Source organism: Brevundimonas sp. UBA5713, from assembly GCF_002419815.1.
GTDB lineage: Bacteria > Pseudomonadota > Alphaproteobacteria > Caulobacterales > Caulobacteraceae > Brevundimonas.
The window spans coordinates 1-57,671 of sequence record NZ_DIGV01000016.1 but is presented as its reverse complement, the minus strand read 5'-3'; the positions used below and the strand labels follow the sequence as shown (position 1 = coordinate 57,671).

General features: G+C 61.5%; 51 protein-coding genes and 1 tRNA gene (1 of these 52 running past the window's edge). 24 read left to right on the top strand and 28 right to left on the bottom strand.

Annotated features, from left to right (window positions below; all coding sequences use genetic code 11):
- Positions 1-1,571: the 3' portion of a M13 family metallopeptidase gene (locus B3B04_RS02580; protein ID WP_292039565.1), read on the top strand. Its footprint begins 556 nt before the window's first position; 1,571 of the gene's 2,127 nt are visible here — the last part of the coding sequence; the start codon falls outside the window, past its left edge; it ends in the stop codon at positions 1,569-1,571.
- A gap of 361 nt (positions 1,572-1,932) precedes the next feature.
- On the opposite strand, the gene hisS is transcribed toward B3B04_RS02580, so the two are convergent.
- From hisS to B3B04_RS02555, 5 genes are all read right to left on the bottom strand, one after another.
- The gene (gene hisS / locus B3B04_RS02575) at positions 1,933-3,402 is read right to left on the bottom strand and encodes a histidine--tRNA ligase (protein ID WP_292039563.1); all 1,470 of its coding nucleotides are present in this window, start codon (positions 3,400-3,402) and stop codon (positions 1,933-1,935) included.
- Positions 3,403-3,444: 42 nt separating this feature from the next.
- Positions 3,445-4,635 carry a DUF418 domain-containing protein gene (locus B3B04_RS02570; RefSeq protein ID WP_292039561.1) on the bottom strand — a complete coding sequence of 397 codons (1,191 nt, stop codon included), beginning with the start codon at positions 4,633-4,635 and terminating at the stop codon, positions 3,445-3,447.
- A 51-nt stretch (positions 4,636-4,686) separates the two neighbouring features.
- Positions 4,687-5,250, bottom strand: a complete 564-nt coding sequence (locus B3B04_RS02565; protein ID WP_292039559.1) for a hypothetical protein — start codon at positions 5,248-5,250, stop codon at positions 4,687-4,689.
- The gene (locus B3B04_RS02560; RefSeq protein ID WP_292039557.1) at positions 5,250-6,131 is read right to left on the bottom strand and encodes a 3-hydroxybutyryl-CoA dehydrogenase; all 882 of its coding nucleotides are present in this window, start codon (positions 6,129-6,131) and stop codon (positions 5,250-5,252) included. The genes B3B04_RS02565 and B3B04_RS02560 overlap by 1 nt, the downstream gene beginning before the upstream one ends.
- A 132-nt stretch (positions 6,132-6,263) precedes the next feature.
- The gene (locus B3B04_RS02555) at positions 6,264-6,587 is read right to left on the bottom strand and encodes a YggT family protein (RefSeq protein ID WP_292039555.1); all 324 of its coding nucleotides are present in this window, start codon (positions 6,585-6,587) and stop codon (positions 6,264-6,266) included.
- 127 nt (positions 6,588-6,714) lie between these two features.
- Here B3B04_RS02555 and B3B04_RS02550 point away from each other — a divergent pair.
- Both B3B04_RS02550 and B3B04_RS02545 read left to right on the top strand, forming a co-directional pair.
- Positions 6,715-6,790, top strand: a tRNA-Ala gene (locus B3B04_RS02550).
- Positions 6,752-8,425 carry a site-specific integrase gene (locus B3B04_RS02545; RefSeq protein WP_349679360.1) on the top strand — a complete coding sequence of 558 codons (1,674 nt, stop codon included), beginning with the start codon at positions 6,752-6,754 and terminating at the stop codon, positions 8,423-8,425. Before B3B04_RS02550 ends, B3B04_RS02545 begins: the two co-directional genes overlap by 39 nt.
- 895 nt (positions 8,426-9,320) lie before the next feature.
- Here the strand turns inward: B3B04_RS02545 and B3B04_RS02540 are convergent.
- The 4 genes from B3B04_RS02540 to B3B04_RS02525 form a co-directional block, all read right to left on the bottom strand.
- Positions 9,321-9,569 (bottom strand): hypothetical protein, encoded by a 249-nt coding sequence (locus tag B3B04_RS02540; RefSeq protein WP_292039551.1) that lies wholly within the window; start codon positions 9,567-9,569, stop codon positions 9,321-9,323.
- A 160-nt stretch (positions 9,570-9,729) separates the two neighbouring features.
- Positions 9,730-10,824: an endonuclease NucS domain-containing protein gene (locus B3B04_RS02535; RefSeq protein WP_292039550.1), complete on the bottom strand. Its 1,095-nt coding sequence runs from the start codon at positions 10,822-10,824 to the stop codon at positions 9,730-9,732.
- A gap of 22 nt (positions 10,825-10,846) precedes the next feature.
- Positions 10,847-15,712 carry a DEAD/DEAH box helicase gene (locus B3B04_RS02530; protein WP_292039549.1) on the bottom strand — a complete coding sequence of 1,622 codons (4,866 nt, stop codon included), beginning with the start codon at positions 15,710-15,712 and terminating at the stop codon, positions 10,847-10,849.
- Between the two features lie 232 nt (positions 15,713-15,944).
- Entirely contained in the window at positions 15,945-17,750 is a 1,806-nt protein-coding gene (locus B3B04_RS02525) for a flagellin (RefSeq protein ID WP_292039547.1), read from the bottom strand.
- Positions 17,751-17,970: 220 nt separating this feature from the next.
- On the opposite strand from B3B04_RS02525, the gene B3B04_RS02520 reads away from it, so the two are divergent.
- Positions 17,971-18,588 (top strand): glutathione S-transferase family protein, encoded by a 618-nt coding sequence (locus B3B04_RS02520; protein ID WP_292039545.1) that lies wholly within the window; start codon positions 17,971-17,973, stop codon positions 18,586-18,588.
- Positions 18,589-18,652: 64 nt separating this feature from the next.
- Complete coding sequence (locus B3B04_RS02515) at positions 18,653-20,179, top strand: VOC family protein (protein ID WP_292039543.1); 1,527 nt, start codon at positions 18,653-18,655, stop codon at positions 20,177-20,179.
- A gap of 25 nt (positions 20,180-20,204) precedes the next feature.
- Here B3B04_RS02515 and B3B04_RS02510 read toward each other — a convergent pair whose 3' ends face one another.
- The 5 genes from B3B04_RS02510 to B3B04_RS02490 form a co-directional block, all read right to left on the bottom strand.
- A complete protein-coding gene (locus tag B3B04_RS02510) occupies positions 20,205-20,483 on the bottom strand; it encodes an HPr family phosphocarrier protein (RefSeq protein WP_292039542.1) in 279 nt (92 codons plus the stop codon).
- The gene (locus tag B3B04_RS02505) at positions 20,480-20,884 is read right to left on the bottom strand and encodes a PTS sugar transporter subunit IIA (RefSeq protein ID WP_292039539.1); all 405 of its coding nucleotides are present in this window, start codon (positions 20,882-20,884) and stop codon (positions 20,480-20,482) included. Before B3B04_RS02505 ends, B3B04_RS02510 begins: the two co-directional genes overlap by 4 nt.
- A 109-nt stretch (positions 20,885-20,993) precedes the next feature.
- Positions 20,994-21,416 (bottom strand): HPr kinase/phosphorylase, encoded by a 423-nt coding sequence (locus tag B3B04_RS02500; RefSeq protein ID WP_292039537.1) that lies wholly within the window; start codon positions 21,414-21,416, stop codon positions 20,994-20,996.
- A 5-nt stretch (positions 21,417-21,421) separates the two neighbouring features.
- On the bottom strand, positions 21,422-23,017 hold the full coding sequence (locus B3B04_RS02495) for an ATP-binding protein (RefSeq protein ID WP_292039535.1): 1,596 nt from the start codon (positions 23,015-23,017) through the stop codon (positions 21,422-21,424).
- Positions 22,986-23,696 (bottom strand): response regulator transcription factor, encoded by a 711-nt coding sequence (locus B3B04_RS02490; protein ID WP_292039534.1) that lies wholly within the window; start codon positions 23,694-23,696, stop codon positions 22,986-22,988. Before B3B04_RS02490 ends, B3B04_RS02495 begins: the two co-directional genes overlap by 32 nt.
- A gap of 223 nt (positions 23,697-23,919) precedes the next feature.
- On the opposite strand from B3B04_RS02490, the gene B3B04_RS02485 reads away from it, so the two are divergent.
- Positions 23,920-25,635, top strand: coding sequence for a hypothetical protein (locus B3B04_RS02485; RefSeq protein WP_292039532.1), 1,716 nt, complete (start codon positions 23,920-23,922; stop codon positions 25,633-25,635).
- A 13-nt stretch (positions 25,636-25,648) separates the two neighbouring features.
- On the opposite strand, the gene B3B04_RS02480 is transcribed toward B3B04_RS02485, so the two are convergent.
- The 9 genes from B3B04_RS02480 to B3B04_RS02440 form a co-directional block, all read right to left on the bottom strand.
- Positions 25,649-25,978, bottom strand: a complete 330-nt coding sequence (locus B3B04_RS02480; protein ID WP_292039530.1) for a zf-TFIIB domain-containing protein — start codon at positions 25,976-25,978, stop codon at positions 25,649-25,651.
- 124 nt (positions 25,979-26,102) lie between these two features.
- The gene (locus B3B04_RS02475) at positions 26,103-27,326 is read right to left on the bottom strand and encodes an NAD(P)/FAD-dependent oxidoreductase (RefSeq protein WP_292039529.1); all 1,224 of its coding nucleotides are present in this window, start codon (positions 27,324-27,326) and stop codon (positions 26,103-26,105) included.
- A 60-nt stretch (positions 27,327-27,386) separates the two neighbouring features.
- On the bottom strand, positions 27,387-27,698 hold the full coding sequence (locus B3B04_RS02470; protein WP_292039527.1) for a GNAT family N-acetyltransferase: 312 nt from the start codon (positions 27,696-27,698) through the stop codon (positions 27,387-27,389).
- A 142-nt stretch (positions 27,699-27,840) separates the two neighbouring features.
- The gene (polA, locus tag B3B04_RS02465; protein WP_292039524.1) at positions 27,841-30,744 is read right to left on the bottom strand and encodes a DNA polymerase I; all 2,904 of its coding nucleotides are present in this window, start codon (positions 30,742-30,744) and stop codon (positions 27,841-27,843) included.
- 106 nt (positions 30,745-30,850) lie between these two features.
- Positions 30,851-31,918, bottom strand: coding sequence for a GTPase ObgE (gene obgE, locus B3B04_RS02460; RefSeq protein WP_292039522.1), 1,068 nt, complete (start codon positions 31,916-31,918; stop codon positions 30,851-30,853).
- 133 nt (positions 31,919-32,051) lie between these two features.
- On the bottom strand, positions 32,052-32,189 hold the full coding sequence (locus B3B04_RS02455; protein ID WP_292039521.1) for an entericidin A/B family lipoprotein: 138 nt from the start codon (positions 32,187-32,189) through the stop codon (positions 32,052-32,054).
- A gap of 115 nt (positions 32,190-32,304) precedes the next feature.
- Positions 32,305-34,032: a sensor histidine kinase gene (locus B3B04_RS02450; protein WP_292039519.1), complete on the bottom strand. Its 1,728-nt coding sequence runs from the start codon at positions 34,030-34,032 to the stop codon at positions 32,305-32,307.
- 31 nt (positions 34,033-34,063) lie between these two features.
- A complete protein-coding gene (locus tag B3B04_RS02445; protein ID WP_292039518.1) occupies positions 34,064-34,672 on the bottom strand; it encodes a sigma-70 family RNA polymerase sigma factor in 609 nt (202 codons plus the stop codon).
- Positions 34,669-34,818, bottom strand: a complete 150-nt coding sequence (locus B3B04_RS02440) for a NepR family anti-sigma factor (protein ID WP_292039882.1) — start codon at positions 34,816-34,818, stop codon at positions 34,669-34,671. The genes B3B04_RS02445 and B3B04_RS02440 overlap by 4 nt, the downstream gene beginning before the upstream one ends.
- A gap of 256 nt (positions 34,819-35,074) precedes the next feature.
- On the opposite strand from B3B04_RS02440, the gene B3B04_RS02435 reads away from it, so the two are divergent.
- Together B3B04_RS02435 and B3B04_RS02430 are read left to right on the top strand one after the other, a co-directional pair.
- The gene (locus B3B04_RS02435) at positions 35,075-35,866 is read left to right on the top strand and encodes a response regulator (RefSeq protein WP_292039515.1); all 792 of its coding nucleotides are present in this window, start codon (positions 35,075-35,077) and stop codon (positions 35,864-35,866) included.
- Between the two features lie 230 nt (positions 35,867-36,096).
- Positions 36,097-36,504, top strand: a complete 408-nt coding sequence (locus B3B04_RS02430) for an acyl dehydratase (protein WP_292039513.1) — start codon at positions 36,097-36,099, stop codon at positions 36,502-36,504.
- Positions 36,505-36,569: 65 nt separating this feature from the next.
- Here B3B04_RS02430 and B3B04_RS02425 read toward each other — a convergent pair whose 3' ends face one another.
- A complete protein-coding gene (locus B3B04_RS02425) occupies positions 36,570-37,361 on the bottom strand; it encodes a SapC family protein (RefSeq protein ID WP_292039512.1) in 792 nt (263 codons plus the stop codon).
- 159 nt (positions 37,362-37,520) lie between these two features.
- On the opposite strand from B3B04_RS02425, the gene B3B04_RS02420 reads away from it, so the two are divergent.
- Genes B3B04_RS02420 through B3B04_RS02410 form a run of 3 tightly spaced genes read left to right on the top strand, consistent with a single transcriptional unit; the run spans position 37,521 to position 39,863 of the window.
- Positions 37,521-38,018 (top strand): Fur family transcriptional regulator, encoded by a 498-nt coding sequence (locus tag B3B04_RS02420; RefSeq protein WP_292039509.1) that lies wholly within the window; start codon positions 37,521-37,523, stop codon positions 38,016-38,018.
- The gene (locus B3B04_RS02415; protein WP_292039507.1) at positions 38,018-38,905 is read left to right on the top strand and encodes an alpha/beta hydrolase; all 888 of its coding nucleotides are present in this window, start codon (positions 38,018-38,020) and stop codon (positions 38,903-38,905) included. The genes B3B04_RS02420 and B3B04_RS02415 overlap by 1 nt, the downstream gene beginning before the upstream one ends.
- Complete coding sequence (locus B3B04_RS02410) at positions 38,895-39,863, top strand: hypothetical protein (protein ID WP_292039505.1); 969 nt, start codon at positions 38,895-38,897, stop codon at positions 39,861-39,863. The genes B3B04_RS02415 and B3B04_RS02410 overlap by 11 nt, the downstream gene beginning before the upstream one ends.
- Position 39,864: 1 nt before the next feature.
- Here the strand turns inward: B3B04_RS02410 and B3B04_RS02405 are convergent, their stop codons facing one another.
- Entirely contained in the window at positions 39,865-41,022 is a 1,158-nt protein-coding gene (locus tag B3B04_RS02405) for an aminotransferase class V-fold PLP-dependent enzyme (RefSeq protein ID WP_292039504.1), read from the bottom strand.
- A gap of 260 nt (positions 41,023-41,282) precedes the next feature.
- Positions 41,283-44,159, bottom strand: coding sequence for a preprotein translocase subunit SecA (gene secA / locus B3B04_RS02400; RefSeq protein ID WP_292039503.1), 2,877 nt, complete (start codon positions 44,157-44,159; stop codon positions 41,283-41,285).
- Positions 44,160-44,506: 347 nt separating this feature from the next.
- Between secA and B3B04_RS02395 the strand changes: the two genes are divergently transcribed.
- From B3B04_RS02395 to B3B04_RS02380, 4 genes are read left to right on the top strand one after another with little or no spacing between them, the layout of a single operon-like run.
- Positions 44,507-45,367 (top strand): peptidylprolyl isomerase, encoded by an 861-nt coding sequence (locus B3B04_RS02395; RefSeq protein WP_292039500.1) that lies wholly within the window; start codon positions 44,507-44,509, stop codon positions 45,365-45,367.
- Positions 45,364-46,752, top strand: a complete 1,389-nt coding sequence (argJ, locus tag B3B04_RS02390) for a bifunctional glutamate N-acetyltransferase/amino-acid acetyltransferase ArgJ (RefSeq protein ID WP_292039498.1) — start codon at positions 45,364-45,366, stop codon at positions 46,750-46,752. Before B3B04_RS02395 ends, argJ begins: the two co-directional genes overlap by 4 nt.
- Complete coding sequence (gene mutT / locus B3B04_RS02385; protein WP_292039494.1) at positions 46,749-47,174, top strand: 8-oxo-dGTP diphosphatase MutT; 426 nt, start codon at positions 46,749-46,751, stop codon at positions 47,172-47,174. Before argJ ends, mutT begins: the two co-directional genes overlap by 4 nt.
- Positions 47,175-47,199: 25 nt before the next feature.
- Positions 47,200-47,418 (top strand): Flp family type IVb pilin, encoded by a 219-nt coding sequence (locus B3B04_RS02380; RefSeq protein WP_292039492.1) that lies wholly within the window; start codon positions 47,200-47,202, stop codon positions 47,416-47,418.
- A gap of 30 nt (positions 47,419-47,448) precedes the next feature.
- Here B3B04_RS02380 and B3B04_RS02375 read toward each other — a convergent pair whose 3' ends face one another.
- Positions 47,449-48,336: a methyltransferase domain-containing protein gene (locus B3B04_RS02375; protein WP_292039490.1), complete on the bottom strand. Its 888-nt coding sequence runs from the start codon at positions 48,334-48,336 to the stop codon at positions 47,449-47,451.
- Here B3B04_RS02375 and B3B04_RS02370 point away from each other — a divergent pair.
- From B3B04_RS02370 to B3B04_RS02345, 6 genes are all read left to right on the top strand, one after another.
- Positions 48,335-49,153 (top strand): ComF family protein, encoded by an 819-nt coding sequence (locus B3B04_RS02370; protein WP_292039488.1) that lies wholly within the window; start codon positions 48,335-48,337, stop codon positions 49,151-49,153. The two genes, B3B04_RS02375 and B3B04_RS02370, sit on opposite strands and share 2 nt — an antisense overlap.
- A gap of 76 nt (positions 49,154-49,229) precedes the next feature.
- Positions 49,230-49,487, top strand: a complete 258-nt coding sequence (grxC, locus tag B3B04_RS02365) for a glutaredoxin 3 (RefSeq protein WP_292039485.1) — start codon at positions 49,230-49,232, stop codon at positions 49,485-49,487.
- A gap of 23 nt (positions 49,488-49,510) precedes the next feature.
- Entirely contained in the window at positions 49,511-50,350 is an 840-nt protein-coding gene (locus B3B04_RS02360) for a carbon-nitrogen hydrolase family protein (protein ID WP_292039482.1), read from the top strand.
- On the top strand, positions 50,347-50,784 hold the full coding sequence (locus tag B3B04_RS02355; protein ID WP_292039479.1) for a DUF1178 family protein: 438 nt from the start codon (positions 50,347-50,349) through the stop codon (positions 50,782-50,784). Before B3B04_RS02360 ends, B3B04_RS02355 begins: the two co-directional genes overlap by 4 nt.
- Before the next feature lie 64 nt (positions 50,785-50,848).
- Positions 50,849-51,367 carry a GNAT family N-acetyltransferase gene (locus tag B3B04_RS02350; RefSeq protein WP_292039477.1) on the top strand — a complete coding sequence of 173 codons (519 nt, stop codon included), beginning with the start codon at positions 50,849-50,851 and terminating at the stop codon, positions 51,365-51,367.
- A gap of 36 nt (positions 51,368-51,403) precedes the next feature.
- Positions 51,404-51,970, top strand: coding sequence for a lipocalin family protein (locus B3B04_RS02345; protein ID WP_292039475.1), 567 nt, complete (start codon positions 51,404-51,406; stop codon positions 51,968-51,970).
- 54 nt (positions 51,971-52,024) lie between these two features.
- Here the strand turns inward: B3B04_RS02345 and ubiG are convergent, their stop codons facing one another.
- Entirely contained in the window at positions 52,025-52,852 is an 828-nt protein-coding gene (gene ubiG, locus B3B04_RS02340; RefSeq protein WP_292039474.1) for a bifunctional 2-polyprenyl-6-hydroxyphenol methylase/3-demethylubiquinol 3-O-methyltransferase UbiG, read from the bottom strand.
- An 80-nt stretch (positions 52,853-52,932) separates the two neighbouring features.
- On the opposite strand from ubiG, the gene B3B04_RS02335 reads away from it, so the two are divergent.
- The 3 genes from B3B04_RS02335 to B3B04_RS02325 form a co-directional block, all read left to right on the top strand.
- Positions 52,933-54,231, top strand: a complete 1,299-nt coding sequence (locus tag B3B04_RS02335) for an aspartate kinase (protein ID WP_292039473.1) — start codon at positions 52,933-52,935, stop codon at positions 54,229-54,231.
- 62 nt (positions 54,232-54,293) lie between these two features.
- Entirely contained in the window at positions 54,294-56,582 is a 2,289-nt protein-coding gene (gene ptsP, locus B3B04_RS02330; RefSeq protein WP_292039472.1) for a phosphoenolpyruvate--protein phosphotransferase, read from the top strand.
- Between the two features lie 155 nt (positions 56,583-56,737).
- Positions 56,738-57,671, top strand: a 934-nt coding sequence (locus tag B3B04_RS02325; protein ID WP_292039470.1) for a helix-turn-helix domain-containing protein, incomplete at its 3' end; no start/stop codon positions are given.

The following is a 57,671-nucleotide window of genomic DNA, read 5'->3' as shown; positions in this document are numbered from 1 at the left end:
GCGCAGCCTTCTTCGGAGCCGGCGTCTCGGCCGATGCCAAGAACCCGACCCGCCACGTGGTCTCGACCGGCCACAGCGGCATCGGCCTGCCGAACCGTGACTACTATCTGGATGCTCGCTTTGCCGAGAAGAAAGAAAAGTATCAGGCCTATGTCGCCGACATGCTGACCCAGATCGGCTGGGAAAACCCCGCCGAAACCGCCGCGCAGATCGTGGCTCTGGAAAACCGCATTGCAGAGGCTCACTGGAGCCCCGCGGAAAACCGCAACCGCGACCGCACCTATAACGAGTTCACCATCCAGCGCCTGATGACCGAAGCGCCGGGCTTTGACTGGCAGGCCTTCTATACGGCTGCGGGTCTGGGTCATGCGGACCGCGTGATCGTGCGTCAGGACACGGCCATGCCGAAGATGGCAGCCATCTATGCCGAGACGCCGGTCGAGTTGCTGCAAGCGTGGCAGGCCTTCCACACCGCCGACCAGATGGCCCCGCTGCTGTCCAAGCGCTTTGCCGACCTGCGCTGGGCTTTCCGCGACCGTGACCTGTCGGGCCAGCCCGAACAGCGCACCCGCGAGAAGCGCGCCATCTCGTTCGCCGAGGGCGCTCTGGGTGAAGCTGCTGGCCGCCTTTACGTGGCGCAGTACTTCCCGCCGGAATACAAGGCCAAGATGGAAGAGCTGGTCGCCAACCTGCGTCTGGCACAGGCCGAGCGCATCCAGAACCTGACCTGGATGGGCGACGAGACCAAGGCTGCGGCTTTGGACAAGCTGAACAAGTTCACTGTCAAGATCGGCTATCCGGACAAGTGGAAAGACTATTCCGCTCTGGAAATCCGCGGCGACGATCTGGTCGGCAATGCCGTGCGAATGCGTCAGTGGAGCTATGCCGACCGCGTGTCGCGTCTGGACAAGCCGGTCGACAAGACCGAGTGGGGCATGACCCCGCAAACGGTCAACGCCTACTACAACTCGGTCAACAACGAGATCGTCTTCCCCGCCGCCATCCTGCAGCCGCCGTTCTTCGATCCGAACGGCGATCCGGCTGTGAACTACGGCGGCATTGGCGGCGTGATCGGTCACGAAATCGGCCACGGCTTCGACGATCAGGGCTCCAAGTCCGACGGTGATGGCGTGCTGCGTGACTGGTGGACGCCGGAAGACCGCGCCAACTTCGTGGCTCTGACCACCCGTCTGGGCGAGCAATACGCCAAGTTTGAGCCGGTAGCTGGCTATACCATCAACCCGAACCTGACCATGGGCGAGAACATCGGTGACGCCTCGGGCGTGGCCGTGGGCCTACACGCCTACCGCCTGTCGCTGAAGGGCCAACCGGCTCCGGTCATCGACGGCACCACGGGCGAGCAGCGCTTCTTCTATGGCTGGGCACAGGTGTGGCAGTCGAAGTACCGCGAACAGGCCCTGATCCAGCAGGTCGCTACCGACCCGCACTCCGCAGCCCAGTTCCGCGTCATTGGCCCGCTGCGCAATGTGGACGAGTGGTACACCGCATTCGACGTCCAGCCGGGCGATGCCTATTACATCGCACCGGAAGACCGCGTACGTCTCTGGTAAGCAAAGTCGAAAGACTTTCAAGAATGGACAAGGCTGGTGCTTCGGCACCGGCCTTTTTCATGTCCGGTAGGCGCTGCGCGCCATTAGCGACCGTTCTGATTGTGGGGCTAAGCTACCGTGCAGGCATGAAAAAGCCCGCTGCGGGGGATACATCGCAGCGGGCCTTCTCGCTCTCTAATGGAGCGGACGTTTCCTCCCCGAAACGCCTCCAAGTGACTACTACGCGTCCGCGCCGTGTCTCTCGAGTGAGATCAATTGGCCCGAACGGTGCCCCTGCGTCAATCGAGGGGTGAAGGCAAAATCGAAGCTTTTATAAGTAATCGCTGATAACTAACGATTTCAGGGTCAGTTTTCTCGAAGCTTATTCGATAATGCCTTTTATGGTGGTGACCAGATCGGCGCGGGCCACCTTCACCTGTCCGGGACGTGCGGCTTTCCACTCTTCGTTGTTGGCAATCGAGGCAGCTTGGGCGCGACCGGCGTCCAGATCCTTGATGGTCACTTCACCGGCGGCGATTTCGTCACCGCCGAGGATAACCGCAGCCGGGGCACCGCGGCGGTCTGCATATTTGAACTGGGCCTTCATGCCTGCACGGCCGAGGTAAAGCTCGGCGGCAATGCCCGCGTTGCGCAGCTCCGATACCGCATCCAGATAGTGCTGCATGTCATCGTCCGAAAAGACGATCACCACGACCGGACCGCGCAGGGCAGGACCGCCACGGCCCGCCGCGCGCAACGCAGCAGCCAGACGCGACACCCCGAACGAGAATCCCGTCGCCGGAACCGGCTGGCCGGTAAAGCGTGCGACCAGATCGTCATAGCGGCCACCGCCACCAATGGAGCCAAAGCGGATCGGACGACCCTTTTCGTCCTTGGTCTCCATCAGCAATTCCGCTTCGAAAACGGTGCCGGTGTAGTATTCCAGACCGCGCACGATGGTCGGGTCGAACTTCACCGCATCCTGCGACACGCCCATGGCGTTCAGGGCGCGGTCGATGGCGGCCAATTCCTTCAAAGCCGCATCGCCGGCGGCACCCAGACCCGAGCCCAGACCCGCGATGGTGTCCAGCACTTCCGAACGACTGGCCTCGGCATTGCTGACCGAGGCGAGGAAGGTTTCCACCGCGCCGATTAGGGCGTTCGGCAGATTGGCCCCCTTGGTATAGTCGCCCGAGTCATCCAGACGGCCCTCGCCCAGCAGCAGGCGCACGCCCTCGATGCCCAGACGATCGAATTTGTCGATGGCGCGCAAAGCGGTCAGGCGCTGGTTGGCATCGGTGATACCGCCCGCATCGAACAGGCCGTCAAACAGCTTACGGTTGGACACGCGGATGACAGCTTGATCCGCCGTCAGGCCGGTGGCCAGCAGACCCTCGACGCCCATGGCGAGGATCTCGGCATCGGCTTCAGGACGGTCCGAACCCACAGTGTCGGCATCGCACTGCCAGAACTGGCGCAGGCGGCCCGGACCCGGCTTTTCATTGCGCCACACCGGACCATAGGCATAGCGGCGATAGGGCTTGGGCAGGGTTTCCCAGTTCTGGGCTGCAAAGCGGGCTAGCGGTGCCGTGTGGTCATAGCGCAGGGCGATCCACTGTTCGTCGTCATCCTCCAGCGCCAGCACGCCCTCGTTCGGACGGTCGGTGTCCGGCAGGAATTTGCCCAGCGCATCGACATATTCAAACGCAGGCGTTTCCAACCCTTCAAAGCCCCAGCGCTCGTACACTTCGGACACGCGCGCGATCAGGCGGCGTTCGGCGCTCAGGTCGCCGCCACGGCGATCCTGAAATCCACGGGGAGAGCGGGCTTCGGGGCGTTGGATGTCGGTCATGCGCAGGCGATTAAGCCAACACAGCCCGCGCTGCAATGCGGCTTAGGCCTTGGACAGCCGGTTTGGCAGGCGGCGACCCTCGGTGAGAGAGCGCCATAGCCATTCCAGCGGGCCCCAGCGGAAGGCTTTCAGCCACAGATGGGCAAAGGCGATTTGCGCGATCCAGAGGGTGCCGATGATGGGCCAGAACACTGCGGGCGACAGCAGGCCATACCAGTGCGGGCCCCATGGCAGGGTGAACAGGCAGAACATAATCAGGCTCTGGCTCAGATAGGTGGTGAAGGCCATCCGGCCTACAGGCGTGGCCCAATGGAACACCGCCGGCAGTTTGATGATGATCGTCGCATAGGCCAACGACACCAACAGCGACAGGGATGACGCCGCCATGTTCAGCCCCATGGACGGCATCTGCGCGATCGGCGCGTTCAGTTCGGTCCACGATGACCACGCTTTGAATATCAAAGCCAACCCGCCCAATACCAACAGGATGAGATAGACGCGCGGCCTGGCCTCTCCGTGGAAAAATCTGGCCTTGTACAGGCCCATGCCCAGCACCATCAGGCCGAAGGTCGGTATCAGATAGACGGTCAGGGATGCCCCCTGAAGAATCGCCCATGACCGCAGGTTGTTCAGAAACGCTCCGCCCATGCCCGCACGTACCTGCTCGACCGTAGCCAGTAGGGACGAAGTGGTGACTTCGGCGTGGCCCTCGAACGCAGCGGCCAGTTCGGTCGGCATCATAGGCATCAGCAGGCCAAGACATGCCTGCATCAGCGACAGCGTGCCCATGATCGCGACGCCCACCCAGATCAGCACCTTGGCCGGTGCCGAGCGGATCAGCATGGCGAATAAGCCCGTCCACGCATAGAGCAGCAGAATATCGCCGTACCACAGCGCCAGACCATGCAGCACGCCAAACACGGCCAGCCAACCCAGCCGTCGTTTCATCAGTCTGCTTCGGACAGTATCGTGCCGCTCCCCGCCGACCAGATAGACAGACACGCCAAATAAAATGCCGAACAGGGTACGGAATTTGTCGAGAAAGAAGGTCTCGGTCACCCATGCCGCCACGCGGTCAGAACCGACTAGCATGGTATCGACCGCCATAGGCAGATGGCCCAATGCCATCATGGCCTCCATCGGCCAGCCATAGGTAAGGGCGTTCACCGCCAATATGCCCAGCACGGCTATGCCACGCACGGCGTCTAGATTCTGAATGCGCGTCGGTACCACGGCTGTCCCTCCCGCTGGTAGCGGCTTTCCCCCAAGCCAGCCGTGCCCGGATCAGAACGGGCGACGGATCTTGGCCGGAGCCTTCTGATAAGCGATGAACGCCATGCACAACCCGCCCCACAGGGCATAGCTGATACCGACCATCAGGGCCACGGGCACACCCGCGACGCCAAAGATCAGCAGAACCGTTTCTACGGAGCCCAGGGCCTGAATAAAGCTTTGCCCCGCCAAGCCATAGGTGACGGCCAGCACCAAAGCGATCGCCACTTGCAAGACAGCGGCCAGCAGTCCGCCATAGATCACAAAGCGGGCCACCACGGCGCGACGCGTCCACGGCGCGTCATTGGGACGGCGCGCTTTTTCCAGACGCAGCAGGCCCAAAGGTGCCGCCACAAGACCGACGATCAGCAACACGATGCGCCAGTCGGTATCCAGCCCCGAAAACCAGTTGTGCGGCGGCCAGACAAACAGGGTCAAAATGATCGGCGGCCACGCCGCTGCGGCCAGCGAGGCCAGCGCACGGGCCTGCGGCGTGCGCCGCGGCACCACCTGCTCGCCACCGGGAAAGCGGTCAAGAACGCTGGGGCGTGAAGCAGGGGGATGAATATCGGTCATTAGCGTGTCGGTACCGGAGTCTCGCCCGAATAGTCATAGAAGCCGCGGCCGCTCTTGCGACCCAGCCAGCCGGCTTCGACATATTTTACCAGTAGCGGGCAGGGGCGGTATTTGGTGTCGGCCAGACCGTCATGAAGCACGTTCATGATCGCCAGCACAACATCCAGCCCCATGAAGTCGGCCAGTTCCAGAGGCCCCATCGGGTGGTTGGCCCCCAGTTTCAGGGCGCGGTCGATTGAGCTGACGTTCCCTACGCCCTCATACAGGGTATAGATGGCCTCGTTCATCATTGGTACCAGAATGCGGTTCACGATGAAGGCGGGGAAATCTTCGGACTCGGTGGTTTCCTTGCCGAGGCTCTCGGCAAAGGTCACGGCGGCATCATAGGTGGCCGCCGAGGTAGCGATACCGCGCACGATCTCGACCAGACGCATCACCGGTGCGGGCTTCATAAAGTGAAAGCCGATGAAACGGTCCGGACGGTCGGTCACCGACGCCAGACGCGTAATCGAAATCGAAGAGGTGTTGGACGCCAGAATGGCGCTATCGGACAGGAAGGGGACGATGTCGGCCCAGACCTGTTTCTTGACGGCTTCGTCTTCGGTGGCGGCTTCAATGATGAAGTCTACACCATCGACAGCCGATTGCAGGGTGTCGGACACCTGAATACGCGCCAGCGACTGCTGGCTGTCATCGACCGAAATCAGGCCGCGTCCGGCACGGCGGGCCAGGCTGGCACCGATCTCGCCCATGGCCAGGGTCGCGCGATCGCTGGCCGCGTCGAACAGCCTGACCTGATAGCCGCCGACCGCTACGGTTTGTGCGATGCCGGAACCCATTTGTCCGGCACCGATCACAGCGACTGTCTTAAATCCGCTCATAAGGCTCTACAGTTTCACAGCCACAGTGGGTGGGTCCGCTAGCTTAGGAGGGCCATGGCGCGGCGCAAGCACCGAATGGCGATACCCTGCCGAAATCGCCATGCCGTGTCTTAATATCAACGGACCCCGCGCTTAGCCGATCAGGTTCAGCGAGGTCAGGTGCAGATAGGGGATCAGGTACAGTTGCAGGCCGCGAATGATCAGCAGCGCCACGACCGGCGTCAGATCGATCCCGCCCAGCGGCGGAATAAAACGGCGCAGCGGGGCTAGAATAGGCGAGGTCAGCCGGTCCAGCATGGTCGCCAGCTGATAGACGAAACGGTTGCGATAGTTGATCACATCAAAAGCGAACAGCCAGCTCAGGATCGCATTGGCAATGATCGCGATCAGCAGCAGCTGCAGTACAGCGCCGATGATGAAAAACAGAAAGCCGACGAGGGTGGCGGCAAAGGTCATAGTCGGTGTCTTCCGCTTGAGGTTCGCAACGCTTCTACCTGTCGCGACCGCCCGCGCCAAGGCCGTGTGGGGTACCCATTGACAGCCCGCTCTGCGACCTTTTATCTCCCAGCCCTGCCTGTCGGTCGGGGCCGTAGCTCAGTTGGTAGAGCGCGTCGTTCGCAATGACGAGGTCAGGGGTTCGATTCCCCTCGGCTCCACCAAGACAGAAAAATCAGACACTTAGGGCGAACCCAGCGGCGTTGTTACACGCAACTGCTACACACGGGCCCAAAATGTCTCTCGCCACGAACATCGTAAGGCGTTCAGCAACCTACTATTACCGGACGCGCATCCCCCGTCATTTGGAGGTGGTGGTTAGGTCTAAAGAGCTCTGCATGAGCTTGCGTACCAATGTTCCCTCAGAAGCCCGCCATAGGGCTGCGCAACTCTCTGTATTGACAAAGAAAATGTGGTCGTCTCTTGAGCGGATCATGTCGCTTAAAAAAGGTACGACGCTCGGCGTCGATATGGCTCTGGATCACCTGAGAATGTTCCAGGACGAAAAGCAGCGCTTCCAACGAGAGGCCCGCGCTATTCTACATGGCGCAGCACCACCGGAAGTGCGTCGCCAAGCTGCTTCTGTACTAGACCTCGATGCGATGACTGTAGCCCCTGCCGAGCCCGAGGCTCTAGCCGGGACTGCGGTCCTTAGCTTTACAGAAGCGGTTGAAATCGCCGTGCCAGAGATAGCTCGTGCTCAGAGCCTGAAGCCTAAGCGCGTTAAGGATTATAGAGTCGCCGCTCGATGCTTCGTTGAATGGTGTGGCCGCGATCTTGATCTGAACGAAATCACGCCTGAGTTGGCCGCGTCCTACAAAACGGACCTGACCTATTACCCAGCGAACGGCGTCAAACGTCCTCAGTACCGCGAGCTGTCTTTCAAAGACCGCATAGGAAAGGCCCGTGATGAAGGCGAGGAAGACGTGCTTGATGCGGGTACGATCAACACGAAATACCTCGCGCCTCTTCGCCGGGTATACGAGTACCATATCAAGAATGGTTTGAAGGCTAAGCTGCCAACCAATCCGTTTGATGGGATCGCTGCGGAGAAGCGCAGAAAGGCCGATCTCTCGACCAAGCGGCGGGAGTTCAACGCCAGTGAGGTTGCTGCGCTTTTTGAGTTACCTCTCTTTGTAGGCTCCAAGGCGCTTAGCCAAAAAGGCTTGTACCAAGTGGGTGACAAGCGCGTCTCAGACTACCGCTACTGGGTGCCGCTGATTGCACTTTTCACCGGAGCGCGCCTCAACGAGATTTGTGCTCTGGCGGTTTCCGACTTCGGTGAGGAAGACGGCATCCCGTACCTAGTGATCCGCGAAGGTGGCGAGGGGCAAAGCCTGAAGTCCCAAGCGGCATTGCGCCGCGTGCCACTGCACGAGCAACTGATAGAGCTGGGGCTTTCCAAGTTTGTCGAGCATCAGTCCGCGCGGGGGCGTACCCGATTGTTCGATGAGCTGGAGCTTGATGCCGATGGATACGTATCGTCGGATGCGTCCAAGTTCCTGAACAGGCTTGTCGACAGGATTGAGAAACCGGGGGTCATGGATGTCGGTAAGCTCGTTTTTTACTGCACACGGCACACCGTTGTAGGGCAGTTACGCTCGAACGATGTTCGGGAAGATGTCTCCATGGAGATTGTGGGTCACGAACTCGATAGCGTTCATTCTGGCTATGGAAGCGTCAAGCTGTCGGCTCTGAAAGAAGCTGTAGATCGCATTTCCTATCAGGGTGTCGACTGGAAGCGGGTGCGATTACCTCACGATTTTTTGGATTTGTCAGAGTCGGTGGTCGGCCAGTGAGGGCGAGAAAACCGAAGTCTTAGAAAATGCAGAGGGCCTATAGAGACGGGGTCCTCTGTGTTTTTGCGGTCTGAAATAATGAAAGTCTTATAGTTTAGTCCGCTAATCTCTATATGGAGCGTCATGGACGAATAGTTTTTGGATGAAAGTTGTACGGTTCTTGCAGCTTTTTATCTGTAGACGATATAATCAAAATACTGAAACTTATACTATTTTCTCTTGATTTTGCCTTCTCTTATTGATATCCTGTTGTCATTCTGGTCCGGCAATGCGGACTGATGGCTTCCTATGGCATGGGAAGTGACATTTGCGCGCGGAGAGTTCATTTGCTCTTCACTTATAACGAGCCGTGTCGGGACTTAGACCGATAGGCAGAGCGGCGCACTCGAAAGGATGATCCATGCGGTCGGCTAGATGCCTTGCCCCGCCTCTGGGTTTGAGCCTGTACTGCTCTCAGGGCGTACAAAATCAGCTCAAAATGATGAGGGTGACAACCCTCTGTCTCGTTGCGTTGAGGTTTGAAGCAAAACGAGATGCTTTCGCCTAATGGCGAATAACCGAACTGACATTAGTCAGGGATCGGAGCGTAGCGCAGGTAATGGGTTCCGCCTCGCGCATTTGGCACGCCAAAACCAAAGTCGCTCTTTCAAACTACGTTGACGGAATGGTCGCGATTAATCCCCTCTGCGTGAGCAGGGTTCCGAGCTAGCAACTCCTGCGCTCTTGGTGAGTAGCGGGAGTTTTAGTGCTGCCCGGAACCCTTAACTCATGCAGGGGGGGATTAACGTATTCTAGAATGATCAATCCAATAGGGCCTTGAGCCGGTAGCGAAGCGAAGGGTTCAAGAGCCCATTAGCGCGAAGCGCTAATCCCAAGGATCACTATATTGATCTGATTATCTGACCTTCCAACCATAGTGATCCGCAACGATCTCAATGAAGGCAGCGATGCGTTCGGCGTTCATCAGAGGCCAGTTTTTGGTGCCTATATGCTGGATGTAGCTGAGAGTGCCTAACGGAGTTTCGAGGTCTGTTAGAGGGATTTGATTGTCACGTCCGTCCCAATAGACATGACAGATGCCCTTGAGGGCATCGAGTTCCACATAGTGCTGCGAGGGGGCGCGACGGCTAGACCAGAACTCCATTCCAGTTTCGCCTCGAGTGGATAGGTCTAGATGGAGGCTTTCTATTTCCTTTTGAGCTTCCACAAGCATAGGAGATTTCATAGGTTTACGTCCGGTGTGAGGGATTTGTTCTCCCTTTGACCGAGCCTCGCCGATTCTGAAAGTTCGCTATCGGATTGGATTAGCTCTGGAGGGACCAGCGCTCCTTCAGGCGTTCGACGGTGGTTCTCCACTTAGGCGTGGTAGGCTTGCAGACGGTGTTCTGATTTCCGAACAGGCCAATCTCATCGACGGCTTCATTTAGTGCGACTGTGTGCAGCCAGCGAACCGGAATGAAGTACTCAGCCCTTTCCGGGTCATCTTCAAACATGCGGTGGTAGTGCGCCCCTGTTAGGACGTCAGCAGCGGCTCTTTCGCCTTCCGGCGTTTGTATTACGAGCTCTGAGATTGATAGGCGGGGGCCAGTGACTTCTCCGACACCTATAAAGCCCTGTTTTGGGGCTCGAACCCATATCCGGTCGCCCTGTTCGAGAAGGTTGAGCGTATTGCTATACCACGCACCACCGCCAGCACTGATGAAGCCGTATTTGCGAGCTTCATCCCATGAGCGGGCGGAGCCTTCACCGAAGGAAGCATAGAACTCTCCATTCCAAGGCTCGCTCTCACGGGTTCCACGGCTCTTGGGGGTGGATGTAGCGCTGACCTGTGTGTGGACCGGATCGAGAAGCCAGGCGCGGCTCAAGAGCTGTTGTCCGCCCAAGTCGAAGACTTGGAAGCAGAGCACGTTGATCGCGATGTCTCGCTTGTTCAGATACGAGACAATACGCTCACTGCTGTCATCCAGAGACGCGGCGACGATCACGATCTGATGGCTGCTGTTGAGGGTTTCTTCGTCCAGCGATTGCCCAAATCGGGATTGGAAGTCTTCGGCTAGATCACGACCGGGGGCGAAGCGTTTGTAGATCGAAACGATATCCTGTGACTCTAGACCTTCTACCCAAACAGCGTAGTCGATGGCTTGAGCGACAACCTCGCGAGGGGTTCGATCGCGCTTGAGCTCAATGAGGACAAGGGCGCCGTCTGGGGCGATCGCCAGAAGGTCAATGTAACCACCGGAGAGGGTGCGCTCTTGCCTGCCAATCAGCATCCATTCGTCAGACAGCATTCGAGGGGAAGCGACGATCATATCCTCAAGCGTGCGCTCGTTGGGTAGGCGTCCCTCAGTGAGTTGCTGAGGGTTGGTTCCTACGGTCCAGATGGCATTCCTGATGGGCATGTGTCGCTCCCCCTTAAAGCGATCAGATGTCGAGCGGTGGTAGTGACTTGACGATCTTCATCGTTTCCAAGCTCACCGTGATTACCCGACGTAGCAGATCGTAGGGATAGCGCGGATCGCCGATGGTTTCGTTGGCATAGTCGTTGGCGTCGTTGATGATGCCGCTGACTTTATCTTGTTTGACCGTTTGGCGTTCCATAACCCAGTCGATCGCGGACTTGCCGTTGACGACGTACTCATAGGCTTCCAACGGAACATCAACCAATGTGATGTTCGGGTTATAGTGGATGACCGAACGGTTCTTGCCCTTGCCGTAAGACATCTTCTCGACCCGGAAGAACTTGACCGGGTCGTCAATCGACGCGAGCTCCAAGTCGCCTTCTTTGAGCTGCACGCGATACGGCTCTACGGTTTCATAGTTGACGTGCAAATCGCCCAACGCGCGACCAGCCTTAACGAACGCCCAGAAATCATCAGCCTTCTTTACGCAAGGAATGCGAGGGAGCTCTTTGGTCAAGTTCTCCGCAAAGCGACGGCGGTAATCTTCGGAGTGGAGTAGGCCATAGGTGTAATAAAAGATGTCATCTTTGGTGATGGCGTCGCCCGGATATGCATCGTTAAAATGTTTTAGCCCAATATCAGTTATGCCGTGGCGCATCCCGTATTGAGGTGCAGACACAGAAAACAGATCATTGGCTTCATTGTTGTGCTCGCATTCGTAGAGCGTTTGGGCGAAGCACTGAGAACCATCCATCGCCGCAACGTGCAGGCTTGGCACATTGTCCATCATTATGACGGATAAACCTGCCCGTCCGCCAGTGCCTGAAAGAGCTATCACTCGGTTGGTGGTTAAAGCGCTTGGGAAGAAGGTCGACATTTGACCAACAACATTATTCAAGCGTCGGCTGAAGTAGAGATGTTGTTTGAAAAATGGTCGGTATGTTGAAGATACAATGCGACCTTCATCGTAATCTAGAGGCTTTAGTCGTGCAAAGTCAGCACGAAGCGATCGTGACCAAGAAATATCACGAGGAGAGTCTTTAACGAAATCATCTATGTTTTGACGATTTCCATTATTAATAAAAATAGCTAGTTTTTCGTTATAATAATCTATGCAATGTTCTATTTTTGAAGTTAATGCAGATTTTGATGAGTTAAAGGTCCATGCGTCTCGGGCTGTTTCAAGGCCGCGTGAATAAGTTTCGAACAGAGCGTGTGAAGATTTTTCTTTTTTGGCACCAATGATGATATGACTGTTCAGGCTGTCATCGCGCTGCGTAAGCCAATCGCCGTGGGCATCTGGGATGATTTCTTGCCAACCAGATTTCTCGCCAATGCCACGGATAGACCTGAAATCTTTGACGATTTTCAGCTTATCTTCGCGTGAGAGATAATCACCGATGTCGTGGAAGAACACCTGACCCTGTTTTGTCGCATTTGGGTTCTTGATGAAGAGCGTAATAACGATAGGAGCTCGGCTACCCGACCCGAAGGTTTGACCGCCCTCGCGTTTTGAAGTTTCGCCTGACGTGCGTTGATTGCCTCGCAAGTGGAAGATGTAGATCGAAGTGAACTCTTCCACCATGCACATACGCATGCCGTTGGCAGTGTTTGAATCAACCCACCCCCCATTTGTGACGTAGGCCATCACCCCGCAATCACCTAGACGATCAGCGCCCCAGCGGATCGCGCGAATGTAGCTATCGTACAATGCGTTCTTGTTAGTCGCGGTTGAGCGGGCGGCATAGGTTTCCGCGATGCGCCCATCGAGGTGCGGGTAAGCAACGCCTTGAGCCACAGCATAGGGTGGGTTGCCCATGATCACGCGGATATCGAGTTCCTGCTGACGACGACGGCGCTCGGAGTTGTCAGGTAGAACAAAAGCAAGCTCGTCCTTACCTTCCCCCATGGCGAAAGTGTCGGTAAGCAAGATGCCATTGAAGGGGCTGTACTCGCCGCCTTGCAGGCTACTGTAGACGCTCTCGATGTTGATGGCGGCGATATAGTAGGCCAGCAGCACGATTTCGTTGGCGTGCAGTTCGTACCGGAACTTGTTCTCCAACTGATCGCGCTCGATCAGGCCAGACTGTAGAAGGCGTGTGATGAAGGTCCCGGTTCCTGTGAACGGGTCTATGATGTGAACGCCTTTTGAGCCCAACGTCTGACCGAACTCGTCTTTGAGCACGTCATTGACCGAGTGGATGATGAAATCCACGATCTCGATCGGGGTATAGACGATGCCCAGCTTGTCGCGGGTGTCTTTGAACGCCACGCCAAAGAAGTTGTCATAAAGCTGACGAACGAGCTCTTGCTTGGCTGCGGGGTTGGTTATGCCCTCAGCCTTCAGTCGAACGCTGGCGTAAAAGTCGTCTAGGTCCTTACTTTCCTTTTCTAGGTGCTCGCTCTCCAGAGCGTCGAGAACGCCCTGTATGGCTTTAGAAACAGGGTTTTCTTGGGTGAAGGCGTGGCCTTCAAACAGGGCGTCGAAGACCGGGCGGGTGATGATGTGCTGAGCCAGCATTTCAACCGCTTCGGCTTCAGTGATGCCGCTGTTCAGGTCATCACGCAGTTCTGCAAGGAAGCTGTCGAATGCAAGGCGAGCCTCACTACTCTCAACCGAGAGGATGCCGTTCAGGCGGGTGATGTGAGCGAGAGCAATGTCACGCAGGCTGGCAGCCCAGCGATCCCAGTACTCGCGATCACCGCATTTCTTGACGATCTTGGCTTTGATAGCGCGGCTGAAATCGTCGAGGATCAGGCCGTATTGCTCGTCTTCGACCTCACCACCGATGTCGATGTCTTCATCGCCCTTGTCGAAGCCATCAGCCCCAATGCTGGAGCGCTTCTTTTTCTTGGCGCTAGGCAGGTTCTCGACAGTTGCCGTGACAGAGCTCAGTTCCTTGCTGTCGAGGCCCAGGATTTCAAACCGATCAGAAACATCCTGACCAAGAGACATCTGGTTGATGGTCGCGTCGAAACGCTCATCGTGAGCGCGCAAGGCGTTCAGGATTTGCCAGATGACCTTGTACTTCTCGTTGTTGTTCAAGGCCTCTTCGGCGTTCATTCCAGCGGGGATGCCGACGGGGAGAATGACATAGCCCATGCGCTTGTTAGGCGCGCGGCGCATGACGCGACCGACCGACTGCACAACGTCAATCTGGCTCTTGCGCGGGTGCAGGAACATGATGGCGTCCAGAGCCGGAACGTCCACGCCTTCAGAAAGACAGCGGGCGTTAGTCAGGATACGACAAGTGTTGTCGTCGCTTTCGGCTTTCAGCCAATCGAGCAGTTCGCCACGGGTCTTGGCGTTGAAGGTGCCGTCAACGTGGTTGATCTCGCATTTGAGCTGATGCTCTGCGATGTCTGCTTCGTGGGTCTTCACCTCTGAGGAGGCTAGGTAGTCATCGACCACCGCCGAGAACTCATCCTGAACGAGTTTGGAGGATTTGATATCCCGGCAAAAGGCGAGGGCGCGGCGCATAGGCTGGGTATCGGCGCCCAGTTCGGACGCTATATCGACCTTTGTAAGCGCCTTGTAGCAGCCAAGAATGCGTGTGGCGTCGTCGAGTACCAGACCATTTTCAGGGTCAGCCATACGTGCCTGAAGAGTGCGCGCAACGCGCCCCTCATCCATGGCGAGGACAATGACCTTGTAGTCCGTGAGCAGCCCTTCCTGTACTGCCCAGCCAAACCCCCGATAGAAGAGTGTGGGGCCGAATAGCTCTACGTCGTCCATGGTCGCGAGCGTGACGCCCATATCGACGGCCTTGCTCTTTGCGCTGTCGCCGTAGATGCGAGGGGTAGCGGTCATGTATAGACGCTTCTCGCCTGCCACGACTTCGTTTCGGTGGATACGAACGAAGTTGCTTTCCTCATCCCCAAGGGTCGCCCCGGTGGTGCGGTGAGCCTCATCGCAGATGATGAGGTTGAACGCGCCCATGCCGTGGATGTTCTGAGCATCTGACACGACTTGGATAGATTGGTAGGTGGCGAACACCACCGTCATCTTGCCCGGTGCAGGCTCGGAAACGCCCTTTGCTAGAAGTGCGGCGTTGGTAGTCGCCGGGAAGGCAAGATCGAGCGTGCTGATCTCAGCGACATCATCCTTAGAGATGCGACGTTTGCCGACTTGGCTGTCTGAGCAGACCGCGAATGAGCGAAGAGGGGTCTTGGTGTCGTTCGTCCATTCCCGGACAGTCTGAGCCATAAGAGCCAACGACGGGACAAGGAACAGGACAGTACCGTTTGCGCCTACGAGGTCTTCGGCGATCTTCAGGCCCGTAAAGGTCTTACCCGTGCCGCAGGCCATGATGATCTTGCCGCGATCATGCTCTGAGAGGCCTTTGCGAACAGCGTCTAGGGCGTCCTGTTGGTGAGGCCGAAGTTCTTTCTTTTCTTCTAGGACGATCTCTTCGTTGGCTGCGAAACGGCTCCACACGATCGGAGAAGCTCGCATATCGCCAAGGCCGATACGAAGGACAGGGATCGTCTGGCCTTCCAGCATGGTTTCGGCGTTGGATGACCACTCAACTTCAGTGGAGTCCATCACCACGCGGCGGGTGAATGGGGCTTTGGAAGATGCCGCTAGGAAGGAGTCGATGTCAGCCTTGGCGATCTTGTGCTTGGGGCTGAAGAACTTGCACTGGATGGCGGCGTAGCCTTCCTCGTCCCGTAGTTTGGCTACAAGGTCTATCCCAGTGTCGTTGGCTTGAAACCCGTGATGAGGTGCCCAATCAGACCACATCCACGCTTCTGAGTATTGTTCGGCTTGGACCGGATCGTGCAGCAGGAACGCCTTACACAGGCGCTCGTAGTATGTTCCTTTGTCTCGTTCCGTACCGGCGGCGTCGCGATAGGACTGCAACAGTTCGTCGATCGTCAGAGACATAGGCTTCCCCCAAGAATAGGCATTCCATGAGGGTTTACGATCGTTCGGAGGTGCGAGCAATCAGACCTAGTCCGTCAGCGGTGGTGTCGGGTGCATACGCGGCCTTGTCACGCACAACTGTTACACATAAACTCAAATCGTCGCTCATTCGCCCGTAGCGCACTGTTAATCCGTAAGGATTATTGTCTTGGGTTCGCCTCCCCTCGGCTCCACCAGGCGCATCTTCAAATGCCTACGAGCGGAAGAGCCCCAGCAGCCATTGCGGATTTTGATTGGCGATGGACAGGGACTGCGTCGCCAGTTGCTGGCGGATTTGCCGGGCGGTGAGCTCGGAGGCGGCCTTGGCGAGATCGGCATCCACCAAATGGCCAATGCCGCTTTCCAGCACGTCACTGGACTGGCTTGAAAAGCGCGTCACCTGATCGATCGCCTTGGAGCGTGTCCCGAAATAGCTGGCCGCGTTGATGGATGTGTTCAACGCCCGTGAAATGCGGTCCAGCACGACCAGTGGATTGTCAAAATTGAGATCGTCCAGACCCAGGCCGCTGGCAGTCATGTCGCGCGAGGTCACACGCAGAGTGTCGCGAGCCGGCGAGATAAAGGTATCGACGATGATCGGTCCAAAGCCCTCTTCTTGGGAAGATGACGTCTGGCTTGTCACCGATGACGGCCGCGGGCTGGCCGGATCGGCAAGCGCTATGGCACCCACAGCCCAAGCACTGTCGCTGTGGTTGCCGTTGGTATTGAAGCGAAATTCCAAAGCGCCTTGGGCCGGATCGTAGTCAAAGGACAGAATCTGCGCACCTGCCACGGCTGTCGCGGCACCAACCTGAGCCCCGCCGCTGGCATAGGCCTGTCCGGTCGCCGCCACGCGCACGCCATTCTGCCAGATTTCCAGAGTGTCCGGTGTATCGAAGGCGTCGAACGCCACATCGATGCGACCGGTGATGGGGCCCGCATTCACGGTATGGTTTGCAGTCACGCCCTCGGGCAGTTCGTCACGCGCGCGGGCCGCCTGTTCCGGATCGGCAAAATCGGGCGGAGGATCGAAAACAGCCGTCGTCGTCAGTGATCCCGTGGGCTGATAGCGTGGCTGATAGGAGGGAAAGGGCTCGTCCGGAGCCTGCATGATCAGGCCGTTTACGGTCCAGGCCGTACCTGTGACCGTCAGATTTTCGTTAAAACGGAACTCGAGGTCGCGACCGTTGGCTGGGTCATAGTCAAAGGTCAGCATGTTCAGGTGGGTGACAGCCGTGCCCGGACCGACCGGTGCGCCGTCTGGCCTATAATCTTGGCCCGAGGCGGCGACGCGCACACCGTTTTGCCAAATCTCGAAGACATCAGGTGCCCCGAACGCGTCCAGCATCAAGCTGACGCGGCCCGGCGTCGCGCCCGCGTCCACGGTAATGGTCTGGGAGTTGTTGCCGTTCAACGATTGCACGGCCTGTGCAAAGGACGCCGGCGTGAGAGATCCGGTGACGACCGGGGCAATGACGGTATGGCTGGTGCCCGCGAAAGAGCCGGGGGGTAGGGCGGCCATGGCCGGAAAATAGGGCTGTGGCAGGCGGCTTTCCGGCAGACGATAGGATTTGCGACTGGTGGTGGTGATCACCGGCTGGCCGGTCAGCAGATTGATGCCGTCAAACGTACTGGTACGCGCGACCATATCGACTTCGCGAATGAGCGCTTGGATGTGGTCGATCACGGCCTGACGCGAGGTACCGGACAGTCCATCCTGAAGGCTGACGGCGTGCTGTTTCAGTTCAATCAGCAGGTCGCTGATCCGTTCTGCCCCCATAGACGCCACGTCCACCACCGACGCCATGCGATTGAGGCCGTTGCGCACAGCCTCCCATCCGCCGACATCGCTGCGCATCTGGGTTGCGATGTTGAAAACGGCGACATTGTCCCTGTGGCTCGCGATTTTATAGCCGGTCGAAACGCGGCTTTGCGCATCCTTCATGTCGCGCGTGGCGGACGCAGCCGACTGCAGGGCCTGAAGGGCGGCGCGGTTCGTATTCAGCGTGTTCAGCGACATATTGCACTGATGATGCCGACTTTCGGAGCGGATGTGAAGCTGGATGAACGGTGGTCATCGTGCAAACGCCGACGGCTTTGCCGTGTGACGTCCTGACCCGACACCATGCGCATGTGGCAACGCTTTACAGTGCTGTTGTGGCAGGGTCATCGTAGGATGCGAGATCATTCGATCCGGCGGCCATCGGTGATGGCGCGCCTGCATCCTTCAGGAGGTGACTTTGCCCACACTCTATTATGCCGTCGGCGCCTGCTCTTTGGCCCCGCACATCGTTCTGGAATGGATTGGCGCGCCCTATGAGGCGGTCAAGGTCCAGTACGGCTCGCCGGAGCTGCTGGCAGTCAACCCTGCCGGTGCCGTGCCCACCTTGCGTGAAGACGACGGCTGGTTGCTGAACCAGGCCGGTGCCATTCTCGACTATCTGGCGCACAAACACCCCGAAGCGGGCCTGACCGGCGGCGACAGCCTGCGCCAAAAGGCCGAGGCCCATCGCTGGTCGGCCTTTTTGACCAGCGACATGCACGCGTCGTTCTGGCCGATCTTCATGCCGTATCGCTATACGACCGATGAAAGCGAAGAGGCCCGCGCCAAGGTGGTCAAGGCTGGCCATGCTCTGGCCCACAAACAGTTCGCCACCCTCGATAAGCATCTGGAAGGCCGCGAATGGATCCTCGACGGGCGATCCGTCATCGATGCCTATGCTTTCCCGATGATCCGCTGGGGCAAGAAGCTGTTGGACGGCCATCTGGCGCAATATCCCAATGTGCTGGCTCTGCATGACCGTCTGGCTGCCGATCCGGCTGTCCAGAAGGTTCTGGACCGTGAAGCCGGTAAATAATCCGGTTTAGACTTCCCGCGCCCTGCCATCAGGCAGGGCGCACCGTTTGATTGAGAGGCGCGCCGTGAAAACCGGTATCCATCACGTCACCAGCATCACGGCTGATGTTCAGGCCAATGTCGACTTCTACATGGGCTTTCTGGGGCTCAGCCTCGTCAAACAGACGGGCGGCTATGAAGATGCCGAACAGCTGCATTTGTTCTATGGCGATCCGGAAGGCCGACCGGGCACACTGGTCAGCTTTCTGGTGTGGCCGTCGACGGGACGGGGCCGTACCGGGCTCGGGCAGGTGTCGGAGATCGCCTTTGCGGTGCCGATGAACAGTCTGGGTGAATGGATGACCCGCGCCATTTCGGCCAACATTCCCGTCGAGGGCCCGATGAAAGAATTCGGCGAGTCGGTGCTTCGTCTGAAAGATCCTGACGGCCTGATCATTAAACTGGTCGCCAGCGAAGCCGCCCTTGGCTCGGGTTCTGTGACGGCACCGTGCTACATCCGTGGTATTACCGTGCTGAGCGACCGCGCCGAACAGACTTGCGATTTCATCGGACGGTTCGGCTATGAAAAGCAGTCGGTTGAAGACGCCATCACCCGTCTGAAGTCGGACACCGATGTGGTCGATGTGCATGCCGTGACCGGCTATCCGGAATCCATCAAGGGCGCAGGCGTGCCTGACCATGTGGCCTTCCGCGCGCCGGATATCGATGCCGTGCGCCAGATGCGTCTGGACCTGAAAGACCACGGCCCGACCAATGTGCATGACCGCCAGTATTTCGTGTCTCTCTATGTGCGCGATGTCAGCGGTCTGTTGATCGAATATGCCACCGATGCGCCGGGTATGGCCGTCGATGAAGCGCCTGACCAACTGGGACAGACCCTGAAGTTTCCGCCTGAAATCCTGCCGCATCTGGCGCAGGAGTTGGCGATCAAACTGCCCCAATTTTCGCGACCCGGCGAACTGCGCAGCCCGCGCCGCGAACTGCCGTTTGTGCATCGCTTCTATTGGCCAGAGGACCCCGATGGCAGCACCATCGTCCTGCTGCACGGAACCGGCGCGGACGAGGCTTCCCTGATGCCACTGGCGAACCGCATCAATCCGCGCGCGGCTCTACTGGGCGTACGTGGTCGTGCCACCGAAGAAAGCAGTCTGCGCTGGTTCCGTCGTTTAGGTCAGGACAGCTTTGACCAAGACGATATCCGGCAAGAAGCGGCGGCTTTTAATGCCTTCCTCGCAGGGGCCATCCGTGGCTATGCGCTGGATGCCGACAAGCTGCTGCTGCTGGGCTATTCGAACGGTGCCAATATGATCGGCGCTGTGGCGGCGCTCTATCCCGACAGTGTGCGTCAGGCGGTGCTGTTGCGCCCGATGAAGGTTCTCGATGAGGCCAACCCGTCGGGTGCCAAGGGCCGCATCCTGATGGTCAGCGCGACCGGAGACAGCCTGATCGTTCAGGATCGCGATACGGCTCTCGAGGCTGACCTTTCAGGCGCAGGCTATCAGGTCACGCACAAACGTATTCAAGCTGGCCATTGGCTGACCACCAATGACGAGCAGGAAATCATCGACTGGCAGTTGATGGGCGTCGCCTGACTTAGCCCCGTATAGCGGGGCGCTCTTACTGATCTTCGTCGAAGCGGCGGGCGACCAGATCGCTCAGGGCAGCCAGAGCATGTTCGGCCTGCTCGCCGCTGGCGGAGACCTCGATGGTCGAGCCGATACCGGCCCCCAACATCAGCAGCCCCATGATAGAGCGGGCATCGACGGTGGTGCCGTCCTTGCTGACCAGAACCTCGGCCTCATATTCCGACGCTGTCTTGACGAATTTGGCCGAGGCGCGGGCATGCAGGCCGCGCTGGTTACAGATCGACAGGGTGGCGCGGTGGGTCTCGCTCATTTGTCGCCTGCTAGCACCCATGACGCGACAGAGATATATTTGCGACCGGCATCCTGAGCATGGGCCACACAGGCCTCAAGGCTCTCGCGGCTGCGCACGCTGGCCAGCTTGATCAGCATGGGCAGGTTCAGACCGGCGATGACTTCGGCCTTGGTCTGTTCCATGACGGAGATGGCCAGATTGGACGGGGTACCGCCGAACATGTCGGTCAACAGGATCACGCCGTCGCCATCGTCCACGGCGGCCGCCGCGTCGAGAATATCGCGACGACGACGCTCCATGTCGTCGTCGGGCCCGATGCAGATGGCGGCGACACCGCGTTGCGGCCCCACCACGTGCTCCATGGCCGAGATAAATTCGGAGGCGAGGCCCCCGTGTGTGACGATCACCAGACCGATCATGAAGGCATAACCAAACAGCCCAAACGCGCCTGCTCTGCGAAGACCGCTGTGATGCGATGGTGCCGAACAGGCTTCCGAACCTGCTTTCTTAGGACAAAGACCGCAGTGTTCAAAGGGCCTCTAGAGCAGATGCGACCACATGGGGCGCCGAAGGGTGTAGCAGGCGCAATCCCATTGACGGTACACGCACCCCTTCTAGTTCGGTAAACTGTTGATCCGGCAGGCGTTCCGGCGTTTCCAGCTGAGCCTGAACAATCAAGCTGAGGCGTACAAAGGCCAGCGGCGATGCAGGCAAAATTCCCACACCCCGCACCTCGATCTTGCCCGAAATCGTCTGGGGCGCGCGGGCATAGATGCAGCCGTTGTTGGCCCAGACGATGGCCTGATCATCGACCACCAGACGCGCGCCCATGGTCATAAGCCGCAGGGCCAGATCGCTTTTTCCAGCCCCGCTTGGCCCGCAGATCATCACGCCGCGCCACTGCCCCTTGCAGCGCAGGGCCACGACAGTGCCGTGCAAGGGCTGGCGCACGCGCGTCAGTTCCGCTTGGCGGCGTTGGGCAGGCGCACGGTGAAGGTCGCGCCGGTCACATTGCCCTCGGCATCGATACGGTTGGCCGCAACCACAGTGCCCTCATGCGCCTTGATAATCTGGCGCACGATAGACAGGCCAAGGCCCGAGTTATTGCCAAACGCCGTGCCCTTGGGCCGCGAGGTGTAGAAACGCTCGAACACGGTTTCGAGGTTTTCTGCGGGGATACCGGGGCCATCGTCCTCGACGCGCACCCGCCAGAAGTCGGGCGCGTCGTCCTTTTCCAGAAAGACGCGCACCTCGGCCCCTGCGGGGCTGAATGAGCGGGCGTTGTCGATCAGATTGCGGAACACCTGACCCAGTGGCGTGTCGCGGCCCATCACCTTGACCGGATCGCTCAGGCTGGTGATCAGGCGCACCGGAATCTCGCCCTCGCGCAGATTGCCCTCATAGACATTGATGATGTCGCGCAGAAGCTCGCCAAGCTCGATCTGGCGCGGACGGTCGCGCGACAGCTCGGCATCCAGCCGCGAGGCGTTGGAAATATCCGTGATCAGACGATCCAGCCGACGCACGTCCTGCTGCAGCAGATTGGTCAGACGCGCACGCTGCTCGTCGGTTTTGACCAGCGGCAGGGTCTCCAGCGCCGAGCGGATAGAGGTCAGCGGGTTTTTGATCTCGTGTGACACATCGGCGGCAAAGCGCTCGATGGCGTCCATGCGCTGGGACAAGGTGTCGGTCATCTGTTCCAGAGCGCGGGCCAGGCCGCCCACTTCGTCCTTGCGGGCGGTCAGATCGGGCAGGGAGATGGCGCGGGCGCGCTGCAGGCGCACCTGATCGGCGGCTGCCGACAGCCGCAACACCGGACGGGCCACGAATAGATGGAGAATCAGAGAGGCAAACAGGTTCACCGCCAGCGCCACCAGTGCAAACGGCATCAGGGCGCGGCGTTGGGCCGCCAGCGTCTCGTTCACATCGCCCGCTTCCAGCGTCAGGACCCCCAGAACCTGACGCACATGGCGCACGGGCAGGGACACAGACACCACGCGCTCGCCCTCTTCGTTCTGGCGCAAGCCCGCTTGCGGCGTGCCTTGCAGGGCGCGCTCGACCTCGGCGGCCAGTTCGGCGTCGGCCTTGGCGTTACGGGGGGCTTGATCAGGTTGGGGTTCGACGGCGGTACCGGACGGTGCGGCAGGCGGCAACGGCTCACCGGGGATCATGTCCGAGACGTTATAGGAGTCCGATACGGGCAGACCGTCCATGTCGAACAGGCGGGCGCGCTGGCCCACCGGAATAAAATTGTCCCGCAGCCAGAAGGCGGCGGCACGGTCGTCCAGCATGGGATAGGGATCGCCCTGGGTAATACCCAGCTCCCCCAACACGTTGGACAACAGCTCTGCCTGCACCGTCAGTGATTCCTGACGTGCCTGAATCAGCCCGCGGCTCCATTCGTTCAAGGCCAAGGCCCCGCCGAGCAGGATCAGCAGGCTGAGCAGATTGAGGCTGAGCATGAAACCGCCCAGACGCGATCCGCCAAAGCGGAACCGCCGTCTGGGCGGGGTTTCGTTATCAGCTTTCGCGGTAACGGTAGCCGACGCCATACAGGGTCTCGATTGCGTCGAACTCGGGGTCAACCATGCGGAACTTCTTACGCATGCGCTTTACGTGGCTGTCGATGGTGCGGTCATCGACGTAAACCTGATCGTCGTAGGCGGCGTCCATCAGATTGTCGCGGCTCTTCACGAAACCGGGACGCTGGGCCAGCGCCTGCAACAGCAGGAATTCGGTCACGGTCAGCTTCACCGGCTTGCCGTCCCAGGTGCATTCGTGACGGGCAGGGTCCATCGACAGCTGGCCGCGCTTGATGGCCTTGCCGGCCTCATTGGCGCTGTCGCTGGCGGCCATGTCGAGGCCTTCGACACCGGCGCGACGCAAAAGGGCCTTCACACGCTCGATCAGCAGACGCTGGCTGAACGGCTTGTGCATATAGTCGTCAGCACCGAGGTTGAAGCCGAGAATCTCGTCGATTTCCTCGTCCTTCGAGGTCAGCATAATGACCGGCAGGTTCGAGGTCTGGCGCAGACGACGCAGCACTTCCATGCCGTCCATGCGCGGCATTTTCACGTCGAGGATCGCCAGATCCGGCGGCGTGTTCTCCAGCGCTTCCAAGCCAGAAGCGCCGTCGTGGTAAGCCGTCACCTTGTGCCCGTGGCTCTCCAGAGCCAAGGAAACGGAGGCGACGATGTTTTCGTCGTCATCGACCAGGGTGATGTTAGCCAAGGGCTTCTCCTTGCGAGCGGGTGCGACCGTCGGCGGCCGGCTGGGGTTGTGTTCACAACGCACGGCCAGCGTAACCGTTCGCCACGAGCGCGTTCAGATTAAGGCCACAGGAAATGGGTCGCTAGTGCTTTCGCTTCAAGTAGGGCCACAATTTCCGTTTGAAACGGGACTTTAAGCACCTGCTCCTATAGCGGCACCATAATATCGCGTCTCGAAGGGCACTATGGCCGGTCCGGTTCACTACGAAATCTATGTCCGCAAGACTGCGGCGGCGGGCTGGACGCTGTTGATGGCCCATGAAAATCGCAAACATGCCATCGAGACGGCAGAAGAGGTGTTGCGGGACAAACAGGCGGTTTCGGTCAAAGTGACCAAGGAGACCCTTGATCCGGCGTCTATGGAATTCAGCAGCGTGAGTGTGTTGCGGTTGGGGGCCCCCGACCCTGTACGCAAGGCGGCCAAGACCGACACCGCATCACTGAGCCCACTGTGCCGCGCTCCGGCGGACCTTTACACCGTCCATGCGCGCGAGCGGCTGGGCCATGTGCTCGAAGACTGGCTGCGTCGTCAGGGGGCGACCGCGTTTGAGCTTTTGCACTCACCGGTTCTGGCCGAGCGGCTGGACGCCTCGGGCGTCGAGGTACAGCACGCCATTCAAAAGATCGCCGTGCCCGAGGCCCAAGGCTCCGGTCAGGACCTGCACAGCCTGATCCGCACCTATCAGAAGCTGTCCGACGAGGCAGTGGAGCGGGTGGTCAAGGCAGGGCGGCGGGGCGACTTTGCCGATCCGGCCAAGACCCCGTTGGTCCGGATCGCCGAAGGCCTTCAGGGCGTACCTGATCGCGCCTTTCGCATGGGGGGTACGATTGCCGCCGCCTTTAACGGCGCACGCGGCGCCCGCGAACGTCTCGGCATATTGATGGGCTTGGCGGATCAGGCACCGCTCGAGGGGCCTCTGCGCGCCATGGTTATGGTGCCGATCGAGCAAATCCTGTGTGAAATGCTGGCCGCGCGCTGGAACCTGCCGGACCTGTTTGGCCCCGCGCTGGATCAAGGCTCCATTCTGGCGGCGGTCGTGCGGATGGTGGCTCCCGATGAAGTGGCCGCTATCGTGGCGCATGATCCGCGCCTGATGGTTTTGGTGCCGCCTGTGGACGGTCCCGCTGCCAAGCTGGGCGAGCGTCTGGCAGCGGGGGATTTTCCGCTAGTGGCTTCGGCTCTGGCCAAGATGGTCCTGCGCGAACTGACGAGCCAGCGCCGTTTGCGTCCGGGGGATCCCGAGGGCGAGATCAACATCCTGCGCGCTCTGGCGATGTCTTTGACGGCCACCGCGGGTCGTCTGCTGACCTTGGAAGAGGTCCAACATGCCTTTATTGAACGCTCCCGCCTGTTGGTGACGGCCGATTTCGTGGGGGCCTATGTGAAGGACTGCACCACGGTATTGGCCGAGGTCGAGCGTCTGGTTCGCCTCAGTGACAATGTCACCGGCGGGGCCAGCAAGCGCGCGGCGGCCCGCTGGCTGGAAGCCTGCGTGTCATCCTTGCGTTTCGAGACCGAAATGCGGGCTCCCGGGCAGGCCCCTACGCAGAAGCTACTGGCGCTGCGCCGCGTGCAAAGGGCCGTAGAGTCCGCGGGCCTGACGGGAAAGGATGCAGAAAAGACGCTGGAAGTCTTGGGCACGCTCGGGCTCAAGATCGCCGAAGAAACCCGTCTTTTGGCGCAGATATCCAAGGCTCCCGTGCCGGTGGGCCAGCGTCTGACCATTTTGCTCAAACTGGCTGTAGGCGATGCCGCGCCGCTCGGGCCCATCACCGAAAAAGCCAAGGCCGACGCCTTGCGCCTGCTGCGCTCGCCCGAAGGCCGAGAAGTCTTGCAGGGTCAGCCGGACGTGCTTCAGTCGCTGGTGCCGCTTATGCGACAGGTCGGGCTGACCCTGTAAAATTCAGCCGGACTCAGTCGAAGATATCAAAGATGTCGAGGCGCTTTTTCTTTTTGTAATAGCGCTCGTCGTCCTTGTGACGGCGATAGTCATCGTCGCGGCTGCGGTATGGCTCGGACGGGCGCTGATGGCCCCACGGTGCCTGCGAGGCCTGCGGGGGGGCCATCGGCTGGCTGGCCTGAACAGAGGCGCGGCCATCGTTGGTGGCGCTTTCCATCAGCTTTTCCAACTCGCCGCGGTCCAGCCACACGCCACGGCAGTTCGGGCACATGTCAAACTGCACGCCGTTGCGATCCAGCGTCTGCATGGGGGCATTATCGTTGGGGCACATCAATAGAGGCATCGGGGTCCTTTCGCCTTGATGCGGGCCGACATCGTCCGGCACCTGCCGGACCAGAGGGGCCCGTCCCGCAAGGCTCAGCTAAGGAAGACGGGGCCTGCGGACAACGTGCCAACAGGTCGCAGGTTCAGACGGACTGGCCTGCTGCCCAGCCCGAAGACCATGCCCACTGGAAATTATAGCCGCCCAGCCAGCCGGTAATGTCGACCGCCTCGCCGATGAAATACAGACCCTTGGCCGTCTTGGCCTCCATGGTCTGCTGGTCCAGCTGGGTCGTATCCACGCCGCCCAATGTGACCTCGGCAGTACGATAGCCTTCGGAGCCGACGGGCTTGACGCTCCACGCATTGGCGCTCTCGGCCAAGGCGCGCAGCTTCTTGTCGCCCTGTTCGGCCAGCTTGCCCTTTAGCCCTGCGCGTTCGCACAGCACCTCGGCCAGACGGCGAGGCACGATGTGGCCCAGCGCCGTATGCACCATCTGCTTGCCGTTTTCATTCTTGGTGGCCAGCAGGGCAGCGGCCACATCGGTGTCGGGGCACATGTCGATGGTGATCGCCTCGCCCTCGCGCCAGTAGGAACTGATCTGCAGGATGGACGGACCGGACAGACCGCGGTGCGTAAACAGCAGGCCTTCGCGGAACTCGGTCGGTTTGGTCGGGCGACCGGCGGCGGCATCCTTGGGTGCCTTGTGACGCACCACAGCATCTACCGACACGCCGGCCAGCGGTTTCAGGCTTTCCAGCAGGGTCGGCTCGAACGTCAGCGGCACAAGGCCGGGGCGGGTGTCCGTGACCCGCAGTCCGAATTGTCGGGCCACATCATAGGCCCAACCCGTCGCCCCCATTTTCGGGATGGATTTGGCACCGGTGGCAATCACAACCGAAGAGGCCTGCACGCGTGATCCATCGTCCAGGTCGACGGTGTAGAGATCACCATCATGGCTGATCGATTTGACGCCGAGGTTCAGCGACAGGGTCACGCCCGCCGCCCTCATTTCATCGGTCAGCATTTTGATGATGTCCTTGGCGCTGTCGTCGCAGAACAGCTGGCCAAGGGTTTTTTCGTGATAGGCTATGCGGTGCCGCTCGACCATTTTGATAAAGTCGTGCTGGGTAAACCGCTTCAGCGCCGACAGCGCAAAGCGCGGATTTTCGCCAAGATAGGCGGCCGGATGGATGCCCAGATTCGTGAAGTTACAGCGCCCGCCGCCCGAAATGCGGATCTTTTCGCCGGGGGCCTTGGCGTGATCGATCACCAGTACGCGGCGACCGCGCTTTCCGGCTTCGATGGCGCACATCATACCGGCGGCACCGGCACCAGCGATCAGGACATCCAGAGTCTGTAGCTTCATGTGCCTGCCCTAGCAGGCGAAGGGCGCGAAAGCGAACCCGCCCTTCGTCCTGTCAGGGGCTTAGAGGCCCAGCACAGCCTTATAACCGTCATGCACCAGATCGCGGTACTGGTCCGGATGCTTCTGGATATAGGCCGCAAAGAAGGTGCAGGTCGGCAAAATCTTGAGACCCTTGTCGCGGATATCCTGCAGCACATGCTTGGCCAGACGCGACGCAATCCCGCGCCCTTCGAGCTCTTGCGGCACCAGCGTCTTGGAGACCAGGCGGCCGCCCTCGACATTGTTGTACTCGACATAGGCCACATGGCCGTCGACGTGCAGCTCGTAACGCTTCTCGTTTTCGAGGTCTTTGATTTCGGGGTCGAGGCTCATTGGGGGGGCTCCTGCATTGCGCCTTTCGCGCAACGTTGATCCCATACAATGGGTTTTACGCGCCGTATCCGCAATGGCCCGGGCATCGGGCCGGCAGGCTGGTCGAAAGGCGTCCGGCAGAGCGGACGCCTTGTCGGTATGCCTAGTGGGCCTGATCCCAGTTGGCGGCGGCCTTGGCTTCGACTTCCAGCGGGACGGTCAGGGCGACGACGGGTTCGGCGGCCCGTTCCATGGTTGTCTTGATGACTTCGAGGGCGCGCTCGGCCTCGGCTTCGGGGGCCTCGAACACCAGTTCATCGTGCACTTGCAGCAGCATGCGCGTCTTCAGGCCCGCATCGGCCAGCGCCTGGGGCATCTGGATCATGGCGCGGCGGATGATGTCGGCAGCGGCCCCCTGAATGGGGGCATTGATGGCAGCCCGCTCGCCAAACTGGCGCTCGGCACCGGATTTGGAGTGGATGGCCGGAATGTGGATACGGCGACCAAAAATGGTCGAGACATAGCCGTCGCGTTTCACCGCCTCCTTGATCCGGTCCATATAGTCCCGGATGCCGGGGAAGCGTTCGAAATAGGTCCTGATATAGGCCCCGGCCTCGCCCTGATCGATGCCCAGCTGGTTCGCCAAGCCAAAGGCCGAGATGCCATAGACAATGCCGAAGTTAATCGCCTTGGCGCGGCGGCGCGTCTCCGACGGCATGCCCTCGATCGGCACGCCGAACATTTCCGATGCCGTGGCCGCGTGAATGTCCAGCCCTGCCTTAAAGGCCTTCTTCAGTTCCGGAATGTCGCCGATGTGGGCCAGCAGGCGCAGTTCGATCTGGCTGTAGTCGGCTGAAATCAGCACATGGCCATCACGCGCGATGAAGGCCTGACGGATTTCGCGGCCGGTCTCGGTGCGGATCGGAATGTTCTGCAGGTTCGGATCGGAGGAGGCGAGGCGGCCCGTAGAGGCGGCGGCCAGCTGATAGCTGGTGTGCACGCGCTCGGTCCTAGCATCCATCGCTTCCAGCAGAGCGTCCGTATAGGTGCTCTTCAGCTTGGACAGCTGGCGCCAGTCGAGGATCAGGCGCGGCAGTTCATGGTTCAGCGCCAACTCTTCCAGCACCGAGGCATCGGTGCCCCATTGGCCGGAAGCGGTCTTCTTGCCGCCCGGCAGGTTCATATCGCCAAAGAGGATTTCCCCGATCTGGCGCGGGCTGCCGATGTTGAACGGACGGCCGGCGACCTCGTGGGCCTTTTCCTCCAGCTTGACCATGCGCATGCCAAAGTCGCTGGACAGGCGGCGCAGGATGGCCGGATCGATGCGCACGCCCGCGCGCTCCATGTCGGACAGCACGGCGGGCATCGGACGCTCCAGCGTCTCATAGACGGTTAGCAGGCCCTCTTCGGCCAGCTTCGGCTTTTGCAGCTGCCACAGGCGCAGGGTCACATCGGCGTCTTCGGCCGCGTATTCGGTCGCCGCTTTCAGTTCGACGTGTTTGAAGGATTTCTGGCTCTTACCCGTACCGGCCACCTGTTTGAACGGGATGCATTCGTGGCCCAGCAGGCGACGGGCCTGTTCGTCCATGCCGTGCGCGTGCAGACCGCCGCCCAGTACATAGGAAATCAGCAGAGTGTCATCGACCGGCGCGACGGCGATGCCCTGATTGGCCATGACCGTCAGATCATATTTGCCGTTCTGCATCACCTTCAGAACCTTGGGGTTCTCCAGCAAAGGTTTCAGAGCGGCCAAGGCCTGATCGCGTGGAATCTGGATGATGGCAGGCGCGTCCGACGGCTCATCGCCAAACAGGCCACCGCCCGAGGTCGAGGACTCGCCCTCATGGGCCAGCGGCACATAGCAGGCCTGATTGGGTCCGACGGCCAGCGACAGGCCTACCAGTTCGCCATGCACCGAGGACAGGCGGTCGGTTTCGGTATCAAAGCCGATGACGCCTGCGCTCTCGGCGCGCGAAATCCATGCGTGCAGAGCCTCGATCGTGGTCACGCACTCGTAGGCGCTGCGGTCAAAGGTTTGCGGCGCGTCCGGCTCTGCGGTGTCGGTATTGCCATAGCGGGGCGTGGCGATGGGGGCGCTGATGGCGCGGCGCGGCGCAAAGGCCGAAGTGCCGTTGTCGGTTGTCTTTCCGTCGCCGACGCGGCGCAGCAGGGAACGGAACTCCATCGTCTCGAGGAAGTCCGCCAGCACGGCCGGATCAGGATCGCGCAGGACAAAGTCCTCGATCGGCTCGGGCGCAGGCGCGTCACAGGTCAGTTTGACCAGCTCGCGCGACATGCGGATCTGGTCCGCAAAATTGATCAGGGTCTCGCGGCGCTTGGGCTGTTTGATCTCGCCCGCGCGCTCCAATAGGGTGTCGAGGTCGCCGTATTCGCCAATCAACTGGGCGGCGGTCTTGGGGCCGATACCGGGGGCACCCGGCACATTATCGACGCTGTCGCCGATCAGGGCCTGAACATCGACCACGCGGTTCGGGGCCACGCCGAACTTTTCCATCACGGCGTCCTCGGCCAGCACGCGGTCCTTCATCGGGTCCCACATGACCACGCCATCGCCGATCAGCTGCATCAGGTCCTTGTCGGACGAGACGATCACGGCCTCGCCGCCCGCATCGCGCGCCTTGCAGGCATAGGTGGCGATCAGGTCATCGGCCTCATAGCCCGCCAGTTCCACGCAGGGCACGCCAAAGGCACGCGTGGCCTCGCGCACCAGCGGGAATTGCGGCACCAGATCTTCGGGGGCAGGGGGGCGGTGGGCCTTGTATTGATCGTACAGATCATTGCGGAAGGTCTTTTCCGAATGGTCGAAGATGGCCACCAAATGGGTCGGGCCGTCTTCGCCCTTGGTGTCCTTCAACAGCTTCCACAGCATGTTGCAGTAACCCTGAACGGCACCGACCGGCAGGCCGTCCGACTTGCGCGTCAGGGGCGGCAGGGCATGATAGGCCCGAAAGATATAGGCCGAGGCATCGATCATCCAAAGCCGCACGGGCTTGTCCGTGGCAGGGGTCTCAGGTGCGGCGGGGGTGTCGGTGGTCGCTTCGGTCATGGGCACACAATAGGGGGCAGCAGGGCCGCCGTCATCACGGCAAAAACAAAACCCCGTCCCGCCTCGCGGCTGAACGGGGTTTGATTGGCGGGCGCTTGGTCTCGCGTTATAGCGGCGACCAGCCGCCCGGGGTTTCATAGACGGTGTCGTCTTCTTCCTCGACGACCACATCACGGTCACCGCGCAGCTTGCGCACCTCGGCATAGGCCGCGCGCAGCAGTTCGGTGACGCCTTCACCCGACACGCCCGACACCAGCAGCGGACGACGACCGGCGACAGCTTCGAGCGCATCGGCCTTTTCGGCGCGCTCTTCTTCGCTCAGCGAGTCGATCTTGTTCAGGGCCAGAATCTCGGCCTTGTCGGCAAGACCGTCGCCATAGGCTTCCAGCTCGCCACGGATGATGTTGTAGGCACCTACAACGTCTTCCTGTGTGCCGTCGATCAGGTGGATCAGGCTGGCCGAACGCTCGACGTGGCCGAGGAAGCGGGTGCCAAGGCCTGCGCCTTCGCTGGCCCCTTCGATCAGGCCCGGAATGTCGGCAATCACGAAACGCTCGGTGGGCGACAGGTCCACCACGCCAAGGTTCGGCACCAGAGTGGTGAACGGATAGTCCGCCACCTTGGGCTTGGCCGAGGACACTGCCGACAGGAAGGTCGACTTGCCCGCATTGGGCAGACCCGCCAGACCGATGTCGGCGATCAGCTTCAGGCGCAGCCACACCCATTTTTCCTCGCCCGGTTGGCCGGGGTTGGCATGGGTAGGGGCCTGATTGACCGGACCCTTGAAGCGGGTGTTGCCCCAGCCGCCGTTGCCGCCGGCCAGTAGGCGCACGCGCTTGCCCGCCTTGTCCATGTCGACGAGGACCGTTTCCTTATCTTCGTCCAGCACCTGGGTGCCGACCGGAACGCGCAGTTCGATATCGTTGCCCTTGGCCCCGTGCATCTGGCGACCTTGGCCGTGATGGCCGGTCTGCGCCTTGAAGTGCTGCTGATAGCGATAGTCGATCAGGGTGTTCAGGCCGTCCACGGCTTCGATCCACACGTCGCCGCCCCTACCGCCGTCGCCGCCGTCCGGGCCGCCGTTAGGAATAAATTTCTCGCGTCGGAATGACACCGAGCCCGCGCCACCATTACCGGAGCGGATGTAAATCTTGGCCTGATCGAGGAACTTCATGCGGGCCTTATGGCCGAAATTAGTGGCTTTTTACAGGTCTAGCCGGATTTTGGCGCGCGCCGTGCCTTTCGCGCACGAAAAAGGCCCCGTCCCTTGCGGGACGGAGCCCTCAAATCTCGACGAACTAAGAGGCTTAGTTCTTGGCGTCGCGAGCGGCGTCCGAAACAGCTTCACCAGCAGCTTGGGTGTCGCGGCCGAGGCCTTGGACAGTGTTGCAGGCGGCGGTGGTCAGAGCGGCGGCGGCAACAGCCAGGATGAGCAGCTTGCGCATGGCGTTCTCCTAAGGGGGATAAAAGCAAGGCGTGTTCGCCTTGACGTTGAAACGTCAGCGCCTCTTCGAGGTTCCTTGATGAAGGTGGAAGAGAATTGTCCGCAACAGAGCGTGCTCAGTCGGTCACATCAGGCGTCAGGAAGGTAAGGCGCGCAATCGACCCGCCGCTGGGCGCTTCGACCAGTTCTGCCTTGCCCCGCAGTTGTTTGGCAAAGGCCGTCATGAGGGTCAGGCCCACACCGGGGGATGTGACTTCGACGCCGGGGCCGTCGTCTTCCACCTCCAGCACACTGGTTTCGCCATTGACCTTGAAGCGGACCTTCAGATCACCGCCGCGTTCAGCAAAGGCATGCTTCTGTGCGTTGGAAATGGCTTCGACCAGCCACAGCGCCATGGGGGCCAGTTTTTCCGGATCGATCTGCAGGCTGTCGGCTTCTACCGAACTGCTGACCAGCGGGCCCCTGATGGATTCAGAGGCCACCAGATGGCCGACCAGTTCGTTCAGGAACATTTCTGCATCAGCGCGCCGTACGTCCGTGCCTTGGTACAGCGTGCGATAAATCAGCGCCAAGGCCGAGATACGCTGACGCGTATCGCCCAATGCCGCCCGCGCGGCCGGATCGCTGACCGCGCGCTGCTGCATCGACAGCAGAGACGAAATGATCTGCAGATTGTTTTTCACCCGATGGTGAATCTCGCGCAGCAGGGCGTCTTTCTCGTCCAGCGCCTCGGTCAGTGCCGCATCGCGATGGGTGATGTTGTCGCCCAGCTCATCCATGGTCTGGGCCAGACGCCGGATCTCCAGCGGCGCATTCTCGGCCTGTACCGGACGCACCGTATAGCGGCCCCGCGCATAGATGGCGGCAATCCGGTCCAGATAGTCCAACCAGCGGATCACGATCCGTTCGGAGGCAAACATCACCGCGGCAAACGCGGTCAGACAGGCTGCCAGCGGCATCATCAGGAAGCGGATAGGATTGGTCGCCCAGAACCATGGCGAGGCTGCCGGCGCGGCCATCACCGCATAGGCATTCAGTTCGGTCACGGGCGCCCGGGCATAGACCCGTCGGATGCCGTCTGTGCCGACGGCTTCGATCAAGTCGGCATCGCGTGATGGATCACGCATCCAGTCGCTCACGCTCTCGATCTGCGGATCGAAAGCCGGATTGCGCTCGACGGTAAGCGGCTGCCCCATCGTATTGAAAAGGGCCGAATAGGAATTTTCCGGAAGACCCTGCACCGTGGGATCGATCTCCAGATCGTCCAAATGCAAAACAGCGACCATCACGCCGTCAAAGCCACCCAGCGGGCGGGTGACGCGTTGGGCCTGAATGACAAACGGCTCGCCCCGCGCCTGTTGGATGCGCTCGGGGACATCGGCATTGATGTCGTGCAGTTGCTGGAACCACGGCGACTGGGCCGGGTCGCCCAAAAGGTCATGGCCCCGATCATCGGATTGGCAGACGATCTTGCCGGATTGGTCGATGCGATAGAGGGCCTGAATATCGTCAAGGCGCTGGGCCAGTATGCTCAGGCGGGCCGAACAATAGGATGAAGTCGCTTCAGGTCCCAACACCATCAACATGGTATCGGTGCGGCCGAGCAGTCCCGTGGCATTGCTGACGCTCTGTTGCGCGGCCAACTGCAGATCGGCTCTCAGGTCGGCGCTCTGGCGTTGGTATTCGCCCCGCGCCTGTGCAAGTCCCAACAAGATAAACGGCAGCAACGCCAAGGCCATGGCTAAACCAAGACGGGCGCGAATGCCTTCAATGCGCCTGCCGCGCGGATGGGGTCTGTCGCCGGAACGGAACACACGTTCCAGCGCATCCCGAATGCGTTTCAAAGGCTTGCCCCCGGGCCGCTGCATCGCGGCCTCAAGACTGGTGGCTGCCGCTCAGCCGATCGGCATCGGCCAAAATGGAGCGCATGGCATCGCCTGCAGCCTTGCCGTCGCGGTCATAACCGCCGCGCTCCAGCGCCGCCTGCAAGGCCTTGCGGGCGCGCGAGACGCGACTTTTGACTGTGCCCACCGCGCATTGACAGATCGCAGCGGCCTCTTCGTAAGCAAAACCGCCTGCGCCCACCAGAATGAGGGCTTCACGCTGTTCTTCCGGCAGGGTCTTGAGAGCCTGGCGCAGTTCGTCCAACGCCACGGGTGCCTCGGGATCGTCCACTGCGATCAGGGTCCGCTCGGCAGCTTCCTGATCCAGCTGGGTCGAACGCCACGAGCGGCGCTTTTCAGAATAAAACTGATTGCGCAGGATCATGAAGGTCCAGGCCTTCATGTTCGTGCCCATCTGATAGGAGGCACGGGCATCCCAAGCCTTCATCAAGGCTTCCTGGGCCAGATCGTCCGCAGCGGTAGCGTCACCGGTCAGGGTGCGCGCAAAAGCGCGAATATGGGGGATCAGCGCGACCAACTCTTTCTTGAAGGCGTTGTCGTCGGCCGACGGCGGCTTAGGAGCCGCGCCGTTTGAAGTCATGCCCCACCTTCGTTCGTGCCGAGATCTGCGCGTCTCAGAATGTCAAGGAACTCGTCCGGGACAGGCTCGTTCACAACCTCGTCAAACAGGTGACGAAGCTTTACGCCGATGGCTTGCTGGCGGAGGCGGGCTTCATCCAAGTCCATGTCTTCCACCGCCAGATCGTCGTCCAAAAGTCTAGATTTTTCAGTCATTAATGGTTTGACCATCCCCCGAACCGGCGGTGTCGCCGGGTTCACACGCAAAATGTAACGCTGGACTGTAGCGACAGTTCCTTAAGCTTGACCAAATAATGTAAATTTGGACCATGGGGGCGGGAACTGGGGTGATCATCAAACGTTTTGCAGACAAGCGGCGCTGTTTCGAAACAAGCCGTGTCATGACAGTCGGGGAATATCTTTAATGAGTCTTTTGGCCAGGCTTGCGCCGCATCTGCCTTATGTCCGTCGTTATGCCCGCGCGTTGACGGGCGATCAGGCGACGGGCGACCAATATGTCCGTGTTGCCCTCGAAGCCTTGGCGGCCGGTGAGCGCCAGCTTCCAGCCGACATGACGCCGCGCGTAGCCCTGTATCATGTGTTTCACACCATCTGGTCTTCGACGGGAGCGCGCCTCGAGGACACCCATGACGGTGACAGCGGCGTGGCCGATCTGGCCGCCAAGCGTCTGATGAAGATCTCGCCGCGCTCGCGTCAGGCCTTTTTGCTGACCTCGCTCGAAGGCTTTACCCCTTCCGAGGCGGCTCAGGTTCTGGGCACCGACCCGCGCACGGTCGACCAGCTGATCGGAGAGGCGCAGTCCGACATCGACGCCGAGCTGGCTACTGACGTTCTCATCATTGAAGATGAGGCGATCATCGCCGCCGACATTGAAAGTCTGGTGCGCGAACTGGGTCACGATGTCACGGGCACTGCCACCACCCACACTGAAGCAGTGGAAGCGGTGCGCCAGCATAAGCCGGGTCTGGTGCTGGCCGATATCCAATTGGCCGACGGTTCGTCGGGCATCGACGCGGTGCGCGATATCCTCAAGGACATCAATGTGCCGGTCATCTTCATTACGGCCTTCCCCGAACGTTTGCTGACGGGTGAGCGTCCGGAACCGACCTTCCTGATCACCAAGCCTTTCCAGCCCGAAACGGTAAAGGCAGCGATCTCGCAGGCTCTGTTCTTCCACCCTTCACGCCGCGCCTGATCGCGCGCCGGGCCAAGGAACCGCATGACGGCGGGGGCGTTTTGGGATTGTGGACCGCAACAGCGGTCGGTCCCCTCCCGACCTCGGCCCACCTCATTTCTCGATGATGCGAACTCTAGGGCGGCTCCGATTTTTCGGAGCCGCCCGATCTTTATGGCCCCTCGACATCCCCGTTTTCTGACGCCAGTGTGCCGCCAGCCTTCCACGGCGCAGCAAGAGGGCCGCCACGCGTGACCGGTAGTCTCAGCGTCCATTTCGAAGAGTTGGAAATAGGTCAGGTCATCGCCATGGGCGTGTGCGCGATAGATGAGACGGGCCTTGGCCTGTTTTCCGAGCGTTTCCTGCCGGGCTGGGATGCAGCCTATGGCGCGCCTGACCCTATGCTTTACACGCTCTGGAGCCGCCTGTTCGGCGATGTTTCCTCCCATTGGGCGGGGTTCAAGGTGCTGGCCGTGGACGGGGTGCGGTTCCTGCGAAATCCGCCGGCGGGTGAGCTTTTGCGCGGTCGGTTGACCATCGTCGGCAAGGATCCGGTGGGCGACACCAAGGGTGTGATCATGACCCAGCAGGATTTGCTGGATGAGGCAGGGCGTCTGGTCTTTTCCTGCATGACGCGCGGACTGGTCGCGCGCCGCTAATCCCAACAAAACGCCCCGCCGGTGAGACCGACGGGGCGTTTGTTGTCTTGAAAAGACGTCGCCGGTTAGGCGTTGGCAGCCGCCGGTTGGGCCGACTGGCGGGTGATGGCCATGGCGATCAGACGATCCCAGCCGCCCAGCGACACCAGATGGGCGTAAATTTGGCCCAGAGCGCCGTTGTCGCGCAGTTCAACCAGCTTCTCGGCCGGCAGAGCTTTCAGCTTGTCTTCCGAGATAGCGAAATACTCGGCCAGCTTCTGGGTTTGGCCCGCGGTGCCGTCCGGATTGCGCGGGGTGAAGTTGGCTTCCTTGACTTCGAACAGGTCCAGATCGGTCAGCAGCTTGACGAACGACTCGGTGCGCAGGCGCTCTTGTTCGAAATTGTTGCAGAACTCCATGGCGTTTTTGACGTAGGCGCTCGGCTCATTGCCTTCGAACAGCGGGGTTTCGCCGCCTTCGACGAAGTACGGTGCGGCGCGGTCGATGCACAGGATCATGCGCTGTTGTGCGTCGTCGTTGGCAAAGACGAACGGATAGCGACGGGCATAGGCCGGGATGTAGGCGTCCGGACGGAACTCGCCGTCGGTCACGAACAGGTTGTCGTTGGCCGACAGACCCATGGCCACGACCGGCTGCTTGGTGTCACCCACGAAGATGATCGGGTACGACAGGGCGGCCGGAGCAAACTCGGTCACGGTCAGCGGAACGACATTGGTCTGGCCGATGAAGGCATACGGCTTGTCGACCGCCTTCACGCCCAGTTTGCCGTGAGCTTCGACCGACAGGGGTTCCGGCTGGCTGTAGAAAAGAACGGTACCGGTCAGGCCGCCGGCGTTTTGTGCAGTGGTGTCGGTCATTGAAGTTTCTGAGGTTCTGGACAGAAAAGAGGCGTCTTCTAGCCTAAGCCAAGGCCGTCGGCAAACGACCTGCGATATGAACAGTGTAAAGCTGCATCACAGATGCCAAGTTGACCCTGCAGGTTGCGAGAAGGCGCGCGAACCCTTAGCTGTGATCACATGGTAGCTGCCTGTCAACATGAACACAGTGGCCACGGCCTCACTGCCCCCGAAGTGGACCGCGCTATGGCGGCCATTGAGGCGGCATGCGTGGCCGAGGGTGAGCGCATGACGGCCCCGCGCCGTCGCGTGCTGGAACTGCTGTTGACGGCAGGCGAGCCGGTAAAGGCTTATGACCTGATCGCGCGCTATGGCATCGATGGACAGGCGGCCAAGCCGCCGACGGTCTATCGCGCTCTGGAATTTCTTGAACGGCGCGGGGTGGTCCATCGCATTGCCTCGATCAGCGCCTATGTAGCCTGTAGCGCCCAAGAGGACGAGGTGGGCAGCCATGCCGCTGCTTTCCTGATCTGCGACTGCTGTGGGGCCACTGCTGAAGTGGCCATTCCCTCCAGCAGTCTCGGCATCGATGTCGCCGCATCTGCAGTCGGCTATGAGATCGAGCGTACGACGATCGAAGGCCATGGCCGCTGCGCCAACTGCAAGGTGGCCGCCTGATGGACGCCGTGGCGTTGGAAGAGCCGCGCCGTCGCTCCATCCCGATTTCCAACCGGTGGGGCGAGGGCACCTTGTCGGTGTTGGACTTTGGCGACCCCAACCGTCCGGTCGATCTGGTGTTCGTGCACGCCAACGGCTTCAACGCCTATACCTATAAACGCCTGCTACAGCCGCTGTCGGCGGGCCTGCGCATCTGGGCACCGGACCTGCGCGGTCACGGCCAGACCCGGCTGCCGCTGCACATTGCAACGCGCCGAAACTGGCACGATCACCGCGATGATCTGATTTCACTGCTGATGAGCATGGACGGCCCGCCTGTCGCCATGGCCGGTCACTCCATCGGCGGTGTCAGCAGCCTGCTGGCTGCCGCCGAGGTGCCGCAGCGCGTATCCAAGCTTTTGCTGCTCGATCCGGTGATCTGGGGCCGCCTGACGGTGGGCTTGTTCGGATTGCCGTTACTGGGTCGCATGCCCAGCAAGGTGCCGATCGTCAAATCCACGCTGCGTCGCCGCTCGGTCTTTGAAAGCCGTGAACAGGCGTTCCAGTCGTGGCGGGGCAGGGGGGCGTTTAAGGGCTGGCCCGACGCTGTCCTGTCGGACTATGTAAGCGGCGGTCTAATCGAGACCGACAAGGGCTTTGAGCTGGCCTGCTCGCCCGCGTGGGAGGCCTCCAACTACGCCAGCCAGGGGCACAACCCGTGGCGGGCCATGCGACGTTTTCGCGGCGACATCCATCTGATGAAGGCAGGCGTGGGGAGCCTGTGCGTGCCGGGGAAAAATACCGTCCCGTCCCATGTTCGGGTTGAGACGGTGGAGGGGGGCGGCCATCTGTTTCCGATGACACATGCGGAACGGGTGAGGGACGCTCTATACGATCTTGCTGTCTAGGTGCCTTTGGGCAGGCCTCGCTGCGGGCGCGGGCCTTGGCCTGTTGCTGGCGGGAGCGTCGATTGGCGCATGGTGGATGCTGGACGGGCGCCATCGCCCCGTACAGATCACCGGCGACGCCGCCGCGGCCCAAGCCGCCATCGAAGCCGCGCCCTATGTGGTGCTGAACTCTGGCGTGCGGCCCGTCATCCTGATCGGTCCGCGCGACAATGCGGTTTTTGACCAGTGGGCGCGCCAAGAGGCCGTGCAACTGGCCGCACAGGGCCGCCAGGTGCGCGTCATCACCATACCGTCGGGCTATGGTGGTGCCGCAGAAGAGGCGACCGTGGCCCAGATGTGGCTGGAGCCCAGCAAGACCCTGTTTGACGAATGGATGGGCCGCCGTGCCGAGCTTTGGACGGCTGCGGGCCTGACGCCGGTCGGCCGCGATCCCCTGCGTCAGGAAGCCTTGGCGCGGGCCAAAGGCTTTGCCGCCGAGATCAGCGATTTGGTCGGGGCGCAGAACCGCTGGCCCCTGGTCTTCTGGCATGATCCCGCAGGCGCTCTTGCCCTCTGCGTGTGCGACACTCAACAATCGCAGGCCAAGGCGCGCCTGACCTTGGGACTAGGCGGACAGGCCGAACGGGTCGCCTCGCCGCAGGAAGCCGTAGCTGTGGCCGCGCCGGTCGAGGCGCAGCCCGTGTCCTATCCCTACCCGCAAGGGCTGACCCCGCCGATCGAGGCAGTGACCGAGGCCTATAATGTGCCGGTGTCGGAACTGTATGAACCGGCCCCCGCACTTACGCCGTCTCCGCGCTTGCCGGGTGATCCCTTGCCGGTGGTGACCGCACCCACCGCCACAGCGCCCGTCACGCGGGTGCCAGCAGCCCCCACTGCGCCCCGTCAGCGCCCGACCCCGCGTCAGGTCGACACGGCCCCGCCCGTCGCGCGCAAGGACGCCGAGGCCCTGTTCTACTAGGTCACATTTCCAGACATGTGGCGATCAGCCGGTCCACATCGGCCTCGTCCTGATAGGGGCCAAAGCCGAAGCGGATCACATCATCGCGCACATCGACGATGATGCCGCGCTCGGCCAGCGCCTCTTTCAAGGCCGCCGCCTTTTCAAGCCTCAGAGCCAAAAAACGCGCGTGGGGTTGGCCATCCACTACAGGGTTTAGCCATTCGGCATGGGCAAAGGCGTGGTCTTGGCTGGTCTGCAATGCGGTCTGAAAGCGCTTTTGCAGGCCAAGGCTGTGGGCGTTCAGATCGGCGACGCCAAGGCCTTCCTCGGTCAGCATGTCCTGCACGGCATTGAAGCGGTAAAGCGCGCTGACATCGAAGGTCGCGCCCCAAAAACGCCCGCCGTCGGTGCGGTACTGCACCCCGCCCGCAGGGCCTTCCAGATCGCCGAATTCGGCAAACCATCCGGTGATAGCGGGCCGCGCGCCAAAGCCGTCCGGCGCGTGCAGGAAACAGGCTCCTTCGCCCGCCATGGCGTATTTATAGCCGCCCGCCAGATAGAAGACGCGGTCGTGAATGGCCGACAGATCGGTCGGCACCGACATGAAGCCGTGATAGCCGTCAATGACCACCCACGGCCCTTCGGGCTTGGACAGGCGGGCCAGTGCCTCCAGATCACCGGCCAGACGACCGGTGCGGAAAAACACCTGACTGACAAAGATCAGATCATGGCCGCCCGCCTCGGCGGCGACGCGGAAACGCTCTTCAAAGGTGTCGGCGGGTTCCACGGAAACCTGCGTGAGCACCACCTCGCCCGCTTCTTCCCAGCGCTGGCTCTGGCGGCGGAAGGAGTGGAATTCGCCATCGGTGGTCAGAATCCGTACGGGCTTGGTCTCTACCGCCGAGACGATACGCAGCAACAGGTCATGGGTATTGGAGCTGAACACCACACTGTCGGGACCTGGCAACCCCAACTGCCGCGCCACATGGCCTTGGGCTTGCGGGATCACCTCGCTAAAGATCAGATCCCATTTGCGGTCGGCGAATTTGTTGGCCTCGGCCCATGCACGGACCTGAGCATCGAAGGTCACGTCCGGCCACAGATGATGGCTGTGCGCCGCAAAATGCAGGCGCTGGGGATCAAGTGACAGGGCGCATTCAAAACGGTGCTTTAACATGGGCACCACCTTACCGTGTTCTGGGAGCCGCCCAATAGAAAAGGGCGACACCGAAGCGTCGCCCTGATCAAGAATAGTTTTGCGGCTCAAGCCGCGAACATCCGCGAGGTGAGCGTAGCCGCAGCGGGCAAAGCCCGCCTTAAACTAAGCCGCTCAAGCAGCGACCGACCGCGTACGTCGCGTTAGCGGCGGCGGGCTGTGCCCGCCATTCCAAGATTAACCCGCGGTCAAAAGGCTCCGCCTTTTCGACCCGACGCGGGTTAGACCAATCTACCGTGGCAGTGCTTGAACTTGCGGCCCGATCCGCACGGGCAGTCGCCGTTGCGGTTGGTGCGCTCCCAGCCTTCCGGCAGGGCTTCGACCGGCAGCGCCGCGCGGTCATCGCCTTGCAGCAAGCCTTCGGGGTTTTGGGCGGCCGGATTGTCCATCTGGTTCTCGCCCGTGCCCGGGTTCAGGTGGATTTCCTCGAACTCCGGCATTTCCATCGCGGGCGGCGGCTGGAAGCGGAACTCGACCGTCATCAGCCAGCGCGTTACATCGTGGCGCAGGTCGTGCAGCAGGTTTTCAAACAGGTTGAAGGCTTCGGTCTTGTACTCGTTCAGCGGATCACGCTGACCATAGCCCCGCAGACCGATGACGCCGCGCAGATGGTCCAGATGGACCAGATGCTCGCGCCACTTCATGTCGATCATTTGCAGCATGAACTGCTTTTCAAGCCCGCGGGTCTGTTCGACACCGATCAGCTCCAGACGCTCGGCGGCGCGGGCATCGGCGGCGGCGTTCAGACGCTCTTCGATCTCTTCGTTCGACACGCCTTCCTCGGCGGCCCAGTCATGCAGCGGCAATTCCAGACCGAGGGTGTGCTTCACCTTCTCGTCCAGACCGTTGATGTCCCACTGCTCGGCATAAGCCTTCGGCGGCATGTAGCGTTCGACCAGATCGGACACCACGTCGCGGCGGAAATCCTCGACCAGTTCGGACAGATCGTCGGAGTCCATGAACTCCTGACGCTGTTCGAAGACGGCCTTGCGCTGGTCGTTTACGACGTCGTCGTACTTCAGCACGTTCTTGCGCATATCGTAGTTGCGGGCCTCGACACGCTTCTGGGCGGTCTCCACGGCGCGGTTCAGCCACGGGTGGCTGATGGCTTCGCCCTCGGCGACGCCAAACCGGCTCATGATCGCATCCAGACGGTCGCCGGCGAAAATGCGCAGCAGGTCGTCTTCGCACGACAGGTAGAATTTCGAGGTGCCGGGGTCACCCTGACGACCGGTACGACCGCGCAGCTGGTTGTCGATACGGCGGCTTTCGTGGCGCTCGGTACCCAGAACGAACAGACCGCCTGCGGCCAGTGCCTGTTCCTTGGCAACGGCGATCTCGGCCTTGAACTCGGCTTCCTTGGCAGCGACCATTTCGTCGGTCACTTCGATCGCCATGTTGCGCTGTTCCTGACGCCAGCGCTGGATGCGCATTTCCAGGTTACCACCCAGCTGGATGTCGGTACCGCGACCGGCCATGTTGGTGGCGATGGTCACTGCGCCCGGCAGACCGGCGTCGGCAACAATATAGGCTTCCTGCTCGTGCTGGCGCGCGTTCAGGACGGCGTGCGGAATGCCGCGACCGGTTTTGTAGGTGATGTTGTAGGCGTCATCACCGACCTTTTGGGCTTCCTTTTCGCGACCGGCATACTCCGGCTTCAGCTCGCGGCTGACCTCGACCTTGTAGTCGCAGGTCTTCAGCAGCTCGGACAGCTCTTCGGACTTTTCGATCGACACGGTGCCGACGAGGATCGGCTGACCCTTCACGTGGCATTCGGCGATCTGTTTGACGATGGCGGCGTTCTTTTCCTTGAAGGTGCGATAGACCTCGTCGTCATAATCCTTGCGTTGGATCGGACGGTTGGTCGGGACCTCAAGGACGTCCATCTTGTAGATGTCGAGGAATTCTTGCGCCTCGGTGGCGGCCGTACCGGTCATACCAGACAGCTTTTCATAAAGGCGGAAGTAGTTCTGGATCGTCACCGAGGCCAGTGTCTGGTTCTCGGGCTGGATCTTGACGTCTTCCTTGGCTTCCAGCGCCTGGTGCAGGCCTTCGGACAGACGGCGGCCCTGCATCATACGGCCGGTGTATTCATCGATCAGGATGATCTCGCCACCCTTGATGATGTAGTCCTTGTCGCGCTGATACAGGGTATTGGCGCGCAGGGCCTGGTTCACGTGGTGGACCAGCGAGACGTTCAGCGGGTCGTACAGGTCGTCGGTGCCATCCGCGAAGTGACCGGCTTCCTTCAGCATGTCCTCGATGCGTTCCGAGCCCAGCTCGGTTAGCAGAGCCTGACGCTGCTTTTCGTCAAGGTCATAGGTGGCCTTGTCCTTGACCAGCTCTTTCACCAGCGTGTCGACGATCTTGTAGAAGTCCGAACGGTCTTCGGTGGGACCCGAGATGATCAGCGGGGTGCGGGCTTCGTCGATCAGGATGGAGTCGACTTCGTCGACGATGGCGAAGTGGTGCTCGCGCTGCACCATCTCGCGACGGTCATAGACCAGGTTGTCGCGCAGATAGTCGAAGCCGAATTCGTTGTTGGTGCCGTANNCGAACTCGTTGTTGGTGCCGTAGGTGATGTCGGCCTGATAGGCCATCTGGCGCTGGCCTTGCGACAGGCCGTTGACGATCACGCCCACTTCCAGACCTAGGAAGCGATAGACCCTGCCCATGGTCTCGGCATCGCGTCGGGCCAGATAGTCGTTCACGGTGATGACGTGCACGCCCTTGCCCAGCAGGGCGTTCAAGTACACCGGAGCCACAGCCACCAGCGTCTTGCCTTCACCGGTACGCATTTCGGCGATGCCGCCTTCGTGCAGGATCATGCCGCCGACCAGCTGCACATCATACTGGCGCTGGCCCAGAACGCGCTTGGACGCTTCACGCGCCACGGCGAAGGCTTCGTTCAGAATCTTATCCAGAGACTCCCCGCCTTCGATCCGGTCCTTGAAGGTCTGCGTCATCATGCGCAGTTCGTCGTCGGACAGGGCCGCGAACTTGGTTTCAAGGGCGTTGATCTTCTGAACTTGGGCCGTGAAGGCCTTGACCTTGCGGTCGTTCGAAGAACCGAGGAATTTCTTGGCGAAGCCGAGCATGGGCGTTCCGGATCGGTCGAGCGGTTAAGGGCTCAGAAAATAGGGTCTTGGGCCTAAATCGCGGGTTTCCATCGCAGCCGTTTACGGCATCCCTGAGAACTAGGGCGCGCGAAGGGCCGCGCATACGATCGAAAACCCCTCGACTTGGGCGCAGGCCGGACTTAAGCACCGCCCTATGACCTGTCAACGCGAGCGCTGTTTTGGCGACGCTTGCGCAGGGCATCTCCTCCGTAGGCTGCCGCCTCTCCATAGACCCGTTTCAGGAGCGCCCGATGACTGCATCGCGCCCTTCCTTTTCTGGATTTCGTCCCGTCATGGCGGGCATTTGCGCCTGTTTGGCGTTGTCTTTGGCTGCCTGCGGAGATCGCAAGGACGCCAGCCACCCCGACGCAGGTGACCGGATTGTCGCGCGTGTAGAAAAACATGAAATCTGGGCATCCGATGTTCGCCGTGAAGCTGTCGCCCAAGGTCTGATTGGCGATGCCGAGCCGCTGGATGTGCGCTCCGAACTGTTCCGACGCGTACTGGACGAGGTGATCGACCAGACCCTGCTGGCCGCCGAGGCCGAGCGTCGCGGACTGGCTGACAGTCCCGCCGCCCAGCGCCGCCTCGAAGCCGTGCGCCAACGCATTCTCGGTGACATGCTGGTGGAGACGGTGGTGGACCGCGCCGTTTCCGATGAGGCGGTCGAGCGCCTCTATGCCGAACAACAGCGCCGTGCCCAGAAATCCGAAGAGGTGCGCCTGCGCCTGATCCTCAGCCAGTCGAAAGAACAGGCCGAGGCGGTGATGGCGCTGCTGGGGCAGGGGGCGGCGTTCGAAGCCGTGGCCGCCCAGCGCTCCATCGACGAGGCCTCACGCTTCTCCGGCGGTGATCTGGGCTATGCCACGCCCGACCTGCTGCCAGCGCCCTATGCCAGCGCCATCGTCGGTCAGGACACCGGCGCTGTGGTCGGTCCGGTTCAGGCCCCCAATGGCTGGGCGGTGCTGCGTGTCGAGGACCGCCGCGCCGAGACCCCGCCGACGCTGGAGCAGGCCCGCCCCGTCATCGTTCGCTATCTGACCTACGAAGGGGTGCGCCAGCTGCTGGAACAGCTGCGTGGCAAGGCCGAGGTCCAGATTGAGATTGACCCGCCCAAATCCGTCACGCAAACGCCGCCCCCTGCTTCGGCATCCCCCAACGCTGCCTCCACCGGAACCGCCTCATGAGCCGCCCTCCTGCTTCCAAGTCCTCCTCGACCGGACAAAAGATTGAATCCGCTATCGAAAAGGCTCTGGATCCGTTGACCTCGGTCATCAAGCGCGCGACGCAGCCCTCGGCCAAGGCCGCTGAAACCCCTGCTGCGGGCAAGCCGGGCCTGATGATCTCGCCGTTGGCCGTGCCGTTTCCGGTGATGCCGCCGGTCGGCGGGGTAGAGATCGCCACGGCGCGCGCAGGCTTCTACAAGCACCAGCGCGACGATCTGGTGGTCTTCCACTTCCCCGAAGGTGCCAACTGCGCAGGCGTGTTCACCCGCCACAAGGTGGGCTCGGCTCCGGTGGACTGGTGCAAGCGACAGCTGGGCGCGGAAAAGGGTGGCGAGGGCGTCAAACTGTTGGTGGTCAACGCCGGCTGCGCCAACGCCTTTACCGGCAAGGCCGGTGCCGATGCCGCGCGTCGCACGGCCGGTGAGGCCGCCAAACGCTTCGGCTGCCGCCAACGTGACGTCATGCTGGCCTCGACCGGCGTGATCGGCGTAGTGCTGGACGACACCAAGATTGCCGCGCGTCTGCCGGACATCGAAAACGGTCTCGGTGCAGACAACTGGGCCAAGGCCGGTCAGGGCATTATGACCACCGACACCTTCCCCAAGGGCTCGACCGCCGAGTGCGAGATCGAGGGCGTGAAGGTGCGCGTGTCGGGCATTGCCAAGGGTTCAGGCATGATCGCGCCGGACATGGCGACCATGCTGGCCTTCATCGTCACCGATGCCGATATCGCCCCGCCGGTGCTCAAGGCCCTGCTGAACCTGCACGTGCGCACGACCTTCAACTCGGTGACCGTGGACGGCGACACCTCGACCAATGACACGGCGCTGATCTTTGCCACCGGCACCTCCGGCGCACCGCGCATCGGCCGCGTCGGTGACCGCCGCCTGAAGGATTTCTCGCGCGCGCTGGAACAGGTCATGCTCGACCTTGCCCACCAGCTGGTGAAGGACGGCGAGGGCGCGACCAAATTCGTGAAGATCACCGTGGACGGTGCCGCATCGCCCGCTTCGGCCCGCAAGCTGGCCAAGTCGATTGCCGACAGCCCGCTGGTCAAGACCGCCATCGCCGGCGAAGATGCCAACTGGGGGCGTATCGTCATGGCCGTCGGCAAGACCGAGGAAGACGTCGATCGTGATCGCCTCGCCATCTATTTCGGCCCGCACACGGCGGCCATCGATGGCGCGCCGGCCCCCGACTACGACGAGGCCAAGATGAGCGCCTATATGAAGAACCCCGAGATCGACATCACGGTGAACGTCGCCTCGGGCCGCGCTTCGGCGACCGTCTGGACCTGCGATCTGACCAAACGCTACATCGAGATCAACGGGGACTATCGTTCGTGACCGAGGCCGTTGCCGAAGCTCAGGTCCCGACCGTTCTCGTCGTTGCCGTGGCGCTGATCGATCCGGATGGCCGCATCCTGATCGCCAAGCGCCCCGAGGGCAAACAGCTGGCCGGACTGTGGGAGTTTCCGGGCGGCAAGGTCGAGCCGGGCGAACGTCCCGAGCAGGCCCTGATCCGCGAGTTGAAGGAAGAGCTGGGCATCGATGTGAAGGAGGCGTGCCTCGCCCCCTTCGTGTTTACCAGTCACGCTTACGAAAAATTTCACCTGTTGATGCCACTGTATCTGTGCCGGCGGTGGTCCGGCACGGTGGTAGCCAAGGAACATTCGGCTCTGGCGTGGGTCAAACCCGCGAAATTGCGCGATTATCCCATGCCTCCGGCGGATGAACCTCTGATCGCCTGGCTTCGCGATCTGATCTAATCAAGGCGTGCCGAAGGGGTGTGTGATGCTGACAAACGTTAAGGATTTCGCACACGACGACAGCGGTGCCACGGCCATCGAATACGGCCTGATCGCCGCTTTGATCGCTCTTGTCATCATCGGTAGCGTGGCTGCTCTGGGCGGCGGCAACAGTGGCATGTGGGAATATGTTAAAAACGAGGTCGTCGCTGGCTTGGATGGTGGCAAAGGCGATAGCGGAGACGGCGAAAGTTCTGGCGACTAAACGCACAAAAGGGGCCTTTCGGCCCCTTTTCTAATTCTCGCCCGTCTGTTCTTTTACGCCCAGTGCATCGGCCAGTCGCATCTTGGCCGAGCCCCGCTTGGCGGGCTTTTGCTGGCTGTCATCCGGGGCCCAACCGGCAAGGTGCACCATTTCGAACGTCGCCGGAATCCGGCCATCGGCCTCTGCATGACGTTCGAAATAAAGCTCGACGGCGCGCGTCACGATACGGCGGCTTAAAGGGCGGATCGGACCCGCCAGACTATTGGTCTCGCCCATGGCCCGCAGGTCATGCATCAGCGACAGCGGGCTGGAATAGCGCACGGTAATCCGGTCCACATCCGAGACGGGCAGGGCAAACCCAGCCCGCTGCAACAGGGCGGCACCGTCAAAGCCATCCGCAAAGGGAGACACGCGCGCCTGCGCCCCGCCGGTCATTTCCAGCTCGGCATCGGTCAGTGCCCCGCGCAGTTCCTTCAGTGTCGCCGCGCCAAACAGGCTGCCGATAAACAGGCCATCGGGGCGCAGCGCGCGGCGGATCTGGCTCAACGCGCCGGGCAGATCATTGGCCCAGTGCAGGCCGAACAGGTTGACGATCAGGTCGGCGCTTTGCGGCTCAAGTGGCAGAGGGGCCGCCCCCGGTGCCGCGCGATCGGCAATCGTGCCGATGTTTGTGATCGGCCCCATGCGTTCGGCGGCGGGCAAGCCGTGCAGCGCCTCGGCCAGCACGCCCTGATGCGGCGACAGGTCCACAGGGTTCTTGAACTCGCGCAATATGGCCGACAGAGTGTGGGCCGCGTCCTCTGCCGCACGACGATGCAGGAAATCGGCCTTGGCAAACAGCTTGGCCGATCGCGTCAGCCTCTGCTGGCGACGCGCTGTGTCGAAGATAATCGGGGGACCGGAAGAGGGGGCGCTCATGTGGGGACTAGATGGCGGCTCGCCGTCGGAATGGAAAGACCTTTGCCGTCGCCAAACGGCGGATTTTGCTCTGCGTGGCAAAAGACTGGGCCGCGCCCTGACCGATCTGGTCCTGCCGCCACTCAGCTATGATGATGCCAAATCGGTTGCCTCGCAGGGTCTGACCTCTGCCGCATGGTCACAGATCACCTTTCTGGAAGATCCGGTCTGTGACGGCTGCGGCCTGCCGTATGAGCATGACGGTGGCGGCTTCGGCATTGACCGGTGCGCAGCCTGCCTGTCGCACCCGCACCGGTTTTCGCGCGCCCGCGCCGCGTGCCTGTATGACGAACATTCTCGCGGATTGATCCTGGGGCTCAAGCACGGCGATCAGCAGCAAAACGCCGCTCTTTTTGCGCGCTGGCTCAGCCGCGCGGCCGCGCCCATGCTGGATGATGTCGATGCGGTGGTACCCGTGCCCCTACATCCGCTCAGGCTGTTGCGACGCCGCTTGAACCAGTCCGCAGAGATCGCCCGCCCTTTGGCACGCACACGTGGACTGCTCTACCTGCCCGACAGTCTGAAGCGGGTGCGCCTGACAGCTTCCCAAGGGGGCAAATCCGGTCGCCAGCGTCGGCTGAACGTCAAAAACGCTTTCGCCGTAACCGGCAGGGGCGTCCAGCAGATCAAGGGCCGCCATATCCTGTTGGTGGATGATGTGCTGACCACAGGGGCCACCGCCAACGCCTGCGCCGAGGCCCTGATGGCCGCCGGAGCGCGTCAGGTCGACCTTGCTGTCGTTGCGGGGGTGCGCGGCGGGCGGGAAATGCCTAAATAGGATCATACATCGGGCTTTTGCGGATCGATCTCGACCGTCGGGGCCTTACGCATAAGAGTTTTAAAGGAGATCCCCCATGGCCGAAGTCGTCATCTACACCAAGCCGGGTTGCCCCTATTGCATCCGCGCCAAGGCCCTGCTGGACCGTAAGGGTGCCGCCTACACCGAGATCGTCGCCTCGAACGATCCGGAAAAGAAGGCCGAGATGGTCGAGCGTTCGGGCGGCGCAGCCACCTTCCCGCAAATCTTCATCAATGATCAGCACATTGGCGGCAGCGACGATATCCACGCTCTGGACGCCAAGGGTGGTCTCGACCCGCTGCTGGCAGCCTGAGGCCAAATGATCGGGGGCGCGACATGAGCAACATCGTCAATGTGGCTTTGATCCAGACCTGCACGCCAGCCACGGCGAAGGCGGGCCTTGATCACGTCGCGCCCATGATCCGTCAGGCAGCCCTCAAGGGGGCCGAACTGATCATCACGCCCGAGGCCACCAACTTCCTCGAACAGAGGAAGGGCCTTCGTGACGCGGCTCTTGTGAACGAGGGCGATGATGTCGCCGTTCAGGGCCTGTGCAAGCTGGCTGCCGAGCTCAAGGTCTGGATCCTGATGGGATCGGCCATGGTGCGCTCGAACATTGATGGCGATGACCGTGCGGCCAATCGTAGCCTTTTGATCGATCCGACAGGCACCATCGTCGCACGCTACGATAAAATGCACGTCTTCGATGTCGATCTGGACACGGGCGAGCGCTGGCGCGAAAGCGCGGTGGTCCGTCCCGGATCGGAGGCGGTGGTGGCCCCCACGCCGTGGGGCGGACTGGGTCTGACCATCTGCTATGACGTGCGCTTTGCCTATCTGCACCGCGCCTTGGCCCATGGCGGAGCCAGCCTGATTGTCGTGCCTGCTGCCTTCACCCGCCCGACCGGAGAGGCCCACTGGGAAGTCTTGCTGCGGGCGCGCGCCATCGAGACCGGCAGCTATGTTCTGGCTCCCGCCCAAGGCGGCACCCATGAGGATGGCCGACAGACCTGGGGCCACTCGGTCGTCATCTCCCCGTGGGGCGAGGTGATTGCCAAGCTTGACCACGACCGCCCTGCAGTGCTTCACGCCCAGCTAGACCTGTCAGCGGTCGAGAAGGCACGTCGCGCCATTCCCGCCCTGACTCACGATCGATCCTTTGTCACTGCGCAATGATCCGCTACGCCCTTGTTTGTGATCAGGACCACGGCTTTGAAGCCTGGTTCGCCTCGTCTTCCGACTATGACGACCAAGCCGCCCGCGGTCTGGTCGAATGCCCCTTCTGCGCCTCGCGCGAAGTGAAAAAGCAGATCATGGCCCCCGCTGTATCCGGCACCAAGAAGACCGCTGGCGCTCCCGCCGATGCCGTAAAGGCCATGCAGACCATGATGATGCAGGCCGCGCGCGAGGTGCGCAGTCACGTCGAAGAGAATTTCGAATACGTGGGCGACGCCTTTGCCCGCGAGGCTCGCGACATCCACGAAGGCCGCAGCGAGAAGCGCGAAATCTATGGTGAGGCCACGCCTACGGATATCAAAAAGCTGAAGGATGACGGCATACCCTGCCTGCCGCTGCCGGACGCGCCGCCCGATCCTTCCAAGGCGAACTGAAGGCCCAGTGGGGCGTTCTCAGGGGTTGGCCTGATGGCCTGGCCCGGTATTTCTGGAGTTCAAGATGTCTGTTGCCTCCGTGTCGGCGCTGGAATGGCGCGCCATGACCGAAAATGATCTGGACGGCGTGGTCGAGGTGGCAAAGGTGTCCTTCCCCGACCACCCCGAGGACCGTATCTGCTTCGCCAACCGTTTGGATCTTAATCCTCGCGGTTGCTATGTGCTGTCGGACGATGCGGGCACCGTGCGCGGCTATCTGGTGGCCTATCCGTGGAAACGCTATGCGGCTCCGGCGCTGAATGTCCTGATCGACGCTGTCCCCGACGACGCGGAAACCGTTTACCTGCACGATCTGGCGCTGCATCCGTCCACGCGCGGCGGCGGCTATACCCGTCAGGTCGTCGAAGCGCTGGCCGACGCGGCGAAGGCAGACGGCTACAGGATGATCTCGCTGGTGGCTGTGAACAATGCGTCGGGCTTTTGGGCTCGCAACGGTTTTGAAGCCCAGAACCCGCCGGGTATGGCCGAAAAACTGGCGTCCTATGGCGAGGATGCCCGCTATATGGAACGCGCATTGGGCTGAACGGAACAACGTTCGTCGATAGTGCGTTGCGGTGGGATGAAAAACTCCCCCCTCCCCAAACTGCTCGTTGCCGGTGTGGCTGTCGCCGGTCTGTTGGCGCTCGGTGCATGCGCGACTCTGGCGCGTCAGGGCCCGTCGGGTAATGCCAATGTACCCGAGCCGACCAAGGCGGTCGAACTCGATCGCTATCTGGGCAAATGGTACGAACTGGCCCGCTATGAGTTCGGCTACCAAAAGGGCTGTGAGGCCGTTACGGCTGAATATCGCCTGCTGGAAGATGGCCAAATCGGCGTGACCAACGGTTGCCGTCAGGACTCGGTCAACGGCGAATATCGCGAAGCCACCGCCAAGGGAAAGGTGGTCGAAGGCAGCAACAACACCAAGCTGAAGCTGTCCTTCTTTGGCCCATTCTACGTCGGTGACTACTGGATTCTCGACCATGCCGACGACTACAGCTGGTCGATCGTGGGCGAGCCGTCGGGCCGCAACCTGTGGATCCTCAGCCGCGAAGCCAAGCCGTCGCAGGAACAGCGCCAGCGCCTGTACGATCGCGCTGCCGAGCTGGGCTATGACATGAGCCTGCTGCGCGAAACCCAGCACTAAGCTGGAGCTTGTCCAAAATGAAGAAGGGGAGAAGCTGGTGCCTCTCCCCTTTTTTCAGGCCTGTTTGACTGCCACCATCATATAGTTGATGTCGGCGTCGCCTTCTTTCCACTTGTCGGTCAGAAGGTTGTACTCCAGCCCGAACGGGCCGGTGACGCTCAGCGGCTCGGACTTCAGCATGTCGCGGATTTCGTCCGGCTTCAGGAACTGTCGCCAGTTGTGGGTACCGGCAGGCACCCAGCGCAGCACATATTCCGCCGCGAACTTGCCCAGCAGCAGGCCCTTCAGCGTGCGGTTAAGGGTCGCAACGATCATAGTGCCGCCGGGTTTGACCAGCTTTGAGCAGGTGCGGATGAACTCGCCCGGATCGGCTACGTGCTCGATCACCTCCATGGTCAGCACCACATCGAACGGGCCTTCGCCATCGGCCACCGTCTGCTCGACGGTGGCGGCGCGATAGCGGATATTCAGACCCACCTGTTCAGCGTGGGCGCGGGCCGTGCCGATGTTTTCGCTCGACGCATCCAGCGCCGTGACCTCGAACCCCATGCGGCGCATCGGCTCGGCCAGCAAGCCACCGCCACAGCCGATGTCGATCAGGCTCAGGCCTTCGAACGGGGCGCGACTGTTGGCGTTGCGGCCATAGTGCTCGGCCACGCGGTCGCGCACAAAGCGCAGGCGCGCCGGATTGAACCGGTGAAGCGGCGCAAACGGCCCCTTGGGGTCCCACCATTCAGCGGCCTGAGCGGAAAAACGTGCCACATCGGCAGGGTCGATACTGGGGCCCTCTGCACGTTCCATCTCCGCCTTGGGCGAATTTTCGGTAAAACCCTGTGAGGTTTGGGGTTTGCGCTCGGGGCCGGTGTCGTTAGAAGCGGACATGAGCCAAGGGATGGACTGCCTTTCTTCCCGACGCAAGTGCAACACGACCCCGAACAGGGGCTTGAGAATTGGATACCGGTATGACGGGGGCGAACCCGCAGACGGATGCAAGCCGTCTGGTCATGAAGTTCGGCGGAACTTCCATGGCCGATCTGGAACGGATCAGGCGCGCCGCGCGCATTGTCGCGGCCGAGGCCGCTAAAGGCAAAAAGGTCGCCGTGGTGGTGTCTGCCATGGCGGGTAAAACCAATGAGCTGGTGGCGTGGACCGACGGGGCAGGGGCTCCGGCTGCGGGTCTGTATCCGGCGGGCACCCTGTCCGACGATGAATATGATGTGGTGGTCGCCTCGGGCGAACAGGTGACTTCGGGCCTTCTGGCCATCACCCTGCGCAATATGGGCTATAAGGCCCGCAGCTGGATGGGCTGGCAGATCCCGATCATCACCGATGACGCCCACGCTCGCGCGCGCATTGAGGAAATCCGTGCCGAGGCTATGGCCGCCAGCATGGATGCCGGTGAAATTGCCGTCATTCCGGGCTTTCAGGGCGTCACTCCCGAAGGCCGCATCACCACGCTGGGCCGTGGCGGTTCGGACACTTCGGCAGTCGCCGTGGCGGCGGCGCTGAACTGCCCGTGCGACATCTATACGGATGTGGACGGCGTCTATACGACCGACCCGCGCGTCGAGAGCCGTGCGCGCCGTCTGGCCAAGGTCTCCTATGAGGAGATGCTGGAAATGGCATCCCTTGGGGCCAAGGTGTTGCAAACACGCTCGGTCGAGATGGCCATGCACAATCGGGTTCCCGTGCGCGTGCTGTCCAGCTTTATCGAGCCCGATGAAAACGGAATTCTGCCGGAAGATGCCGGCACCCTGATTTGCGATGAGGATGAGATCGTGGAAAAGCGCATCGTTTCCGGCGTGACGATGAGCCGGGACGAAGCCCGGATCACTCTGCTGGGTCTTTCGGACCGTACCGACGCTCCGGCCGACGTCTTCACCCGTCTGGCCGAGGCCAATGTGAACGTGGACATGATCGTCCAGTCGCAGGCCCGCACCCCCGGCACCGTCAACCTGACCTTCACCACCGGCCGCCGCGATGCCGCGCGCGCCGCTGAACTGATGCAGTCGGAAAAGGACTCCATCGGTTTCGAGGAAATCCGTGTCGATGACGATGTGGCCAAGGTGTCGGTCATCGGCGTGGGCATGCGCTCGCACGCCGGTGTGGCGCAGATGATGTTCCGCGCTCTGGCCGACAAGGGCATCAAATTCCAGGCTATCTCGACCTCGGAAATCAAGATCAGTGTCCTGATTGAATCGGCCTATGCCGAGTTGGCCGTTCGAGCGCTTCACGCGGCCTATGGACTGGAAGCCCTATAGGTGAAAACAAAGGCGCATCTTATCTGGTACACTGACCCGATGATGCGCTGACAGGAGTGACCATGGTCAAAGCAGGCGGACTGTCGACAAGGGGGCCCAGAAACCTCCTGCGCCAAATCCGCGAGGCTTTGGCGGGCGGGGCCGATGCGGCCCATGTGGCCAGCGCCCAACAGCGTCTCGACGTGGTGGTGCGGATCATCGCCCGCTCCATGGTGGCCGAGGTCTGCTCCATCTATCTGCGACGCGGGTCGGGTGAACTGGAACTGTTCGCGACCGAAGGTCTGAACCCCGAGGCCGTCCACAACACCCGTCTGCGCCCCGGCGAAGGTCTGGTGGGCGAAGTGGCCCGTCTGGCCCAGCCTGTCAGCCTGTCGAATGCGCAGGAACACCCAAGTTTCTCGTATCGCCCCGAAACGGGCGAAGACCCGTTCAACGCCTTCCTTGGCGCGCCGCTGTTGCGCGGTGGCCGCGCCATCGGCGTGCTGGTCGTGCAGAACCGTGCCGCCCGCGTCTATGACGAGGACGAGCTGGAGGATATCCAGAACATCGCCATGGTCCTGTCCGAGACCGTGGCCTCCGGCGGTTTGCTGGGCGATGCCGAACTGCGCGACGTCGAACTGGCTCCGCACCGGCCCGAGCGTCTGAGCGGCCAGAAGTTCGCCGAAGGTCTGGCCGTGGGTCGGGCCATTTTGCACGAAGCGCCGGTTCCGCCCGACAAGCTGCTGGCCGACGATCCGGCACTGGAAGAGCAGCGCCTGAATGCCGGTCTGGCGGCACTGAAATCCAGCATCGACGTGCTGTTGGAGGGCGGTCAAGCCAAGCTGGGCGGCACCCCTTATGAGGTGCTGGAAACCTACCGCATGTTCGCGGACGACCGCGGCTGGAACCGCTCCCTGCTGGAGGCGGTCCGCAGTGGTCTGACGTCCGAGGCGGCGGTGGACCGTGTGCGTACCGAACACCGCGCCCGTTTTGCCAGCGCCCGTGACCCCTATATCCGCGAGCGGCTGCACGATTTCGAAGATCTGGCCAACCGCCTGCTGCGTATCCTGATGGGCGATGACCCCTCGGCGCGCGTCATTCCTGACGACGCCATTCTGGTGGCGCGTAATCTGGGTCCGGCCGATTTGCTGGAATATCCGCGCAGCAAGCTTAAGGGCCTGCTGCTGGAAGAAGGCTCCCCCGCCGGTCACGCCGCCATTGTGGCGCGGGCCCTGCAAATCCCGTGTGTGGGCCGTCTGCCCGGTCTGCGTGACCGCCTGTCCGAGGGCGATGCCGTCATCGTCGATGGCGAGACGGGCGAGGCCTATTTGCGCCCGCGTGCCGACATGCTGGCCGCCATCCAGAACCGGATGGAGGTGCGCGCCCAACGCCGCGCCGAGTTCGACCAGCTGCGTGATACGCCCGCTGTCACCTTGGATGGGCGGCGCATCATGCTGCTGACCAATGCCGGTCTGGCGGTCGATCTGGAAAACCTCGACATGACGGGGGCCGAGGGCATCGGCCTGTTCCGTACCGAGTTCCAGTTCATGGTGGCCGACGAGCTGCCCAAGCTGACGGCCCAGACGGCGCTGTACAAATTGGTGCTGGATGCGGCAGGCGACCGCCCTGTGACCTTCCGCACGCTGGATATCGGCGGCGACAAGGTGCTGCCCTATCTGGAGCCCGAGCGCGAGGAAAACCCCGCCTTGGGCCGTCGTGCCATCCGCTTGGGTTTGGACCGTCCCGCCCTGCTGCGGATGCAGCTTCGTGCCTTGCTGGCCGCGGCGGCAGGTCGCGAACTGCGCGTCATGTTCCCGATGATCGCCACGGTCGAAGAGTTCCGCCGTGCGCGCGAACTGATGGACGTGGAATGCGACTGGGCCCGTCGCCGAGGCCGCAACCTCCCGCGCCTGATCCGTCTGGGGGCCATGATCGAATGCCCCAGCCTGCTGTGGCACCTCGACGCCCTGTTGCCGCTGACGGACTTTGTCTCTGTCGGCACCAACGACCTGATGCAATATATGTTTGCCGCAGACAGGACCAATCCGCGCGTGGCGGACCGCTATGACGCCATGTCGCCGCCGGCGCTGAGAGCGCTGTTGGAAATCCGCCGGAAATGCACCGACACCAATACGCCGGTGTCGATCTGTGGTGAGATGGCGGGCAAGCCGCTGGAGGCCTTTGCCCTGATCGCCTTGGGCTTTGACCGCCTGTCGGCTCCGGCCAGTGGCGTGGGGCCGGTCAAGCGGATGATCCTGTCCGCCGATCTGAATGCGGCTTGGCGGGGCATGGAGCCCTTGTTGGCCTCATCGGCCTCGTCGGTGCGCGGCGAGATCGAGTCCCTGGCCCGCAAGCTGAACCTTGGGGTGTGACCGCGCCATACGTTGAACATGGACGGATGGTCGTCTAAGCGATGGATCAGGCGCTGACGGCGCAAACGCCACGGATACCCCGCTCGATGGATCAGGATCGGCCTTTGCCGTCCCAGACAGATACAGCTGCCCCAGACACGTCGCAGGACCTGTCCTTGGGGGCACGTCTGCGCGCGGCGCGTCTGGCATCGGGCCTGTCCATGGCCGAGCTGTCGACCAAGACCCGCGTCCATCCGCGCTTTCTGACCGCCATTGAACAGGGCGACCAGTCGGTCCTGCCGTCACGCATCTTCACCACCGGCTATGTGCGCATCTATGCGCAGGTGCTGGGGCTGGACGAACTGGAAGCGGTCGAACAGTTCAAGCGCGAAAACCCGGAGGCCGCGACCCAGCTTCAGGCCCCGACCGGCGCTGCCTTCCAGGAAATGCGCCGCCGTTCTCCGGCTATTTTAGCCGTGGTCGGCATGGTCGCCGTGGCCTTTCTGTCGTGGAATATCTATCAGCGCCTCAGCCGGATCGAGCCGCCTCATCCGTCCGACCTTGTGGCCACGCCCAAGGAATGGCGTGAAATCACCGATGTGCCCGGCCCGGAAGAACTGACGCTGAACGCGCCGCAGGCCGCTCCGCCCGACCAGAGTATTCCGCCCATGTATCTGACGCGCGGTATCGAGGCCGAGCTGCTGGGCGATGATCCGGAAGCGCTGGCCACGGCCACCCCGCCTTCGCCGCCGGTGCAGGCCGCCTTTAATCCGCGCGGTGCCCTGTACGGCGCTCCGGCCACCAGCTCCATTGTCGTGCTGCAGGCCAATCGCCCCGTCACCTTGGTGATCCGTCAGGGCGACGGTCGCATTCTGTTTGCCCGCCAACTGGCGGCCGGTGACAGCTGGCGCGCGCCGCAAAATGTTCAGGCGGTGGTGGATGTATCTGAGCCGGCGGCGTTCGACATCTATATGAACGGAGAGCATGCCGGCACCTTGACCACCAACCAGACCCAGTTGGGTTCATTGAACAACCGTGCCGCAGGGCTGGCCCGTGCTTCCGAGGCGCGCGCGGCCGCTGCCGCCGAGGCCGAAGCCCGCGCCCGTGCCG

Excerpts from the sequence above, each read along its gene's own strand:
- hisS (WP_292039563.1), bottom strand. The coding sequence starts at position 3,402 with ATGACCGACATCCAACGCCCCGAAGCCCGCTCTCCCCGTGGATTTCAG.
- B3B04_RS02565 (WP_292039559.1), bottom strand. The coding sequence starts at position 5,250 with ATGACCGATATTCATCCCCCTGCTTCACGCCCCAGCGTTCTTGACCGC.
- B3B04_RS02560 (WP_292039557.1), bottom strand. The coding sequence starts at position 6,131 with ATGAGCGGATTTAAGACAGTCGCTGTGATCGGTGCCGGACAAATGGGT.
- B3B04_RS02555 (WP_292039555.1), bottom strand. The coding sequence starts at position 6,587 with ATGACCTTTGCCGCCACCCTCGTCGGCTTTCTGTTTTTCATCATCGGC.
- B3B04_RS02545 (WP_349679360.1), top strand. The coding sequence starts at position 6,752 with ATGACGAGGTCAGGGGTTCGATTCCCCTCGGCTCCACCAAGACAGAAA.
- B3B04_RS02540 (WP_292039551.1), bottom strand. The coding sequence starts at position 9,569 with ATGGAGTTCTGGTCTAGCCGTCGCGCCCCCTCGCAGCACTATGTGGAA.
- B3B04_RS02535 (WP_292039550.1), bottom strand. The coding sequence starts at position 10,824 with ATGCCCATCAGGAATGCCATCTGGACCGTAGGAACCAACCCTCAGCAA.
- B3B04_RS02530 (WP_292039549.1), bottom strand. The coding sequence starts at position 15,712 with ATGTCTCTGACGATCGACGAACTGTTGCAGTCCTATCGCGACGCCGCC.
- B3B04_RS02525 (WP_292039547.1), bottom strand. The coding sequence starts at position 17,750 with ATGTCGCTGAACACGCTGAATACGAACCGCGCCGCCCTTCAGGCCCTG.
- B3B04_RS02510 (WP_292039542.1), bottom strand. The coding sequence starts at position 20,483 with ATGAGCGAGACCCACCGCGCCACCCTGTCGATCTGTAACCAGCGCGGC.
- B3B04_RS02505 (WP_292039539.1), bottom strand. The coding sequence starts at position 20,884 with ATGATCGGTCTGGTGATCGTCACACACGGGGGCCTCGCCTCCGAATTT.
- B3B04_RS02495 (WP_292039535.1), bottom strand. The coding sequence starts at position 23,017 with ATGGCGTCGGCTACCGTTACCGCGAAAGCTGATAACGAAACCCCGCCC.
- B3B04_RS02485 (WP_292039532.1), top strand. The coding sequence starts at position 23,920 with ATGGCCGGTCCGGTTCACTACGAAATCTATGTCCGCAAGACTGCGGCG.
- B3B04_RS02480 (WP_292039530.1), bottom strand. The coding sequence starts at position 25,978 with ATGCCTCTATTGATGTGCCCCAACGATAATGCCCCCATGCAGACGCTG.
- B3B04_RS02475 (WP_292039529.1), bottom strand. The coding sequence starts at position 27,326 with ATGAAGCTACAGACTCTGGATGTCCTGATCGCTGGTGCCGGTGCCGCC.
- B3B04_RS02470 (WP_292039527.1), bottom strand. The coding sequence starts at position 27,698 with ATGAGCCTCGACCCCGAAATCAAAGACCTCGAAAACGAGAAGCGTTAC.
- polA (WP_292039524.1), bottom strand. The coding sequence starts at position 30,744 with ATGACCGAAGCGACCACCGACACCCCCGCCGCACCTGAGACCCCTGCC.
- obgE (WP_292039522.1), bottom strand. The coding sequence starts at position 31,918 with ATGAAGTTCCTCGATCAGGCCAAGATTTACATCCGCTCCGGTAATGGT.
- B3B04_RS02455 (WP_292039521.1), bottom strand. The coding sequence starts at position 32,189 with ATGCGCAAGCTGCTCATCCTGGCTGTTGCCGCCGCCGCTCTGACCACC.
- B3B04_RS02445 (WP_292039518.1), bottom strand. The coding sequence starts at position 34,672 with ATGACTTCAAACGGCGCGGCTCCTAAGCCGCCGTCGGCCGACGACAAC.
- B3B04_RS02440 (WP_292039882.1), bottom strand. The coding sequence starts at position 34,818 with ATGGACTTGGATGAAGCCCGCCTCCGCCAGCAAGCCATCGGCGTAAAG.
- B3B04_RS02435 (WP_292039515.1), top strand. The coding sequence starts at position 35,075 with ATGAGTCTTTTGGCCAGGCTTGCGCCGCATCTGCCTTATGTCCGTCGT.
- B3B04_RS02425 (WP_292039512.1), bottom strand. The coding sequence starts at position 37,361 with ATGACCGACACCACTGCACAAAACGCCGGCGGCCTGACCGGTACCGTT.
- B3B04_RS02420 (WP_292039509.1), top strand. The coding sequence starts at position 37,521 with ATGGTAGCTGCCTGTCAACATGAACACAGTGGCCACGGCCTCACTGCC.
- B3B04_RS02415 (WP_292039507.1), top strand. The coding sequence starts at position 38,018 with ATGGACGCCGTGGCGTTGGAAGAGCCGCGCCGTCGCTCCATCCCGATT.
- B3B04_RS02405 (WP_292039504.1), bottom strand. The coding sequence starts at position 41,022 with ATGTTAAAGCACCGTTTTGAATGCGCCCTGTCACTTGATCCCCAGCGC.
- argJ (WP_292039498.1), top strand. The coding sequence starts at position 45,364 with ATGAGCCGCCCTCCTGCTTCCAAGTCCTCCTCGACCGGACAAAAGATT.
- B3B04_RS02380 (WP_292039492.1), top strand. The coding sequence starts at position 47,200 with ATGCTGACAAACGTTAAGGATTTCGCACACGACGACAGCGGTGCCACG.
- B3B04_RS02370 (WP_292039488.1), top strand. The coding sequence starts at position 48,335 with ATGTGGGGACTAGATGGCGGCTCGCCGTCGGAATGGAAAGACCTTTGC.
- B3B04_RS02375 (WP_292039490.1), bottom strand. The coding sequence starts at position 48,336 with ATGAGCGCCCCCTCTTCCGGTCCCCCGATTATCTTCGACACAGCGCGT.
- grxC (WP_292039485.1), top strand. The coding sequence starts at position 49,230 with ATGGCCGAAGTCGTCATCTACACCAAGCCGGGTTGCCCCTATTGCATC.
- B3B04_RS02360 (WP_292039482.1), top strand. The coding sequence starts at position 49,511 with ATGAGCAACATCGTCAATGTGGCTTTGATCCAGACCTGCACGCCAGCC.
- B3B04_RS02355 (WP_292039479.1), top strand. The coding sequence starts at position 50,347 with ATGATCCGCTACGCCCTTGTTTGTGATCAGGACCACGGCTTTGAAGCC.
- B3B04_RS02350 (WP_292039477.1), top strand. The coding sequence starts at position 50,849 with ATGTCTGTTGCCTCCGTGTCGGCGCTGGAATGGCGCGCCATGACCGAA.
- B3B04_RS02345 (WP_292039475.1), top strand. The coding sequence starts at position 51,404 with ATGAAAAACTCCCCCCTCCCCAAACTGCTCGTTGCCGGTGTGGCTGTC.
- ubiG (WP_292039474.1), bottom strand. The coding sequence starts at position 52,852 with ATGTCCGCTTCTAACGACACCGGCCCCGAGCGCAAACCCCAAACCTCA.
- B3B04_RS02335 (WP_292039473.1), top strand. The coding sequence starts at position 52,933 with ATGACGGGGGCGAACCCGCAGACGGATGCAAGCCGTCTGGTCATGAAG.
- ptsP (WP_292039472.1), top strand. The coding sequence starts at position 54,294 with ATGGTCAAAGCAGGCGGACTGTCGACAAGGGGGCCCAGAAACCTCCTG.